This is a genomic window from Vibrio sp. SCSIO 43097, from assembly GCF_023650755.1.
Classification (GTDB): Bacteria; Pseudomonadota; Gammaproteobacteria; order Enterobacterales; family Vibrionaceae; genus Vibrio; species Vibrio alginolyticus.
The window spans coordinates 922,745-980,028 of the sequence record NZ_CP071841.1 but is presented as its reverse complement, the minus strand read 5'-3'; the positions used below and the strand labels follow the sequence as shown (position 1 = coordinate 980,028).

Sequence of the window (57,284 nt, the reverse complement as noted above, 5' to 3'; positions counted from 1 at the left end):
GATGTCAATGCGATTGGTAGCAGCAAAGCGTTATCGACAAACGTGGTTCACTACCGCGCGATTCAGCTCGCGGCTAAGTTGGCAGAGAAGTTCGATTCAACCAACGCGGTCAAATACACCGAGTGGGCTGAGCAGTTAAAAACCGCTATCAACGACCAGTTTTGGAATGCCGAACGCGGTATGTACGTAAGCTATTTGTTTGACAATGGCAAAGACATCGCGGTCGACAAATACGACATGTTGGGTGAAGCGTTGGCGATCATCAGTGGCGTGGCAAGTGATGCGCAGGCGAAACAAATCATGGCCAATTACCCACACAGTGAGTTTGGCGTGCCGGTTTACTTCCCTCAACAACCGGATGTGCCTGTGTACCATAACCGCGCAATTTGGCCATTTGTTACCGCGTACAGCTTGCGCGCCGCGCATCAAACACAAAACGTGGCTGCGGCGAACAATGCCATTCAATCGTTGGTTCGTGGTACAGCGACCAATTTATCCAACATGGAAAACTTAGAGTGGCTTTCTGGTAAGTCATTCATCATCCATAGTGATCATGGTGAAGATCCAAGCATGGATGGCCCAGTGATTAACTCTCAGCGTCAGCTTTGGTCTGTGGGTGGCTACTTGAACATGGTGATAGAGACCCTATTCGGCATCCATACCGAAACGGGCAAGTTGGAAGTGAAGCCGTTTATCACAAGCTGGGTGCGCAATAACTTGTTGGCTCAGTCTGAACAAATCACGTTGGAAAACTTTGCCTTCAAAGGAAAGAACTACTCGGTAACGATTGACTTGCCTGAAGTAAGCAAAGATGAAACAGGTTACTACCCAGTTGAAAATGTCACGATGGACGAAGAGGGGCATTTCCACGTGACACTGGGCGCGTTTGTGAATGTAGATAGCAGCATTACTTTAGTTTCTGGGGTGAAACCGTATGTGAGTGAAGACAGTCGCGTTTATTCTCCGCAAGAGCCAACATTGGTGGTAAAAAGCGTTGAGAATTCGGTTTCGATTGACGTGACGAGCAAGTACAACGTGAACTTGTATCGCAATGGCGAGCTGATTCAAAAGAACGTGATTGCTCAATCTTATTCCGACACGCCAACAGGTTTTGCTTGTTATTTGGCTGAAAGCATTAACGATAAAGGCTTCCGTTCTAACCCAAGCCAACCAGTTTGTGTCGGTGAAGAGAGCCGCATCAAACTTGATGGCGAATATCAGCCACTCAAAGACAATGTCTCAGTGGTTACGGTGAGCAAAGACAGCGGCGTCGTAAAAGGTGCAGAGTCGTTTACAGCTCCTGTAACGGGCACTTACCAGTTCGATGCTTGGTACAACAATAACCTAGGGCAACTTAATACTGGTATCACGAACACCGTGAAATTGTTAGAGGTATTGGATGATGCAGGTAAAGTGGTTGGCCAAGGTTACTTGCAGATGGGCCATATTGGTGAAAACCAAGGTATGCGTTACTCAACGCCAATTGAAGTGACGTTGGAGCAGGGGAAAACCTATCAGATCGCGCTGAAGGACCACTTCAATATGAGTTACCTCACATCGAATGAAACCTATATCTATGCTGGTGGTATTGAGGGTGAAAAGAACGAAGCGCAAATCGCAGATATTCGAATCACACCTTTAATGTAGGCTGTTTTAACAAAGCAGTGTTCTAGAAAACTGTGTTCTAAGAAAGACAAAGCCGCTGAGATTATCAGCGGCTTTGTTGTATTTGCTATCGGGGGCCGTTTACAGGTTAGTTTGCAGCTTGCGGACGAGGCTTACGGCGCTGACCTGACGGTTTGTTTCCTGCAGGCTTAGCATTGTTTGGCTTGCGGTTACCAGACGGTTTACCAGCGTTGCCACTCTTATTACCGTTTGGTTTATTTCCATTCGGTTTATTACCATTTGGCTTGTTGCCGTTAGGTTTGCGGTCATCTGGTTTACTGTTTGCACGACTTTGGCCTTCACGGTTGCCTTTAGGCTTGCCCGCGCCGCCTTGGTTGGTGCTGTTTTTGTTGCCGTTGTTACCACCGTTGAAGCGACGCTTAGGTTTGTTTGCACCATTGCCTGCTTTCTTTTCGGTTGCTGGAGCGTTTTCACTTGCAGCATTTGGCGCTTTTGGTTTTTTCGGCTTCTTAGGTTTTTTCGGTTTGATTGGGCGCGTATCCAGTTTAGATTCTGGCACCACATTGGTTGGCGCAAAACCTTCCAACTCTTTACGTGGTAGTACTTCTTGAATCAAACGTTCAATCGCAAACAACTCAGATGCTTCTAGCGCACACACCAGTGAAATCGCTTTACCTACTTCGCCCGCGCGGCCAGTACGACCAATACGGTGAACGTAGTCTTCTGCCACTTTCGGTAGCTCAAAGTTCACCACTTGCGGTAATTGCGGAATATCGATACCGCGCGCAGCAATGTCCGTCGCGACCAACACACGAATTTCACCCGATTTGAAATCCGCCAGTGCTTTGGTACGTGCGCCTTGGCTCTTGTTGCCGTGGATGGCAGCAGCCGGTAGATTTTGTTCGATCAGGAACTTCGCCAGACGGTTTGCGCCGTGTTTCGTTTTCGTAAACACCAGCACTTGCTTCCAATCGCCGTCTTTGATCAATTTAACCAACATCGGTGCTTTTTTCTTCACGTCTGCAGGGTAGATGCTTTGCTCAACCGTTCTCGCCGTCGAGTTTGCCGGGTTCACTGAAATCTCAACCGGGTTGTTCACCAAGCCTTTCGCAAGGTCACGGATTTCATCCGAGAAAGTCGCCGAGAAAAGTAGGTTCTGACGCTGTTTTGGTAGCAGAGCTAGGATCTTACGAATGTCACGGATAAAGCCCATATCCAACATACGGTCTGCTTCATCGAGCACTAGCACTTCCAGTTGGTCGAACTTCACCGCATTTTGGTTGTACAAATCCATCAGGCGCCCTGGTGTCGCGACCAACACATCCGCACCTTTGCGAAGACGCTGCATTTGCGGGTTGATCTTCACACCACCAAAAACAACCGCACTGCTTAGTGGAAGATGACGGCCGTACATAAATACGTTTTCTTGCACCTGAGCTGCAAGCTCACGTGTTGGCGTTAGGATCAGTGCTCGAACTTGGTTAGCACGAACGCGAGGGCCGTTCGATAAACGCTCAAGAATCGGTAGCGTAAAGCCTGCAGTTTTACCTGTACCAGTCTGCGCTGCTGCCATTACGTCTTTCCCTTCCAAAATAGCAGGAATTGCTTTTGCCTGAATTGGCGAAGGGGTGTCGTAGCCTTTCTCTTGAATAGCTTTAAGGATTGGAGCAGATAGACCTAACGAGGTAAAACCCATATGTATGATTCTCAATTGTAGAGTTAGATAACAACGCGCCGAAAACAAATCGGTGCGAAAAGTGCGACATTCTGAGGCTTTTACGCGCAGGCTTCAACTAATTCCGTCATGGATAAATATTTGAACTGGATCTCATTTCTTTTTGGCAGGCAAAACTGATAACTGGTTTGGTCGATCGATTGAATGGTTTTACGTTGGCGATGCCCATTCTTACATCGCTATCACGGTATGCAGTTTTAGTTTATCAAATGCTGTTCGGAGTGTGGGGGAGGCTTGCTCCTTTCATTACTCCGCTTTTGCATGCGTTAAAAACGCACTCGTCAATTGCTGAAAGAGCGAATCTACCGATGGGCGGTCGGATACATGATGGAAGAGCGGTGTGTGGACATCACCACGAATATTATCGCTGTGACCGCAAAGCTGATTACACATTCGTACTGGTTCGACAATCTTCTCGACGTCGGCATCAATCAGAATGCATGCTTGTGACAATACCACTTGTCCGCCGCCTTTTTTAAGTAAAACACGCTGCGCGGTTCCCACGACTTTTTGCCCGCCAATGTTGAGGTTGTACTCGCCATCGCAGTAGGAATAAGGCGTAGCATGAACATCCACTTTCACGCCGAGCTGTTTAAAGAAAACCGTTAATATTGCACATAAATCGAGATACGCTTTTTTGATGTTGTAAGGCTCGCCTTCTGGCCAGTGGTAAATGTGGGATAGATTGATAATACCTGGCACCTGAGGGACTGGGGCACCACCGGTTTTACGAGAAAAGAGCTTCCAGCCAGACGTATTTAACGCATGTTCTAACTCATTAGACACTGGCCATTTCTTACCCGCGGGAAGCACGAGCGTTGGACTTTTTACTTGCCAAAGCAATAGCACTTGCGAGAGTTGGTTGGACTGAACTTGTTTAATGAGCTCATCTTCTTTGTCAAATGCATCAGCGACTTCCGTAGCTGTGTAGCGAATTAGCTTATTTTTAGCAACCAAACTCTATCCCTCGCGGCTATTTAATCGTTACTGTTGTATCTCAGGTACAGCTTTATTGCTAGGTCTGAGTGATTAGGCTTTTGCTCGCTAGCTGCATGATCACCTTTTGGATCTTTTCCGTTGTCCATTAATTCTGCTTGAACACGCGATAAAAAGTTTTTGCTAGTCATCACATCAGCCATTCATAAAATCTGCCATCTATGAAAAATTTTGGCGATATAAGTATGAAAAAGCGAGTGATGACTCTCGCGTTAGCGGCATCATTAACGGGATGTGTGACTTTCCCAACGCAAGAATCTGAGCAAGTACAGGTGCTTTGGGACAATGTGAATGCGATTGAAAACTGTGAACTAATGGGTACCGTGATCGGCTCAGAAGGACACTTTTACGACTACTGGCTTCATGCAGATAAAGACATGGTTTGGGGGACGCTAAACCAAATGCGCATCAAGGCGGCGGATTTAGGCGCAGATACCTTGTACTTGTATCAACCGTTGAGCTTTTCTACGTCAGTGACGATGTTTGCAAATGCTTACAAGTGCAAACAGTAGCTATTGGCTTGATCATAATTGAAAGACAGGCGCTGCTCGCCTGTCTTTGATGCGTTCTACAAATACTGGCTACTTTGCGTTAATTAACGTTTGCTGTCGCCACCGCTGATGTATCAGAAAACGACAATGTAAAGTCTCGCTCAGTATTAAGCACTTTGGCTGGAAACTCTAAGCTCAACAGCGTATGTGGCGCGACTTCTGAAGCAATGCTAGTAACGAATTTTCGGGTTTCTCCAGGAGAGATCGATATGTCACTTCCACCTTGTGATGAGAGCTCAGCGATACCCATTGTTTCAAGTGTGTTACCGGCAGTATCCGCCAGGTGTAGTAAAGATTCTGACTTGTAGATTAATTCTCCACTTTCTGTGCGATATGCATTAAACGAGTTGAAATTTGGTTGCAATGATCCTTGTGAACCAATGTTAGTAACGGAAAATGTCACATTAGCGCCATCAAAGTTCTCGACTCTTACAAGTACGTTACTGTCTTGGTAACGAGCGGCTGCTGCCGCAGTTGCTTGCTGTTTCTGCCTCTGTTTCTCTTTTTCAATGTCGCTTAACTGTTTCTGCTCATTAGCGATTCGATTCTTTGCCATGTAGTACGACTGATCGACCATTGCTATTAAAGCGGGGATTGAATACAAAGTGAGGCCTTCCAAATGGTCAAAGTCGATTTTGGCATGTTGAGTACGTTTATGATTAGAAAATTGGCAGTAACCATCAATCAAACTGATTAAAGCCACTTCAAAAGTGCCCTGTAATCGGCTTACTTCCTGTGCTGCTTTCTCTAGATTTGAGCGGACTTTCCGAATCTCTTCCAAACTCTTTTGTGAAAGACGACCGTTTGGCGATACGTCGTTAGAAACCGAAACCAGTTCTTCGGTCACAAATGGATTGTTTTCGGCAGGAATCACCGTAGTGATACGGTTAGATTTGGTGATGTCTTCGCCTAATAAAACTATCATTTTTTGCGATGCGGCGGTTGTGTTGCCCACTAATACGTCACTACAGTTTGGCGACGTATTGGCATACCCGGCGAATGCGGTAAAAAGTGAAAGTGTAACGGACCAGCCGATGGTGACGAGTCCTGTCGTGGTTCGAGTATTCATCCTGATAACCCCTCTGTCATTTGGTGCGATTCACTGACGTAATTGCCAATCAAAAGATTGGCTCGCGACATTCAGAATGGTTCTGGTCAACCCTTCGTAGTGGGTATGCCCACAGATGCTTTTTTAGTCGTTTATCAACCGCTAAGCCACGATTGATAAAGTGTCTGAAATTGAGAGCATTAACGCTGCGAAGTTGATGTCTTTGACTGAAAGATAGACGTAACTTTTCCAACCATCAAATACGTGATTGAGTTCTCATTTTTATATGAGTGAGAGGTTCAAGAGAAAACAGGCACTTACTGTAGAGAGTTGATTTGAAGGAAAAATATAAATTTTTTTGGGGAACTTTTTTGATGCTGCCTTTGAGACTTTTTTTTGAATCTCAAAGGCAGGTTCTTACACTCGCGCTCAATTACAACGTGTTGAGGACATCCGCGAGTCGAGAGACAGCTGTCGTCAGTTCTTCTGGTGTAGCATTGGTAAAGTTAAGACGCAGAGCGGCTTTTACCTTTGAACCTTCTGGATAAAAGACCGGGCTCGGCACTACAGCAACCCAGTTTGCGAGAAGGTTTTTCGCCAGTTCGAAGGTGTCGCATTCTGGAATTTCGACCCAAACGAACATACCACCATCGACGGGTTTGAGTACGCAACTTTCTGGCAGCTGTTTTTGCAGTTCAGCAAACATGACATCGTAACGTGATTTGTAAAGCGCACAGATGGTTGAAATGTGCGTTTCGAAGTTGTCATGTTGCAGTAGACCATGCAGCAAAGCTTGCATAGGAATACTAGAGTGCAGATCGGCACCTTGTTTAATTTTGATGAGTGGCTCAAGGTAGCTACTCTTGCCCGTAACTACACCAATACGCAAGCCTGGTGAAGCTATTTTGGAGAAAGAGCGCAATACGATGGAGTGCTGCGGGCAGAAATCCGAAACTAGCGGCAGTGCTTCACCAGAAAAACGCAGCTCGCGGTATGGTGCGTCTTCAATGAATGCAACGTCGTATTGGATACAAAGTTCGGCAACTTTTTGGCGAGTCTCTAGCGCCCAGCATACGCCCGTTGGGTTGTGAAAATCGGGCACAGCATAGAACATTTTCGGTTGCTGTGTAGCAAAGCATTGTTCAAGTTCTTCAAGGTTTGGACCACACTCGGTTTGTGAAACGGTCACGATGTTGGCTTGCACTAGACCGAATACTTGCATAGCACCAAGGTAGCTCGGTGCTTCCATCACCACTTTATCGCCCGGATTCACGTACGCACGCGCAATCAAATCTAGCCCTTGCTGAGAGCCCGTTGTGATCATAGCCAAATGAGATTCCGGCAGCTGGTAATAATCGGTCAAAAAGTTAAGTAGCGGGGCGTAGCCTGCTGTTGCGCCGTATTGAAACACCTCTGGCATATTAGCGAGGTTTTCGAGCGTCGGTTTCATTAAGTCGATCGGGAAGGTTTTTTCGTCCGGCAAGCCACCTGCAAGAGAAATGACGTTCTTATCGCTCGCTGCTGCAAGGATCTCTCGGATGTAGGATGACTTAGTTTGTTGTAATGACTGTGCGATTTCCATGTGCTGTGCTTCTCGTAATTGTCTTTTTTATGTCAGAAATAGTATAGGTAAATTGCCAAGCTTGGTGTGTCCATTTATGCTGTTAAATATGTCCATTTATGCTATTTAAGCGAAAGTTTACTCCGTGAGCCATCAACAAGTTTCCAGAATCAATGACGTGCTGTTTTACATTCACCAGGACATTAGCAGAGATTTATCGGCTAAAGAGCTAGCAGATGTAGCAGCCTATTCTGAACAGCACTTCCATCGTATTTTTAAAGATGTGGTAGGGGAGTCTGTCCATCAATATATCCGTCGCACAAGAATGGAATACGCCGCCAATCAACTGATGTTTGATACCAGCTCATCGGTGTTAGACATTGCTAACAAGTGCGGCTTTAGCTCGGTATCTTCTTTTAGCCGAGCGTTTAAAGCAACGTTCGCTATGTCTCCTGGTGCGTGGCGAAAGCATGATTTACAAGTCGCAGAAAAGCCGTATCTAAAAGATCCGGAAGTGGCTGCGGGTTATCATCGGGTTGCGAAACGCGAGTTGCCAGAACCTAAAATTATGGAGGTTCCACAACGCTTTGCGGCTTATGTGCGGCATGAGGGTTATAGCCGTTCCATTCGCAATGCGTGGCTGATTTTGAAGGCGTGGGCAAGCTCTGAGAATCGGGACTTTTCGGTTCAATACGGTTTGCATCACTCCAACCCCGCTTGGGTCGAGCTCGATAAGTGTCGCTATGTGGCTTGTATGGCGATTGATAAGCCGCTTAAAGTACGCGGTGTCGTGAATCAAATGACGATTCCGGGTGGTTTGCATGCTGTTTTTCGCTTAACAGGGGTATATGGAGAGCTTCTTCCTCAATTGAGTATGGTGTTAGAGAAGTGGTTGCCGAATTCAGGCTTTAAGCAGCGTTCTACTCCCGCTTATGTTCACTATCATAAAAACCATTTCCTCAGCCATGATGAGGCGTTTGAGCTGGACTTCTATCTGCCCATCAGCTTTTTCTAACTGGAGTATTTATTTACTATCCGTAAGGAAGAAAATGCTAAGCTCTATATGGTGATTTTTTACAAATAATTGAAAATTAAATGAACATCGATCATGTAAAGCTATTTGTCCGTTTGGCTTCGACACACAACATCAGCATGGCTGGTCAGGAGCTTGGACTTTCTCCTGCTGTCGCTAGCGCACACATCAATAAACTTGAGGACAGCTTAGGAGTTCGTTTAGTTCATCGCACCACACGCAAAGTTTCCTTAACTGAAGAGGGGCAGGCATTTTTACCTCACGCGGAGGAGGTCCTTGCAACAGTGGAGGCAGCAAGGGGAGCTGTTGGCTCAGGGCAGAGCGCGCCAACGGGAGTATTACGTATAACCGCCTCTGCAACTTTTGGTCGCTTGCATATTGTGCCCGCATTAAAAGGTTTTATGGCGCGTTACCCAGGGTTAACCGTGGACTGCCGATTTTCTGATTCCATTATGGATCTGGTTGAGGGAGGTTTTGATGTCGCCATTCGTGTCGCTGAGTTGAAAGATTCTTCATTGGTCGCAAGAAAGCTTGCGCCAGATCGTCGTATTATCGTTGCATCACCAGATTATATTGAACAATTTGGGAGACCTAACAAGCCCCAAGACTTGACGAATCATGAATGTATTAACTTAGTTGGAATGAATAATTGGTCATTCAATACAAAAGATGGAATGTTCAATGTAAGAACTTCTGGTCGTTTTAAAACCGATAATGGTGATGCGATGAGAGACGCGACGGTAAACGGGTTAGGTATTTCTATCAACTCGGTTTGGAGTGTTTATCAAGAATTACAAAGTGGTCAGCTAGTGGAAGTACTCGAAGATCACCCTTTAGCGATGGATGCTGGGATTTGGGCTGTGTACCCAAGCTCTCGTTTAATTGCGCCTAAGGTGCGTGCCTTTATTGATTACTTTGCTGAATACTATGGCACGCCACCTTATTGGGAGTTTGCGGAAAAGTGATAATAAGTTTCAATTATCGAATACATTGTTTTTAAGGTCCGAATAAAAACGAACCTCAAGATAATTCTTAATTGTTATTAATAGAGTTTGCTTAAGATTAATTCAATAGTATCAATTATCTGCTGTGTTTTGCTTTGATCTAATGCATCAGGGTGTGGGGGCGCGAATGCTTCAATGTCATTATCGAAGTACATACCATGCGCTTGAGCAAACTCTTCTGATAGCGCAGCGCGAGTTAGAATATCTGCTCCTAAGCGGATATCACCACCAGCAACCCCATAAGCATCTTTAACCATCTTACTACCTAGGAATGATTTTGGGTTTACTGATACCAACATAGGGCCAGTGTTCTTAAGCTTTAGTCCGATTGCTCGTGACCACATCGTTAATGCCAATTTGCTTTGGGCATATGCTTCGCCATCTGACAATGGTTTGTTACCGAGTAAAGCGCTAGTGTTTACTGTTGTTTGTGCAGCTGAAGACAAATTAACCACACGACCCGTATCTCCGAGCAACGGCAATAGCTCTCTAGTGAGTAAGTAGGGAGCAATGGTGTTGACTGCGAAGCGTACATCAAGACCCTCTTTAGTTCTTGGATTTGGTGTTGCGTACACACCAGCATTGTTAATGATGACGTCTAAATGATTGAACCGTTCTGTTATCTCCATCACTATCTGTTTTACCGCATTGGGAGAGGATAAATCAGCAACAAGGCTTTCAACTTTACCACTTTTCATCTCCCTCAAACTTTGCTCAACTTGTTGAACTTTCTCTATATTCCGGCCATGGATTATTACGTGTTGTTCACGGTTAATTAACATTTTCGCGGTTTCTAAACCAATACCGTCAGTAGATCCAGTAACTAGAATTGTCTTTCGCATGATCGCTCTCATTGTTGAGGGTTAATATAGAACGATCATAGTGGCATCTTTTGCATTCGACTATTGAGACTAAAAAGAAAACACTTTCTAGGAAAAATTGAAAATAACTTTGTTGTTCTTTTTGTGGACGGTGCGACGAATTAACGTCTCATTAGATGCTACGGTTATACATGTGGTGCTCAAAAATTAGGCACTATTTTGTACTCAAATAATAGCCAAGAGGTCTCTATGTTAGGTGAAAATCACTCATTAACTCATGAATTCCCAGAACATTTGGATACCATTACTCAGCTTACCGAAAACGATGCATCATTTGCTGAAACCGTTAAAAACTACAATGCTTTAGATAAGGAAATCCGCGTACTAGAACTTCAAGGAAGCCCGATTGATGATCACGAAATGAACGTGTTAAAACATAACCGGGCTGAGCTCAAAGACTGGCTCCACTCGCGAATAATGGGTTCTTAGTGACGAAATGATCATCGGCTCGTAAATTGCGGGCCGATTTTAGTTCCAATGGACGATGCCAAGTGTGCAAACACTAGGAGTGCTGAGCAGGAGCTTGGAGCGGCAGGTGACCAGTTTTTACCCAAATGATCGTTTCTTGCTCTACAAAAGGAAAATGCTCACTCATATGTGGGCTTCGAATCCAAGAGAGAGCGGGATAGGTACCTAGCTCGTCTCTAAACTCTCCTGACAATACGAAAATTTCTTCACCACCAAAGTGACGGTGTGGTTGAAACTTCTCACCTTTTGGCCATTTAACCAATGCGACATGTTCGTGCTCAAAATTATGCAGCGGCATGACTTGCAACCCACCGACACCACTCTGCCAGCTCGCTTGGTTTGTATTAATGCGAACTGTTTCAAGATCCTCAGATTCGAACTGATTTAGTTTAACTAAAATCACACAGCCTTCTTTGCTAAATGGTGCGTGTTGACTTCCTGGAGGGTTACGAAGGTAAGTGCCGGCAGGATAGTCACCGTATTCGTCAGAGAATACCCCCTCGAGCACCAATATTTCTTCTCCTTGAGGGTGAGGATGAGTCGAAAACTGCGAATTTGGCTCGTACTTAACGACGCTGGTGGTATGCCCTGATTCTTTGGCTTCTCGTTCCAAAGGTTTGCGCCACACACCTTTGGAAGGGCTGGCGATCCATTCCTGTTGAGCAGTATCTATCACGATTCTTTTTGAAAAATCCATATTCAACATATTGAAATTCCGTTACTTATTTAAATACTAATTCTCATTAGTATACGTATAAAAAACATCAATTGATTCATTTGTTGATAGCCCAATTCATGGATTGAGTACGAACATGAAATCGGAGCCTAATTTAAATTTCTGCTTGTGTAATGAGAATTGTTATATTATAACATCGCAAAATTAAATGTTATAACATAACAGAAAGGAAAAAGTAGTGAATAAGAAATTGGTGTCTCTCGTGATCGGTAGCATTTTTGCATCCCCTGTTTTTGCCGACACACTATCGAACCCACAGATTGGTGTTGTTGTTGATGGCTACTACCAAGATGGCCAGCGTCATAATTCTGAGCGCGAAGAAGGCTTTGGTCTAGGCCATACGGAATTAAACTTCTCATCAAATATCGACGACAAGTTTTACGGCGCATTGACCGCGGTTCTTGAAAGTCATGGTGATGATACAGAATTAGAGCTTGAAGAGGCATTCATCGAAACTTTGGCATTGCCATATGGTGTAAACGTGCGCGCTGGCCGATTCCTATCTGACTTTGGTTACCTGAACAACCAACACATGCACACAGACAGCTTTGTTGAGCGTCCAATTGCTTACCGTACTTTCCTTGGCTCGCATTACTACGATGACGGTGTGCGCGCAAACATCGTTCTTCCAACAGACCTATATGTGAAGTTGGGTGTAGAAGCGTTAAGCGGCAGCAAGATGTCTTCTGTTGAAGATGGTTCTGAAGTTGGCGTTTACACGACAACACTTAAGCTTGGCAGCGATTTCTCAGAGTCTTCAAGCTGGCAGTTTGGCCTGAGCTACCTACGTAACGAAAACGGTAAGGTTAAAGAATTCGAAGATCACGACCACGGTCATGAAGAAGAGCATGAGCACGATCACCATCATGGCGCAGCAGTGACAGGTGCGAACCTTTACGGTGCTGATTTTGTTTGGAAATGGGCACCAGATGGTAATTACAAATACAGCAACTTCACGCTATCGGCTGAATACATGCTGTTAGACGGTGTGGTAGACAGCAAATATAAAAACGATGCAGAGTCACCAGACAACTTAAGCGCTTACTATGTTTCGGGTGTTTATCGCTTTAACCCAAGCTGGTCAGCAGGTTTACGTTACGGTGAAGCAGAAAGCTACGATGGTCATGCACACGGCGACCACATGCATTTCACTGAGCTGAATGATAAAGAAATGGATGCGATGATCGCATGGGATTCTTCTCATTTCGGTACTATCCGTGCGCAATACACTCGCATTGATAACCAAGACAGCGAGACAGACAACGTGTTCACTCTGCAATATGTGATGACATTTGGAGCGCACGGTGCTCATGCGTTCTAAGCTGACATTGAATAAATGCAGCTTGGTGATGATGGCAGCAGGAGCTGCCATCATCTCTTCGCCTGCTTTGGCTCTAAACATTTTCGTTTGTGAGCCAGAATGGAAAGCCTTTCTTGAAAGCCACGCGCCAGATGCCAGTATTTATTCAGCGACAACGGCTAAGCAAGACCCACATTACGTACAAGCTCGTCCTTCTTTGATTGCGAAGATGCGCCAAGCGGACATGGCAATGTGTTCGGGCGCAGAGCTAGAGGTGGGGTGGTTACCTATGCTGCAAGTTCGTAGCAGCAATGCGGCGGTGCAAAATGGTGCGCCGAGCATGATCTACGCGACGGACTTCGTGCGCATGTTAGATACTCATGCTCACGTTGACCGTAGCATGGGAGATATACATGCTCACGGTAACCCACATGTTCAATTTGCGGCAAATGACATGATTCCATTATCTCGTAAAGTCACGGATCGCCTAAAAGCGATTGATCCCGACAACGCACAAAGTTACCAAGTGAATGGTATGAAGTTTCGTGCTCATTGGCGTAAAAAGCTTAAAGAATGGAATGAGAAAGGGGCTGCTTTAAAGGGTAAGCAAGTTGTCGGTTATCACGCGACGTATCGTTATTTGTACGATTGGCTCGGAATGAAGCAGATTGCCGATCTCGAACCTAAACCGGGCATTTCACCGACCACATCTCACCTGCAATCACTTACCAAGTTAGATGCTGACAGTTTTGATGCGATTGTTTACTCCTCTCATCAGGATCAGCGTCCAGCGAACTGGTTGCAAGATCATACTGACAAACCTGTGATTCAACTGCCATTGACCGTTTCTGAGGGTGAAAACTTGGATGAGATGTACGATCAGGTCATTGATGATTTACTGGATGTGTTAGTGCCGCCCGTTCCTGTGAAGATCTGAGCCATGGCTGATTATGCATGGCTTTTACCTGCGGTTTTGTGTGGTTTAATTGCGTTAGTTGGCAACATCGTTCTGGGGCAACAAGTTCTTAATCGTCAGATCATCTTTATAGATTTGGCGGTGGCGCAAGTCGCGGCATTGGGGGCAGCACTTAGCCACTACTGGTTGAGCCAATACGCGCTGTTCTCAGGCTCATTCTTTGGCGAAATGATTGGCCCTTGGGTGATGTCTTTGATGCTTTGCGGTTTGATCGCCCTTATGGAGAAACGATACCAGCAGCATTTAGAGCCCATGATTGGCAGCTTGTTTGTCGTGTCTGCATCGCTGGCAATCCTGCTGGTGAGCAAAGACCCACACGGCGGAGACTTTATTCAAGGCATTCTTAATGGGCAATTGTTATGGGCGACTTGGGCAGACGTTTGGCCTTTGGCACTCATTACCGCTGCGATGTTGCTATTGGTTTGGTTAAAACCTGCGTTTATGCGCGGTAGTGGTTTTTATCTGATCTTTGCAATCCTGATGCCCATTACGGTCAAGTTAACCGGCATTTATTTAGAATTTGCTTTGTTGGTTATTCCAGCTTTATGTGCGGCAGCATTGAAGGGAACTCGATTCTTTGTCGCTAGTATCAGCATTGGTATTGTTGGGATCTTATCGGGTATTGCCGCATCGGCTCGCTATGACTTACCGAGTGGTGCGAGTATTGTGATCACCCTGTTTATTGCTGGCATGTTGTTTAATCTCTTGCTTCAGCCTTTTCTGGTGAAAATAACAAAACCAGCTTTTGTAAGAGATTAAGAGACAAGTAATATTGGTCTGATGAAGTAGTATTTGATTAATCAGACCAATACTTTTCTATCCAAGTCCTCCAATCGTGTAACTTTGCGCCTTCCAACACACTTTCTTACGTTGATCTTGCCATAGTCATCAAGTTGCCTTGATTAGTTCACATTCGACTCCCAGACTGTTTCTATAGTTTTTATAAGATATAAAAGACCCTGCGTATGAGAAGCGCAGCTGTAACGCGACTAGGCATAAAAACAAAAAACGCTAGGGATACAAGCGAATTTGTAATCTCAACATTTAAGGAAGACCAAGATGAAACCGGAAAAAGTAGCAGTAGTCACTGGTGCGGCTCGTGGTATTGGCCAAGCTATTTGTGAGCAATTACTGGAGGATGGATTCCACGTAATCGGGCTAGACATATCGCCCGTGGAATGGAGCCAGTCGGCGCAGCTAAGCAGTTATCAAGTCAACTTGTGTGATGCCGAAGCTGTCAGTGAAGTGGTAGAAAGTGTTGTAGAGCAGCACGGAAGAATCGATGCTCTGGTTAACAACGCGGGCATCACTCGAGATGCACTGTTGCCAGACATGTTAGAGCAAGACTGGGACAGCGTGATCGACGTGAACCTAAAAGCGGTGTTCTTACTCACCCAACGTGTTGCTCCTGTCATGCTAGAGCAGGGCACAGGCAGTATTGTTAGCATTTCTTCTATAGTGGGAACTGATGGTAATATCGGCCAGAGCAACTACGGCGCAAGTAAAGGCGGCGTCATCTCAATGAGCAAAGGCTGGGCGAAAGAACTTTCAAGAAAGGGTGCACAGATACGCGTCAACTGTGTCGCGCCAGGCTTTATCGCCACCGACATGACCAAGAACCTGCCAGAGAAAGTCATTCAAATGATGGAAGGCAAAACCCCATTAGGGCGCATGGGCTCAGTTCAAGATATTGCCAATGGCGTCTCTTTCCTAACCTCAGACAAGAGCGCCTACATCACAGGCCAAGTGCTCAAGATTGACGGTGGGCTGGTGTTATAGCTCGCTAATCAAAACGTCAAATAACAAACGCCCTTTATTTATGTGAAGGGCGTTTTTGTTTGAGGAACATTAATTGACCTGCTGGTATTTTTTTGCTCCTAAATGATTCAGTGGAATCAGTCAATAGTACGTGATGGAAGGTATAATTGCTTACTTTTATTAGCGAAGAAACTGATTGTATTGAGTGTTTTGTAGCCACTTGTTTTCTGGTAGCTTACAGCTCTTATTAAAGCTGTTGTGCCAGTCACATCTAATTGACCAAACATACAAGGAAGGAATTGTGAAGTATACGCCAAAGCCTATTCGACCTAGCAACCCATCTGCATTAGAGTTGGTTATTTATTACTACGAATGTCAAGCGGCCTGAATATCACGACAAAAAGAATAGTGTTGCGCTTAACAATGAATCTAAAGAAGCTTGCAAGCAGCGTACTGATGCTTTGGAAAAGGATTGGGCACACCTTCAGCATGAGCGAAAAAAGATCACTTCTCAGGTGATGCTACAGCAGGATCTTGAAACATGCCGTGCTGAAAACAAGTTGAAAGATGAAGATGAGTTGTTCGAGGAGGCTCATCATCCGACTTGTGTGCTGGCTCGTAATCTCACTGCAGTTGGTGAACCTAAGCCGAGTAGCATCCATGACCCACATCATATCATTCCGGGTAAAGGGCGGTTTCAGCAGGTTAGACTTGTTGTGACACGATTAGCTCTTCATGCTCACGGTATTGGAATCAATGACCCGTTGAATGGCGCTTGGCTACCTCGCTATAAAAATGACAAAGGTCACTGGGCAGGCAGTGAAGCACCAGCTCATCGAGAGATACATCGGTATAACTATGAATCATGGATTGTGAATACGTTTAGTTCTCCAATGCTGCCTGAGCAGGCAATGATTAGTCGCTTACAAAGAGTAAAGCACAAACTTCTGCATGGTGGATATCCGCAGAAAATTATTGAAAAGAAAGACACTAGCTGGAGCGGTCAATCATGAAAATCTACCAGTTAAAGCAACGCCCTGAGGAGTTTAAAACTCTAACTCTGGATATTATGAATCTTGCTAATCAGCTTGGTAATAAAAAGCTAGTAAGGCAACTCCGACTGCAGCCTTCTACTAATGAGCCTTTACTACCAATTTGGAAAGATGGTGTGGTTGGCGATTTTGAGGATGTTTTAGGAAAAAACTCTACGATGCCGGACATATCAACATGGTATAGCACATATCTAGCGCTAACTGCAGGTGCATGCGATAAGCTAGAATCGGTACTAGCGTCTGAGGGGGAGTTCTTGCCTATAAACGTTGGTGACGAAACCATATATGCTTTTAATTGCCTTAGTTTTGGCGCTGAAGATGAGTCTATGTGCCTTAAGAAACATACCGATGGTTTTGAAGATGGTCTGGAAACCATTGAATTTGATGAAGAGGATATCGAACCACGCTATGTATTCAAATCTCGCTTACAAGGCTGTACAGTGCTCTATGCTACAGAATCTTTCAAGCTTTTGTGCGAAGAGCATGGACTAGAAGGACTTAAGTTTGATGAAGATTTGCTGGATCCGTTTTAGTAGTTGACCAATGGGGTTAATGAATCCAACCACTACACTAGAAATTTGCAATACCTAAGCTAATGTTAGTGGGTTAATCGGGTCGTGGTTTTTCACAGTAGAGCCAAATTAGAAGTTGCATTTATTGCTAGTTCTGTCTTTTCTTTAGTAACAGTAGAATATGAAATCATGCAGTCGAGGCGTTAGGTGGCGGGATTGCAAAGCAGTCTTTATCTCTAGTATCAAAGAGGACGGGGAGCCGCTTTTTACAGGCGACTATATCGAATACACTAATTAGCGCAGTTTTAATAAGCGTAATGAAAATGAGAAGCTGAGAAAGCCCGAGAAGAACTATTAAGTCGAGATTCCTTTCTAATATGTAGTGAGTGGGTTGATTTGGCCAACCGACAAAAGGATTTGTAACATCTATAATTGTCCATTAAATGCTAATTTAGCAAAATCTATAACTCAATTTTCCAAAAATGAGTTTCGTTAGCTTGAATTAGAATAGCAAAGCGCTCTTCACGAAAGTTAAGGGCGTTAACAGCCTTTCATGTTGTTTGAACCAAGGTATCGAGATCCGCTTCGCTCTTAGTTACGTTCAACCTTAGCTGCTACTTTTCATCAATAAATAGAGATGAGTTACCATCAAGTAGCATAGGGAAGCGAGGGAGTATTCTCTCAAATGAACATTAAACTCCTTCTTTGTAGCCTGTCACCTTCAAACTACTTCCTCTAGCGCTAACAATTAATTCAAATGTGCGCTGGTTAATGATTTTTCTGTAAGTAACACTATTGAACGTGATAGAAGTAACAAAATGGCCTCTTAACGGTAACGTTCCCGAAAAGTTTATATATTATCGCCCTCATTGATATAAGTAGTAGAGACGCTCTGAGTACGAGCGCTCTGAAATTCAGGCTTTAGATGGACATTTAAAGTCACCATAAGTTTGCGATTTTTCTTGGGAACGTTTGCAATATGCCTAAGTATAAATTTACGTGAGACTATGGAAATGAAACTACACACTTTGACGATGGCAGTAGCGCTTGGACTGGTTACTGCACCTGTATTCGCAGCAACAGATGTTGACGCTCTTGAAAAGCGAATTAATGAATTAGAACAGAGACTTGAGCAGACAGAAAAAGCATCCACAGAAGCAAATGAGAAAGCCTCAAGCTTTGAGTTTCATGGCTACGCTCGTTCCGGGCTGCTCATTAATGATGATCTGAATGGTGCAGTGGGTACTGGTCCTTACATGACGGCAGCTGGTGCTATTGGCGCGCCAATTGGACGATTAGGGGTTGAGGATGATCATTATGTGGAAGCAAACCTTATTCACAAACGCTTTGCAGATGATGGTTCCAGCGCATTGTTCCGAATCATGTTGGCAGATAGTACGGAAACCAATAACGAATGGACAGCGAGTGAGAGTCAATTAAACGTTCGTCAGATATATGCTGAGCTAAACAAGTTGAGCATGTTCTCTGAATCAAGTGCGTTTGCTGACGCAACGTTTTGGGCAGGTAAACGATTTGACCGTGATAACTTTGACATTCACTTCTTTGACTCGGATATTGTTTTCTTATCTGGTACTGGTGCTGGTGTGTATGACGTCCAAATGAGCGATTCGTGGAAAGCAAACTTCTCGATCTATGGTCGTGATTTTGGTGAGATTGATAGCTCGTCAACAGATGTTGAAAACTATATCGCGACAATGAACAACCGCTTCGGTAATTGGCAATTGATGCTGAGCGGCATGACGTCTGCTGATAACAATGATCGCGTAGAAGGCGGAGCGGACAAAGGTTTACATGCGATGTTTGCTTACCATGGCGATAACTTCTTTGGCATGAGTGAAGGCTTCTCTAAAACCGGTATTTTGATGGGTGATGGACTGGGTGCGGAACTTAAAGGCATCGGTTCAAACGGAGATTTGTTAGAAGACGCAAAAGCCGTACGCTTGTTCAGCTATGGTGTAACACGCATCGGCGACAACTGGCGTGTAGCACCTGCGTTGCTAGCAGAACACAGCCAAGATCGCTTTGCTAAAAATGATGAATTTACGTGGGCATCGTTCAACATCCGCTTAGCGCAAGAGTTTACGCAGAACTTTGAGATGGTTTATGAAGGCTCATACCAATACATGGACCTAGACAATGCGATTGATAAAGCAAGTGGCAGTTTTTACAAAGCGACAATTGCACCAACGCTTAAGATGTCTACCGCTGCAGGTTTCTTTGACCGTCCGGAGCTACGTTTTGCAGTTAGCTACGTTGATTGGAGCGAAGACTTGAATGGCTACTCGATTAGCCAGGATGCGGGTGCTGCAACGATGGGTGATGGTGGTGAAGTTCTGTTTGCACTGCAAATGGAAACTTGGTTCTAAAGGGATCTAACCGACAAAGAGTAATAAGAAAAGCGCCAACTGATTTCAGTTGGCGCTTTTTCATTAACAGGACTGACGCTCAATTGTTTTGAATGTTAGTACCATCTTACTCATTTCAAAACTTCTGTTGGCAATTCTATCTAGTAGCAGTTTCGCACCATTTTCACCCGCTTTATCAAATGCATAGTTAAATGTTGATAAGGTTGGGGTGCACACTGATGCGAGCTCATCATCACCAACTCCTAGAACTAAAACGTCTTTACCCGGTGTTAACCCGAGCTCTTGAATCGCTCTCATCGCACCGATAGCAATACGGTCTGTCGCACAGAACAAGCCATCTAGCTTAGGGTTCTTTGTTAAGTGTTGTTTTGCCAATGAATAGCCAGAATCGATGGTAAAGTCACCACGAGCATGGAAGGCGATCTCAAAACCATGATGCTGTAGCGCTTGAACAAATCCTTCAGAGCGTTGCTTATCTACCGCGATATCGTCACCTTGCACACCAATAAAACCCATGGTTTGGCAACCTTTTGCAACCAGTCTATTTCCCGCTTCAAACCCTACTCGTGCGTCATCATGAATGATGCTTGGAATATTAAACATGGAACCATCTTGACCGACGAGCACAACTGGAACGGCTGAGTTTTGAATTGCTTTTACCAGTTTGGAATCGAGGTGGGTGGCGTAAAGAATGATCCCTTCAACCCGTTTTTGGTTAAAGATCTGAATGTACTCCAGTTCTTTTTCGTGGGCTTGGTGAGTGCTAGCAAGTAAGACATGTTTCCCGGCTTTTTCAAGGACATCGGTTAATCCATCGACACCTTGGGATGTGGCATGAGAGGAAACCCGAGGAACAATGACACCAACCAGATTGGTCTTTTGAGATTTTAGATCTTTAGCGACTTGGTTCGGCACATAGCCACACTCCGCTACTGCTTGGCGGACCTTCTGTTTTGTCGCTTCTTTTACGCCATACTCATCGTTTATAACCCGTGACACTGTTGATTTTGATACGCCAGCCAGACGGGCGACATCATGCAGACTCGCCATTGTTCCTATCCATTCTGTTTTTCGTTTTTGGGATTGTTTGCAAAGAGAAGATGAAAAGCTCTTTGATAAGTAGCGATTCTAACCTCCTATACTGCTCTTAGGGAGAGAATTTGACGATCATTCTCACATTCTCTCTGCTTTATCTTTGATCATTTGGTTTTATTGAGCAAAAATCTGTTTTGCAAACGTTCCCGAAAATTTCGCAAGCTCAGATAATAATCCAATGGGGTATGAAATGAATTATCCGGCAGTAGCAAAAGAGTTGTTAACTCTATTAGGTGGTAAAAGCAACATCACCGCACTTGCGCATTGTGCGACACGCTTACGCCTTGCCGTTGCAGATGAGCAAAAAATAGATGAACAAGCGATTGATAACCTTGAAGGGGTCAAAGGGCAGTTCAAAGTTGCGGGTCAGTACCAAATCATTTTTGGATCAGGCATCGTAAACCAAGTTTATGCAGAAATGGCGAAGTTGACGGGTATGAGTGAAATGTCCACCAACGACGTTGCGTCTGCTGGCGCAGAGAAACAAAACATCGTTCAGCGCGCGGTGAAAGGGCTGTCTGATATTTTCGTCCCAATCATTCCCGCAATCGTCGCTGGTGGTTTGTTGATGGGTATCTATAACCTATTGACTGCCCAAGGCTTGTTCATTGATGGCAAATCTTTGATTGATGCCAACCCAGGACTGACAGACTTGGCGAACATGATCAACACGTTTGCAAACGCGCCGTTTGTTTACCTGCCTATCCTGTTGGCATTTTCAGCCAGCAAGAAGTTTGGCGGCAACCCATATTTAGGGGCAGCGCTAGGTATGTTGATGGTTCACCCTGACTTGCTGAATGGTTGGGGATTCGGCGGCGCATCTGTGTCTGGCAACATTCCGGTTTGGAATATTCTTGGTTTTGAAATCCAAAAAGTGGGTTACCAAGGTTCAGTGTTACCGGTTTTGGTATCGGCATTCATTCTTGCGAAGGTTGAGCTAGGCTTACGTAAAGTCATACCTTCTGTTTTAGACAACCTTTTAACGCCATTACTGGCGATTTTCATAGCGGGTTTGCTGACGTTTACTGTCGTCGGTCCGTTCACGCGTGATATCGGTTTCCTATTGGGTGATGGTCTGAACTGGCTATACAACACTGCTGGCTTTGTTGGTGGTGCGGTATTTGGTCTTATTTATGCGCCGTTTGTTATTACTGGTATGCATCACAGCTTCATTGCTATTGAAACTCAACTTCTTGCGGATATTGCGACGACGGGCGGCACCTTTATCTTTCCTATTGCGGCGATGTCTAACGTTTCTCAAGGAGCGGCTGCGTTGGCGGTGGGCGTGATGAGCAAAGATAAGAAGATGAAAGGTATTGCGATTCCATCTGGTGTTACGGGTTTGCTGGGTATTACAGAACCGGCTATGTTTGGTGTTAACTTAAAACTACGTTACCCATTTATTGCGGCAGTTTGCGCTGCGGCGTTATCAAGTGCGTTCATCACAATGTTTAATGTGAAAGCTCAGGCATTGGGCGCAGCTGGTCTTCCAGGCATCATTTCCATTACGCCAGAGAAGATTGGGTACTACATCGCGGGTATGGTGATCGCGTTCTTGACCGCATTTGTTCTCACCATTGTTCTTGGTATGCGTGACCGCGCTAAAGTCGGTAGAAAAGCAGCGGCTTAATCTGAACTCCTTAGGGGTGGAGTCCCCCAAAATCCACTTCTTTTCCTAAATGTTTGGGATGCTAGCCAAGCACTAATGGCTTGGCTAGCCTTTTTCAATTTTTACTTGGTAGTGAAGGTGTTCAACACGTTGGACTATCAGGGCTTTAATTTCAAGGTAAGCAAGATGAATCAAGTATGGGTAACTGGTGATGCAGTTGTCGATCTAATACCGGAATCTGAGACTTCTTTACTCAAATGTCCCGGTGGTGCACCAGCGAATGTCGCCGTAGCAATTGCTCGTCTATCTGGTAAGAGTGCGTTTTTTGGACGTGTAGGTGATGACCCATTTGGTCGCTTCATGCAATCAACGCTCGATCAAGAGGGCGTGAGCACGGAGTTTCTCGTTAAAGACCCTGAGCAAAGAACATCAACAGTGGTGGTAGATTTAGACGATCAAGGGGAACGCAGCTTTACATTTATGGTAAAACCGAGCGCTGATCAGTTTATGTCTGTTGAAGACATCCCAAACTTTAAGCAAGGTGACTGGCTACACGTTTGCTCAATTTCACTGGCAAATGAGCCAAGTAGAAGCAGCACATTTGAGGCGATCAAAAGAGCAAAAGCCGCTGGTGGTTTCATTAGCTTTGACCCTAACTTGCGTGATGAAGTGTGGCAAGATCAATCAGAAATCCAAGCTGTCGTGATGAAGGCTGTAGCGATGGCCGATGTGGTTAAGTTCTCTGAAGAAGAGCTTTTGTTCTTGACTGACTCAACGTCGATGGCGCAAGGTTTACAACAAATAGCCTCTTTGAATATTGCTTTGGTCTTGGTGACACAAGGTGCGAAAGGTGTTTGGCGCGTCTTTGAAAGTCAGAGTGAACTGATCACAGGTCAAGTCGTTAGTCCGATTGACACCACAGGTGCGGGTGATGCTTTTGTCGGAGGGCTACTGGCATGCCTGTCTCGGCATGACGATTGGAAAAATCATCCTGTTGTTAGCTCTGCGATTCAATGGGCAAATGGCAGTGGTGCATTAGCGACGACGCAAAAAGGCGCAATGACCGCGCTTCCGACCCAGACAGAGTTGCTGCAATTTATTGGGCAATGATCTTCAGATCCAATTTCAGTTGAGAAAAATTATGAGCTTAAACAACCGTTGGACTGTAGAGCAAAGATATCGTCGACTTGAGCAAATCCCTCAGTGTGATATCGAAGAAATGACACTTTCACGTCAGCAAGATAAAGGCTTTCCTAGTTTTCATATCGCCCCTAGATTTGGGCTGTTAAATGACCCAAATGGGTTGTGCTATTTCAATGGTGAGCACCACATCTTTTACCAGTGGACGCCTGTGGGACCAGTCCATGGAATGAAGTATTGGTACCACCTTTCTACTAAAGACTTCATCCATTTTAAAGATCATGGCGTGGGTCTTCATCCCGACCAAGACTACGATTCACATGGTGTCTATTCGGGCGGTGCTTTGGTGGAAAACAACAAGGCTTTGCTGTTTTTTACTGGTAATAAGCGTGACCAAAACTGGAATCGAATTCCAACACAATGTTTTGCCACTATGGATTCGGAAGGCAACATTGAAAAAAATGGAGTGGTCATCGAAAATGAACATTACACGGAGCACTTTCGTGATCCAAAAGTTTGGAAGAAAGACGACGACTATTTGATGGTGGTGGGAGCTCAAACCAAAACCGAGCATGGTTCAATGGCGCTCTATCAAAGCAAAGATTTGAAAACGTGGCAGCATAAAGGTCCTATCAAGACCAAGTTTTCTGACCTTGGGTACATGTGGGAGTGTCCTGATTTCTTTGAGATTAATGGTCAATCGGTGATGCTGTTTTCTCCACAGGGCGTGAGCAGTCGTAATCCTTATGATTTCAAAAACATCTATTCTGTCGCATATATCGTGGGTGATCAGTTGAACCTAGAGTCGATGACTTTAGAAAACCACCAAGATATTTTGCAGCCAGATTATGGGTTTGATTTCTACGCCCCACAAACCTATTTAGATGAGAATGGGCGTCGCATTCTTATTGCATGGATAGGGTTGCCAGAAATCGACACACCATCGGTCACACACCAGTGGGCAGGAATGTTGTCTCTTCCTAGAGAACTAACGTTGAAAGATGGTTTTCTTGTTCAAACTCCACTCCCTGAATTGGAGAGTTTAAGAAAAGAAGAGGTGGTCTTTGCACAGTCCCATACACTGGAAAGCACAAGTTGTTTGATCCAATTAGACCTTGAGGGCGATGGCTTTGAACTTGAGCTGAGTAACCTCAAAGGTGACAACATCGTCTTTAGTGCGACAAAGCACGAGTTTATGCTGGACCGTCGTCACATGTCTCATTTGTACGCAGAAGAATTTGGTGGTATTCGAAAAGCACCAAGATTGGACGCTAAGCAGACGATTGAGATGTATATCGACAATTCTGTCATCGAGATTTTCATTAATGGCGGCAAACACACGATGACCAGTCGTTTCTTTATTGATGACCTCAATACGGTAACGTTGAGAGGGTTGGAGCAAGCAAGGCTTTTCCCTTTGAAAGGTATTTCTGGTTTGTTTGAATCAGCTAAGTAACGGTTTCGAATACATTAAAACGCCCTTCATTGATTTAGTGAAGGGCGTTTTTCTTTCTAACTATCTAACTTAACTGCCTATCACGCACGTAAGTTGTTTGAACTAAGGTATCCAGAACAACTTCATTCTTGGTGACTTTGAAGTTTAGCGGTTGTTCTAAATCCCCAAATAGTGGCGCGCCGCCGCCAAGTAGGATAGGGAAGCGCGTGATCACCATTTCATCGATAAGATCTTCTTTCAGGAAGTTCTGAATCGTCACTCCGCCGTCGATGTAAAGATCGTTAAAGCCTTTTGCGTTTAGCTCCGCAAGCACATCTTTTTGCTCGCCTTTTACTAGAAAGACTTTGTCTTCGTAGCCTTGTGGCACTTCTGTCATGGTATTGCTGAGTACAAACACAGGTTTGCTGTATGGCCAATCGCAATCAAAGCTCAGTACGACATCTAGGGTGTTGCGCCCCATTACCAAGCCATCAATACGCTCCATCAGTGAGAAGAAACCAGTATCAATGTTGTCTGGATTTGGTACTGAATGTAGCCAGTCGAGTTTGCGCTGCTTATCTGCGATGTAACCGTCCAGACTGGTTGCAATAAATACGATATTTGCCATGAGTACCTCATCAAAATGGTGATGCTTGAGCCAAGCTAAAGTATGGTTTAAAATTAATTCTACAATGTAGAATAAGTATGAGTTTATCGAGAAGATCAAATGTCTGTCAACGAAAAGAAACGCGGGAGACCAGCCGCTAAGCAGTCGCAGTTAAGCGCAGAAAGCATCCTAGATACAGCTAAGTCATTGATGAAAAAGGATAGCAAGGTACCAAGTATTCGCTCGTTAGCGACGCAATTAAATGTGGATCCTATGGCGATCTATTACTACTTCAAAAACAAGAATGCGTTGCTTGAAGCGTTGACCACATCGCTGGTGGAGGAAATTTATCAACCGAAAGTGAATGAAGATTGGCAAGGCGAACTCAAAAATTTGTGTATTAGCTACATTGAACTGCTGCGTGAGTACAACGGGTTATTGCAAACCATGCTGAGCATGACATCGTATGGCCCTGCTCAAGTGTTTACCGAGCGCTATCAAATCATTGTTCAGCCTTTGGCACTGTCTCCGCAAGTGGAGAAAGACAGTTTGGATCTATTGGCAGATTACCTACACGGGTTCGCTTTCTCGATCAGTTGTTGCCACGATACGAGTTTGATTCAGACGGAGATGATGGATGGGCCGTTGAATCTGATCTGTTCTTCGTTATTGGCATCTCGAACCTAGTTCACATTATCGCGACGTTTTTACTTATAGCGTGAAAGAAAATCCCATAACCAAAGGTTCTAACTAAAAGAGATTGCAGGACTTTTATTTAGCGAATTCGACCTAATATCTTGAGTATGCCTAATCGCAGTTGGCGAAGAGGTGATGTTAATAATGCTTGCTGGCGCGTAAGACCCGTCAGTTTGAAGATGCATTCAAACACAATAAGGGAAAACAATGGCTAACGAATACATTCCACCAAAAGTTTGGACAAACGATAATGAAAACGGCGGTCAGTGGGCGAGCATCAACCGTCCGGATTCTGGCGCACGTCATGAGCAAGAGCTTCCAGTTGGTGAGCACCCATTCCAACTTTACTCAATGGGTACCCCAAACGGTCAGAAAGTGACGATCATGTTTGAAGAGCTTTTAGCGGCAGGCGTAACGGCAGCAGAATACGATGCGTACCTGATTAAGATTGGCGATGGTGACCAGTTTGGCTCTGGCTTTGTGGCTGTTAACCCAAACTCTAAAATTCCGGCATTGGTTGACCGTTCGGGTTCTGAGCCAGTGAACGTGTTTGAATCTGGCAACATCTTGTTTTATCTAGCAGAGAAGTTTGGTCACTTCCTACCAACAGAAGGCGCGAAACGTGCCGAGGTAATGAACTGGTTATTCTGGCTGCAAGGTTCTGCGCCATACCTAGGCGGTGGTTTTGGTCACTTCTACGCGTACGCACCAGAGAAGTTCGAGTACCCAATCAACCGCTTTACAATGGAAGCAAAACGTCAGTTAGATGTATTAGACAAGCGTCTTGCGAACAATGAATTCCTAGGTGGCGATGAGTACAGCATCGCTGATATCGCAACATGGCCATGGTACGGCAACCTTGTGTTGGGTCGTGCTTACGATGCGGCTGAATTCTTAGACGTAGAAAGCTACAAAAACGTTGTGCGTTGGGCAAAAGTAATTGATGAGCGTGAAGCGGTAAAACGTGGTCGAATTGTGAACCGTTCATGGGGTGAAGAATGGGAGCAGTTACCTGAGCGCCACAGCGCAGAAGATATTGATAAAGTATTGAAACTTAAACCATAAGCAATCTTGGCCTAGCTACGTCAAATGAGTTTAGTTTTATCTATGCTTATACAGTGACCTTAATCAAATCTATAGCGCACCATATACGGTGCGCTATTTTTATTCTCATTTAGTCTCGAAATGCTAATTTATATCACCTCTTGAAGAGCATTTAGTTCGTAGATGAATCTTTAATGTATTTATATATTATGATGCAAAACAAAGCTCATATTTCCATGTTAAATATGGACTGGTCATACTGCTTTCTAATAATTAAATTATTTAAAAATTATAAACTGATTTTATATCCATTATAAATAAAATTAATGATAATTAATATTTGACATAACCTCTAAATTTATGTGGAATATGCGAGTTGATTTGTTTTGAAGAAATAAAATTAATTTCTAGTACTTTTATTTAAGACAAGCTTAGCTTTTAGCGATGTTTAATTATTAATGCTTATATCATGAAAGAGGATATGTATGATGTCGTCGTTTGAGTCGTACTGGGTTGGGATACGTCAAAGAATAGCCGAACAAACCGAAGGTAACCGCAGTTTAAAGTCTCTAGTCATTAAAAAGCAGCGTGTGAACTTAAATAACAGTGGGTTATCCTTTCGCGCTAAGTCCGGATGCCTTATTCCTCACTGTTATACCAAGTTCTCTGATGAGATAAACCTAAAAACATCGAAAAAATCGTCTCTTAGTTTTAAAAAAGGAAAGCTGTATTTTTCTCCAGTTTAATAATAAATGAAATTTGCATAAATTATAATATTAGGTTTTTAAATTTATCGATAATTAATTACGATTTTATGATGCGTTTTCAATATGTTTTCTTGGTAAATAATTAGCTGGGCTTATTGTTGATTGTTTTTGTTGTTTCCTATTTAGATATGGATAAAAGCTCAACTACTTTTCCTATACCAACTTACTCCCTGAATTGACTTGCGCGCTTTTTCTCTCCTCTCAAAAAAACATAGCGTTACGGAATTATTTTCGCTCCTGTTTCATTCTTCAAGACGAAAGCTCTACCTACCTCTCATTATTTTCGACAAACATTGAGTAAAAGTAACCAATCGTAACAAGGTGGCTGTAACTGAGCGCCGTTTCAATATACTCGTTTTTTAACTAGGTAATCCCGCGCTTTGAATTCATTCGGGTACCGTTTGTAAGCCTTAAATGCTACTAAGATAAGATGTCATGATGAGAAAAAGTACTATATTACACACAGTGTTAATTACAGGGTTCGCTGCTGTATCCTCGTTGGCTTATGCTGCGCCTTCAGTTGTGCCAAATGCGCCGGAACTCAGTTCTCGTGGTTATGTTTTGATGGACTTCCATACGGGGAAAGTACTGGTTGAACGTGATGCCCACAAACGTTTAAACCCCGCGAGTTTAACGAAGTTGATGACTGCTTATGTAGCTGGTCAAGAAATTAATACAGGCAATATTACGTTGAATGATGAGGTTGTCATCAGCCGAAATGCTTGGGCAAAAAATTTCCCAGATTCTTCAAAAATGTTTATTGAAGTCAATACTTCCGTTTCTTTGTCTGACTTATACCGTGGTCTGATTGTTCAATCTGGTAACGATGCCAGTGTCGCTATTGCTGAGCATGTTGCGGGAAGTGAATCAGGGTTTGTGAGTTTGATGAATAGTTGGGCCGCCAAGCTTGAATTGTCTAACACGGCATTCACCAACCCTCACGGCCTAGACAGTGACGGTTTATATTCGACACCTTATGATATTGCCAAGTTGGGCCAAGCGATTATTCGTGACTTACCTGATATCTATCCGCTGTATAGCGAAACCTCGTTTACTTACAATGGCATCACTCAATACAACCGTAATGGCTTGCTTCGTGATCGTAGTATGAATGTCGATGGCATGAAAACTGGTTATACAAGCGGCGCGGGTTATAGTCTAGCGACTTCTGCAACACAAGGTGATATGCGTTTGATTGCCGTAGTGATGGGAGCGAAGAGTGAGAATGTTCGTGAATCAGAAAGCAAGCAGCTGTTGAGTTATGGCTTCCGCTTTTACGATACGGTAATGCCGACTGAGGCGGGTGCGGAACTTGCGAAAGCTCGAGTTTGGATGGGCGAAAAAGACGAGCTTACTGTCGGCGTAGCTAACGATGTTTATCTCACTTTGCCAAAAGGAGATGTAAAAAATCTGCAAGCGGAAGTTGAATACAACGGTGATTTAGTTGCGCCAATTTCTGAGCAACAAGTGGTTGGTAAAGTGCTTTACAAAGTCGAAGGTAAGGTCGTAAATGAAGCCGAGCTCGTTGCATTGGAGTCCGTGGAGGAAGGCAGTTTATTCAAGCGAATTTTAGACTGGTTTAAGCAATTGGTCGCTAGCTGGTTCTAAACAGTAGCGAACTTCTGTCTATATCACTCTATCTTGTTAATGTTCTATTAAATCAATTTACTAAGGCGACCAACGTGGTCGCCTTACGTTTTTGGAATACTCGTTGCGTTAAAACACAGGCCCTCTTGTAAGGGTGTGTTTTTACCTGACCAAGAGCGTTTTGTGTTTTTGGGTGCGAGAGAAAAGAAACTAGAACAAGAATGGAGTGACACGTGCACAAGATTTTATCTTTGACATTGATTTTATCGCTCATGGGCTGCGCTATGCCTTACCAGCAGGAGGTCGATAGCGGCCAATGTGTTGGAGTCATGACCTCTCAGGATGCATATGGTTATTTAAACCCAAACCATTACACGATGCAGGTACTCGCGCTAAAGCAAGAAAAAGATGTGAAAGATTATATTCGCTATATCGATCCTAAGCATCCGGTTTGGGTTAACTGGAAAAACAGCCGAGGCACGCGTTGGTATACGGTAACTGTTGGTGATTTTAAAACGAAGCAGGATGCCTACAATGCGCTTTCTTCATTACCAAGCCGTGTAAAGCAGTCATCCCCGTTTGTGCTGACTTTTGCGGAAATGCAGCGTAAGCAACAAACGAGTGTTGTGAGAATGCGTTAACCAACAAAAAACGGAAGCGATGGCTTCCGTTTTTGTATTTAGGAGTAAGCTTAAAGCGCCGCTAAAATCGTTTCTGCTTTGCTTGCTTCAAACTCTTTTGGCTCTTCAACGTTAAGCTTAGCCACTGTGCCGTTTTCAATGATCATCGCGTAACGTTGTGAGCGAATACCACCAAAGCCGCCTGTATCCATTTCAAGACCCAATGCTTTAGTAAAGCTAGCGTCGCCATCACCCAACATCAGAATCTCAGAAGCGTTTTGAGCTTCGCCCCACGCTTGCATCACAAATGCATCGTTTACAGAAACGCACGCAATTAAATCAACACCTTTTGCCTTTAGCTCATCAGCTAATACCACATAGCCTGGTAGATGAGCTTCTGAACAGGTAGGGGTGAATGCGCCAGGTACAGCAAAGAGTACGACTTTCTTGTTCGCAAACAGTTCTGTAACGTCGTGGTTAACCATACCATCGGCAGTCAACTCACTTAGAGTTGCAACTGGTAGAGCTTGGCCTTGTTGAATCATGATTCTATTCCTTTTTGTGTGCTAGTTTAGCTTTCTCAGTCTAGCGTTTATAAATGCGGTTAACCACAGAGTCTTTGTAGGGTTTTAATACCTACGCGTTTGACCTAAGGCGTGGCACTATGCCTTTATTGCAACGCTTCGTGCTGGTTTACGTATTGGCTAACAAGGTGACGATATTTCGCCTTTAACTCGTTATCGATAAAGCTGGCATCAATCGCGTTCATTGTAAATTGGGCAAGTTCACTCTTACTCATTGGATGTGCGTTGTTGACGGCCAGAAAGTTATCCGTCATGTAGCCACCAAAGTACACAGGATCGTCTGAGTTAATCGTTACGGCGACACCTTTTCGTAGCAAATCCACAATATTGTGATCTTTCATATCGTCGAATACACATAGCTTAAGATTCGATAACGGACACACTGTCAGTGGCATTTGGCTTTCGATTAAGGATTCAACTAATGCTTCATCATCAACACAGCGAACACCGTGATCCACGCGGCTCACGTAAAGCATTTCAATTGCATCGCTAATATTTTGTGCGGGGCCTTCTTCACCTGCGTGAGCAACGGTAAGTAAGCCTTCTTCTACTGCTTGTTTAAATACGCGCTTGAATTTAGCTGGCGGATGACCTTGTTCTGAAGAATCTAGTCCAACACCAATGATCTTATCACGGTGTTTCAGAATAGCCTGTAGGGTCTCTATGGCGCTCTCTTCTGAAAGGTGACGGAGAAAACACGCAATAATTTGCGAGGTAATGCCAAGTTTTTCGTGACCATCTTTTAGCGCGCGAGCGATTCCATTGATAACAGTGTCAAAGTCTATGCCGCGTTCTGTGTGTGTTTGAGGGTCAAAAAAGATTTCGGTATGAACAACGTTGTCTTCTTTACAGTGCAGTAAGTATTCCCAAGTGAGATCGTAAAAATCTTGCTCAGTACGCAGAACTCCCGCTCCTTGGTAATAGAGGTCGAGAAATGATTGTAAGTCTGTGAACTGATATGCGCTGCGTAGTTCACTCGGAGAAGAGTAAGGGATCTCGATGCCGTTTCGTTTTGCTAATTTGAATAAGAGTTCCGGCTCAAGTGAACCTTCGATATGTAAGTGCAGCTCTACTTTTGGAAGACCTTGAATAAATGCGTTCATATTCCACCTTATGTGTATTGTGGATGCAGTTACTCTAAGAATAGGTATAGATAGAAATAAATCGAACGCTATCACAAAGAGTAAGACCCACGATGATCTCAACTCTTCGTAATCAGCACTTTGCGGGAACTGGTAGAGACCCCCAAACCATATCATTGGGGTTATACGAAGCAAACGAGAGGGATTATACGCAAAAATATCGCTTTGGCTATACGCAAATAACCTAACTGTCATTAGTCACGGGTTTTCCTGTGAGCGAAACGACTATTTGCAAGTCACTTGAGTATAGAGGAGCCAGTTGTTTTTGCGTGTGTGAGAGGCACGTGTAATTAGAAGAGTAGTCTAAAAGAGTGGAGATTCGTTTGAGCAAAGGTAGGTGGCGGTACCTTGCACAACGATAAAGGCAGAGAAAGCACTAGAGAGCATTTATAGATCGAATAACTTATCAAATTCTCTTTGTTCCATGATGTCTTCTATGCGGCGTCGAGTTTTCTGCTTTACCGCCGCCGCGTTTTGTTCAGACTCTTTTTTGTCTTTTTCTGACTGCTTCTTACTTTTTCTAGCCATTGGATACCTTCCAAATTAGTTGCATTATCCATTAATGCATGAAAACTGAATCAGTTAACAGTAAAACTTCCTAACTTTGAACCTGAATCACAGAGAATAGTTCCAGATTGCGTTTTCTCACAATATTCAAAATCGATCATGAAGCTATGAGAAAGAAGTTTCGGTAATACGTGTCTTCGTAAAATATCACCATTTAATTGATGTATTTTAGCGTGCCAAGAGGTTTGAGGTTGTTCTAAATTAAATTCAATTTCTAACATTTATTCTCCTGTTTTTTAGTGATTTTCTCTTTGTTAAGTAATTGATACCAATGCCTTTGACGGCCAGTTCTTTTTGAGGACATGATTTTTCCTATAAATAATAAATTAAGCAGTACTATTCAGTTTATTTTAGATAGCACAAAGCAATGACTAAAATTAGGCTGAGTGATTGATGAAAGAATATTTTTGAAGGAGAGAGGTTTGGTGCAGCATGGGCATGCTACACCAAGAAAAGCAGTCTTATAGAGGAGTTACTTCAGTCGCTTGAGGACCTTTTTTACCTTGCTCTACATTGAAGCTTACTTTCTGACCTTCAGTCAGTGTTTTGAAACCGTCAGAAACGATAGCGTTAAAGTGTACGAATACATCTTGGCCGCCGTTGTCTTGAGATAGAAAGCCGAAGCCTTTAGTTTCGTTAAACCATTTTACTGAACCAGTTACTTTAGACATAAAAATACCTTTGAATTAAACATAAAAATTATGATTTGTTTTGTGGATCTTTTCTAAGCTATTGAATGTTCAATCAAGAGGAAGTTGTACGCAGGTGTCTGAATTGGGGATTCAAGATTTTACTGAGAGGAAACTTAAACTAAATGTTGCATTAACAGCTCTCTTCTAAGAGCCAAGGCACACTATACACCTTGTTTAGAAAATAGCTACATTTATTTTAGATAAATTAAATGTGCTCATTATTAACTCGATAAATTGTATTGTTCGAAAAAGTTGAATAAGTAGAACGAATAGTATGGCTCATAATTTTAGCTCATCAACCTAAAATAGAACCTTATCGATAGCCATAGATTGAACATGCGATTTGCAAGCGGTCACAAAGATAAACTAGGAGAACTAGTATGAGTACATTCAGAGACATTCGTCAGCTTATTCCTGCGCAACCTACTGCTGATGGTGATGGAGTGAAAATTCGCCGAGTAGCGGGTTTCAATCATGCTAGCTTTTCTCCATTTTTGATGATGGATGAACTCAAATCAGAAGACCGTGCTGACTATATCGGCGGTTTCCCTCCGCATCCGCACCGCGGTATCGAGACGCTTACTTATATGTTGAAAGGTCATTTCCAGCATCGTGATCATATGGATAATGTTGGCGAGCTTCGTTCCGGTGGTGCACAGTGGATGGCGGCAGGAAGAGGCGTCATCCATAGCGAAATGCCTATTATGAAGGAAGGCGAACTGCATGGTTTCCAAATTTGGATTAACCAGCCTGCGAAAAATAAGATGCAGCCAGCTCAATATCATGACTTTCAACCTGAAACGATCACTGAGTTTGATACTCCGAATACGGGGGTTGTGCGTTTGATTGCGGGTCATATGACTATGAACAACGAACGAATTCAGGGGCCGCTAACAGAGACAGGTGTTGCTGCCACGGTAGCCGATTGGAGAGCGATGGGTGGTCAAGCTTTGAATTTGAACACGGATCAAGACAACAACATGATGCTCTATGTCTATAAAGGTCGTATTCAATTAAAAGGTCGTGAGATCAATCAAGGCGAAATGGCCATTTTATCGAAAGGTGAATGGGTTGAATTGCAGGCCGAAAAAGAGAGTGGTGCACTGATCTTTATAGGTGAGCCAATTAATGAACCCGTGGTGCATTATGGCCCTTTTGTCATGAATAGCATGGAAGAGATAGAACAAGCCATCCAAGACTACAACTCTGGGTTGTTTGAAACTTACTAGTTTTGACAGCCTACTCGCTTTCTCAGTTAGCGAGCAAATTAAAACAGTTTTGAGCCTGAATATTGGGCTCGACCAGAAGCAAATACGATAATCCACTGCCATCGAATTTGCGTTAGCCACGTTTAATCCACGTGGCTTTTTTCTACTTCTGACTCCAGCGTATGATGGCTTCCTTTCCTGCTTCAATTCCTAACTCATAAGCATGACGCAGTGGTGCTGGCGATCGACTCAGCCGTTTCAACTTGAATGTTTCAGGAGGACACACTTGAATGATTTCGATACCAGGTGGTGGGTTGTTGATCAGCGCTAAGGTCTGATTGTAGCGAACTTCACGTGTCAACATCGGTTCAATTAATCCGGGCGTTTCTTTCAACATCTTCCTAGTTAGGGCGCTGAATCTTCCTCTTGGCTTTTGATAGCTTGCGGGCTGGCTGCGTAAAACCATAATCTTTTTGGCTCCTCGCTTTATTGCTTCTGCAACAGGAAGTGCGTCTGAGACGCCACCATCAACGTATTGAATTCCGTTCAGTGATACGCCATTTCGGTAAAGTACAGGCAGTGCGCTGCTGGCTTTCATTGTTTCTGCCAAGTCGTCGACATCAGGAAGGTGGTACTCCGCTTGCCCATTGTCTTGACGCGTCACGCCTAAAAAGAAAGGTCGTGAATCAGCTTTGAGCGCAGATTTATCGATGCCAAGTTCTTCGAGGGTGACATTCCACATCCAGTCTAAGTTCATCATATCACCACCACGTAGAAGTTGAGATGGAGAGATAAATTCTTTTCTTAAGCTGTAATCGAGGTAGATTTTTAAGTTACGTCCGGGCATTTTAGCTAAGTAGGCAGCCAAGTTGCTAGCACCCGCAGACACTCCCCAAAAGCTATCAAATGGAGAGAACTCGCTAGCAAGAAAATGATCGAGTATGCCGCATGAAAATACGCCTCGCATGGCTCCACCTTCGACAATCAATGCTCGAGAGCCTACTTTTTCCATCACTTCGCTCCACTCTTTATCAATCGGATAATAGCGTGCAGCTTAACGCATAATGGTTTTATACCCAAGTGGGCCAAAGGTCTAGGTTGCGTTCCTTTGAATAAAAGGGCATCAACGGATGCCCTTGTCACTTTTAGCCTATGGAATTGCGGGTAATTGAGTCGCTAATTTAGTGAAGGAGACCGAGCGAATTAGCCCCCTTACATAGAGCCATACCTGTAGTCCCATACTGATCGTTGTTGGAATAGTTTGATGATCACTTGTTAAATAGGCATACAAACACTATCCAGAGCGTTGTAAGCAAAAGTAATGGGGTGAATACTTTCTGGATAGAAGCGCCATCAGTTAAATTGTAAATTTTGATGGATTCATTATAGAACGCTCGTTTGAATTCTTTGAAGCTAATGTCGCTCTTCGCATGCGACTGTTCATAGTGCTGGTGCGCAGCGTCCGATAGCTGGTATTTCAAGTCTTGGAGCTCGTACTCCTTGTTAAAAAACGCATCCCAAGCCGAAAGGCGGGCTATCGTTTTAGGAGATGGATCCCCATTTAGTTTCTCTAGACGTTTAGCATAAGCTGCTTGATATTTATCCACGGTATATTCCTGTCTGAATAGACGTTGAGTTAGAACATATGTAAAAAAGAAAAATAAGTAATAAAAGGTTTTTTACGTTCTATACCTGTGATAAATGCTAAAAATTTCAATGCTCTAGCACTCCGATGTCGCAAATGATATTGATGGAATTGCTCTGCGACAAATAAAATAATTACTCTAGATAACAACGAATTTTTGTTGTTTTTTTAAAAAACTGATCATGAGATTGAGTGGGGATTTTTACCGAGAAGAATTTCGCTACTGTAACTGTCTATATTTACTCAAAAAGAGAAAATCTTAGAAGCTTTCTTTGATTGATGTGAGATATTTTAGGTCGAAAAGCATTAATTTTGGCTATGCTTATAGTTCGTCTTTTTTGTTGTTGAACTCTACTTCGAGGGGGAAAGAACCCATATTTCGAGCATAGGATAGCTCGCTTTTTCGTTACGTCGTTCTTGGAGTTTGAATCAGTGACGACGCTATGAGTCTAGCATCTTGAACTCACTTGGGTGTATTGATTAATTATAAAAGTAAAGCAGTGCTGAGCTAGGATAAACTTCAACGTAAAGGTGACGGTATGAATATACAATCAGCCATTATTGAATATGCGATAGCGATTATAGGCTTACTTTTGACGGGCGTTACCCTCTGAGCATGACTGCCCAGAGGATAGAAAGCGCATTAGCTTTTTGCTAACGATTGATGTTGTATCGAGCCATTGCAGCTTCTTCTGACGATACAACCGTTTTACCAATTGGTGCGAGTGAAATAACCGCTAGCTTGAGGTGTTGGAGCGCAAACGGAATGCCGATTATGGTGACAAAGCATGCTGCGGCAGAAAGTACGTGACCGATAGCTAACCAAAGGCCTGCAAACACAAACCAAAGGACGTTACCAATAACGCCGAGCGGACTCGTGCCAATGTCCATTTCATTGGTCAATTCATCGCGTGAGATGGCCTCTTTACCGAATGGGAAAAAGGAAAAATTACCCATAACGATACACGCACGCCCCCAAGGTATTCCGATGATGCTAATAAAGGCCAAAATACCAAAAAACCACCATAGCAACCCCATAAATACGCCACCAAATACAAACCAAATGATGTTACCAAGTGTTCTCATTCTATTTCCTTTATTCTTGAATGTGATGATTCAGATACCTGAGAGCACCGTAAAACAAATCTAAACCGTCTGTTTTGTCAATGTGTGCTTTTGTGCCCTCATTCACCTGATTGATAGAATAATCGCCGTAGTCTTAACAGAGAATGAATGCCTTCCTTAATGCAAGTCTTTTTAGTATAGAGCGTAATACTCAATCAAGCATATAGCCAAGAATCGCATTATCTAGAGACAACTTTCTCGAGATATTGACAAATTTGCTCTGCCAATCGATGGCTGGCAATGTTGCGTGTTACTACTTCATCAGCAATATTTCCAGACTCAACGACGCCAAACCAATCGAGCAACATCGAATGGAAACCTTTACTCGTCAGCATTGGCGTCCAGTCTTTCAAATTGATTTTTTGCTCTTGGTTAGCTTGCCATAGTTTGCCTTCAACGAAGGAGTCGAACTCAACTGCCTTGTTTGCATAACAAGCTTGAACGCGCTCTGTAGTGATACCGAAGTGGCGATTCATCGAGGCGTGGAGCAAAGTATCTCCATGTTGCCACTGAATATCTAAACGCGCCAACTGACCACCTTCAAGTTGATGAGTTACATAAGCATCTTTTAGATCGGCTTTGGCTGTGACGTTAACGCTGTCTAATGGGTGAATAAAATCATCAAATATAAAGGTACGAACATCCCCCGGTAGTTGGTGACGGTTCTTTTCCCAGCGTAGCGACTTTAAGTCAGATATGTTGCCTTGCTGCACTTGTGGCATATGTTGGTTATAAAGTGGAATGTGACGACGGTTAAAGCCCACATAGAGTGGCTGTCTCTCTTTTTCGGCAATGTCGTACAGCTTTTCTACGTCATCAGCACTATTCGCTAATGGTTTGTCGACAAAGGTTGGAATTCCATGCTGCAGAAAAAATGCCGCTATTTGAGGGTGTACGCTTGTTGCCGCATGAATCATGACGGCATCGACGCCAAAGTGCAGAAGTTGCTGGTAGTCTTGGCAGATCTCTGAGATTCGATACTGCTTAGCCAGGATCTCAAGTGTGTTTGGGTTGCGGGTACAAAATACAAGTTCGATATTTGGAAGCTGAGTGATAACAGGAAGGTATGCTTTCTGAGCGATATCCCCTAGACCAATAATACCAATTTTCATCCTAGTCCTTATCTCGATGTATGGATCGCGGACTGTCAGTATAACGCTTGGCGCGGCGATGAGTTTAAATACCTTGTTAGAAAAAGCCTGATTCACACTTTGAGCCAGGCTTTATTGAATGATTTAGGAAACGGCTCGGCAGGCTTTGAATATATCTAACTTGCTATCGTAGGCTTGAGTTTGTACATCCATAATGCCTAATAAAGAGTGGAACACGTTATCATGTGAGTATTGGCCTGCATTCTGTGCTTGTATATACAAACAGTCGGTATTGATCTGCTTCGCTTGTTTAAAGCCCGAAGACAGCCACATAATCAAAGGAACGCGTTTTTGGAAATCTGGTGCAAGGCCATAAGGCATACCATGTAAGAACAATCCGTTTTCGCCTAGTGACTCACCGTGATCCGATATGTAAATTAGCGCGGTATTATACTCAGACTCTAACGCTTTAAGTTTTTTGATGGTTTCTGCTAATACAAGATCGGTGTAGCGTATTGTATTGTCATATGTGTTCACTATTTGTTCGATGCTACAGTTTTCGATATCTGCACGTGGACAGTCTGGTTTAAAGAAGGCGTTGTCTCTTGGGTAACGCTGAAAGTAGGTCGGACCGTGGCTTCCTATAAGGTGCATGGCGACCACTCGGTTACCGTGCATATCCGCGACTTCCTGATCAAAATGATCTAATAGCGCCATGTCGTAACAAGTTTGGCCATTACACATAGGGCTTACTTGCTTTCGATCAACTTCGATTTTCTTGATCTTGTGGGCTACTTCTTTATCCCCACCGTCATTTTCTTTCCAAATGAGGTCAACCCCGGCGCGCTGCATTATATCGAGAGCATTGTCCTGGTTATCCGCTTTGGTGCGTTCAAACTCGTTTCGCGTGAGCTGTGAAAACATACAAGGCACAGATACAGCAGTCGCGGTGCCACAAGATGCGACGTCTTGAAATGAGATAACATCCAATTTACTAGTATAAGGGTTTGTCTCTCGTGTATAGCCATTGAGTTGGTAGTTCTGCGTTCGAGCGGTTTCTCCTACGACAAAAACCAGTAGTGTTGGTTTGTGCTGTGCTTGCTGTACGGCGCTATCTGACTGCTTTGCATCTGTGCCGATTTCTCGATATGGCTGTGGCGTGGTGAAATATTTCTCCTTCACATACCCGGTCGCGCTGTAAACGAACTGGGTGGGTATGATGATTTTTTTTAGGTGGCTATTGTTGCGCCCTACAGATGCGTAGTCTTGATAGTACACGCTGGCAATGACGGCGATGACAGCTAGCGACGACAGCATCGATACTAATTTGGTAACAGAGAAGTACAGTAATTGGTGACGTTGAGATTGCAGCTTGACCTTAAAGACAATTATCGCTGGGATAACTCCCATAATCAGCGTCCAAATTACAGAGTGAGCACTCAGGTAAGAACTCGCCTCGCTCGAATCGGTTTCAACAATATTGGCAATCATTCCAGAATCGAAAAGTGTGCCATAGTTATAGCTTGCGTAGCTCACCATACTTGAAACAATGATTAAAATTATAAAGAACGGCTTGCCGATCCAAGGCCAACTAAATAAATTAAAAAGGAAATTGAGCGCGGCAAGAAAGAAAATTGGTATTGTGATAATAAATCCAATCTTGACATTATCTAAGTGTGTAAAGATGCCGATCAGTTCTTTATAAATAGGGATATTTACGACGAGAGCGAAATACAGCGCCAACAGGAAAGTAAAGGTAACGTAAGAGATACCTCTCTGTTGTAAATCATGTGTCTTCATAATGAGTGTCTTGAATAAAAATTAGAGCAAGAACGAAGCCCAAATAAAAAGGGCAAGAGTTAACGCAACAAATACTGCTGCTGAACCAATATCTTTGGCTCTACCACTGAGCTCGTGCCAGTCATCGCTAACACGGTCGACAACCGCTTCTACGGCGGAATTAATGAGTTCGACGATCAATACCAAGAACAGGCTACTGATCATCAGCACTCTTTCATATGTGGTGACAGGAAGGAAAAAAGCACAGACGGAAAGCACCAAGGCGAGAATCAATTCTTGTCTAAAAGCGGCTTCGTGTGTCCATGCGGCTTTCAATCCTTGAAATGAATAGCCGGTCGCATCCATGACACGGCGTATACCTGTTTTACCTGGCTTCAAAATATGACCTTACTATTTAAGCATTGGGATGGAACACATATCCCAGAGAGGTAACGAGATTAATCGTTACAGCGTGAAACATTTGTGAATAGAATCCATCGCGCGATAATTTAAGAAAAGTGCTTATTTAATCAAGATCGTAGACGGTATAGCCTTTGTTCTGGAGACATTTACGCAATACGAGAGATTGGGTTTTGGTTGAATCATTTGTTCCACTCAAAGCACCAGCTCCAGCTCCTACAGCACCGCCGGCAGCAGCACCGACAGCCGCTCCACCTAATCCGTCTTCTAGCGCACCAGCAGCTGCGCCGATCAATGCGCCTGTAACTGCCCCATTAGTGGCTTCAGATTTCGCTGCCTCTGATTTGTCGACATTTTCTGCATAGCCTTGGCAGTAAAGAAAGTCTTGTTCATATGTACTAGGGTCAACATTGGTCATGTCGACGACAGGTTTTTGGTTGTAGGCGCAAGCTGTAAGCGTAGAAGTAAGCGCCATAATCAGGATAAAAGATTTATACATGAGTACTATCCATTTAGTGTGTGAATCTTATGGATTAAATGTACACTGTTTTATTGTTGGGCTCTGTCGCTTGAGTGTATTGAAGTGTCGTCTTCTGTAAACGGGGTAGGAAGGTTAAGTTAACTGTCTGATTTTTTGAGGCTAAGTGTGAAGCAAGCTCCTCCAAGTGGGCTATGGCAAATCGAAACTTCTCCACGTTGAAGCTCCATTATCTGTCTGACAATCGCCAAACCGAGCCCAAACCCGCTCGTCTTTTTGTTGCGAGATTCATCCGCGCTGTAAAATGGTTCGAATAGATGAGGCCAATGCTTTTCTTCAATACCTATGCCATCATCATGAACATTGATGAAGCAGCGGTGCTGATCGTGTTTTATCTCCACTAAAATCTGCTTATCTGCGTACCGCATTGCATTGCGCAGCAAGTTATCTAAGGCTCGCTTTAACAATTTTGGGTCAGCAAACGCGAGAACGTTTTCTGAGTTTACTTCTTGAAGCGAGATAGCGAGCGTAGTCTCTTTTTGCCATCTCTGTCGTAATTCTTTGACTAAGTTGAATAGGACGACTTCTTCTTGAGTTTGTAATGCTGTGTCAGGACGCTCCATCTTTGCGTAGTAAAGCAATTCTTCAACCATTTCTTCCATCTCGTCAATGTCTTCGACGATACTGTAAACATACTTTTTCTGTTGTTCAGTTAAGGTTGAATCCGATAACAAATCTGCTTGCCATTGTAAGCGGAAGATTGGGGTACGCAATTCATGTGCAACGGCGTTAGTTAGCATTTTATTGCTAGTGATCAAGCGAGATACTTTATCGGCCATCGTGTTAAAGCTTTTGTTTAACGTCCCAACGGACTTAGCGCTTGAGGTACTAGCTCGAGCCTTGAAGTTACCTGAGGCAAACTCAACGGTCACTCTCTCTAGCTCTCGAATCCGACGGCTTAAGAACCAGATCAACAATATGCAATACAGAGCAAATCCAGCTAAAAAGAACAACCAAACGATATTGTCATCAAAGTTGGCAGCTTTAACCACAGGGCTATTCGGATTATCGCTCATTTTAAAGATAGGCGTGCTCGCATCTAGGCGGAACCAGATATCCCTTTCTTCATCGTAAGCGACGTTAACGGAGGTATCATTTTCAAACGCCTTTTTGATGTCTGTTGGAAGCTCTTCAAGCGTATGAGGCACCAACAAACGATGGCTTGATGTGGCAAATTGTTCCAACTGTTGTTGAGTATATTCTAATCCGTGTTCTTTATAGATAGGGTAGATCAGATCGTGAAAAGCTTGACCCTCATGCTCTTGTAACAGGTAGTCATAATCTGTGTTGATCTCATAAACTAAGAACTCGTATCCCCACAAGCTAGCCATAAACAGAATGATAAGGCCAACAAAGCTTTCCAGATAAATCCGTCTCATTATTCATTCCATGCATCAGGCATAAATAGGTAGCCTTTGCCGCGAACGGTAATGATTTTTTGTGGTGAGCAAGAAGCATCGCCTAGCTTCTTTCTCAGTGTCACTATGCGATTATCAATGGTGCGGTCTGTTCCATCGTATTCAATACCACGCAGTGTTTTGGTCAGCCACTCGCGTGATAGTGTTTTTTCAGCATGCGTTGCAAGAACCCACAACAAATCGAACTCGCCGTCTGTCAGCGCAATTTCTTCTTGGTTCATTACGCACGATTTACGCAATCGGTTTAAACACAGAACACCAATTTGTAGGCCGTTTTCGGACTCGGTAGGCGCCGCCTCTTTTCTTCTTAATAGCATGCGAATACGAGCCAGCAATACGCGAGGTTTGATGGGTTTAGTAACAAAGTCATCTGCGCCTATTTCTAATGCGGCGACATGATCGAAGTCATCATCACTTGCTGTCAGCATCAACACTTTGCCTTTGTAGCATTCTCGGATTTGACGACATACACTCAGACCATCTTGCCCGGGTAGCATCAAATCTAACAGCACCACGTCTGGTTGTGTGTCAATAATCGCATTGGGTGCGTCCGTCCCATTGTCGATACATTTGACCTGAAAACCTTGTTCAACAAAATACTCTCCCAACATAGTTTGTAATTTGGGATCGTCTTCCACAATGATTAGAGATGGTTTGATTTGTTGTGCGTTCATTTAAGTGATGTATACAATATTTAATATCAATGGAACTTAAACAAATTTACGAATTATTTCAAATAAAGCTTTCTCAGAATAAGGTTATCGGATGAGTTAACTGGATAAAATTGCCAATTAATGATTTAAATCTAATCACCAATCACATTTCGAGAGATGTAAAAAGGCGCAACGTTTGCGCCTAGGTATGGAATCTTAAAGCGAAATTACCGCTTATTCGGTGGTACATACGACGCTGTTGTCGCTGCCAAATGCATTTGGAACGTAAGCATCAGCTTGTGGGTCATTTTCCCACTTCGCGTCATCGAGCAAGTAACGGAACTGAACATTCTGCGCTTTAGGTAAGCGGGTTTTAAATTTAAACTGACGACTTTTCTTCACTAATTTCATCGGTTCTGGTTGCCAGTTGTTGAAGTCTCCAGCAATTTGGACCGAGTCCCACTGATCTTTATCTAGCTCGAACGTGACTTCGACTTCATCTTTTGTCTTAAAGAATCTCTTTTTAAGCATTGATCTTTCCTTGTTCGTACAAAAACTGTTCTAACTATTACTCGTGTTTCATAATGATTTCAAGTTTTATCGAATTGTTGCTGGTATCTGATGAGGGGAGTATCCGAACGGTGAATAGTTCGTTGTGCTGGTTTCGTGTACTGAGGGATCGTTAGAGAGAAAATTCACTAGCCTAAAATGGTCAAAGAACAGAGTTTGTTAGCGAGCCGAGAGTCCGTATCTTGAAGTCAAACCGTTATCATGTATTATCTTAAATCACCATTTTCCTTGATGTAGCTATGTTGAAGTTTAACCGTACATTGTTGACTGCGATAGTTTGCTTAGTTGCTATGCTTTTGAGTAGTGTCGCTCCTGTGGCGCAGGCTTCCGCTCCGATGAAAACAATTGAAGTACGCGATCTTATTGTTCAACAGGCTGCTCTGCACAAACAACTTGGCGTCAATGACGACTGCGTAGAATCACATCACGATGAGTCAGCCATCAATAAGGCACAACAATCTCACACGAGTTGTAGCTCTTCCTGCATGGTCAAAATTCCCGCCAACTTATCTCAAAACGACTTACTGCTTCTTCCTTATAGCCTTGCCTTGATTGATAGGCCTCTAGTCGAAAAAGTAGTGACAGTGATCACCAAGCTTTATCGTCCTCCGATTGTTTAATTCCTCATCTCAAATTACTTGGGGTTTACCCTTTTTTACCAAATGAAATGATTTGGCATTTGAATGCCACAAGGAAATAAACAATGAAAAAACTACTTGCCTTATGTAGTGCACTTTTACTGACTTTTACCGCTCATGCAGCGCAATTTGAAGAAGGGAAGCACTACAAAGTTCTGGATGTTAAGAAAGCATCGAAACCTGTTGTGACGGAATTCTTTTCTTTTTATTGCCCACATTGCTACAAGTTTGAGTCGCTTATTGAGCGTTTAAAACCTGCTCTGCCAAAAGAGGCAAAGTTTGAAAAGGTGCATGTGGGGTTCATGGGCGGAGATATGGCGATTCCGATGGCCAAGTCCTACGCGACGATGGTGTCGCTCGGTGTTGAAGATACAATGATTCCTGCCATGTTTGCCCAAATTCATCAAAAGCGACAAGCGCCAAAAGACGAAGCTGAGCTGAAACAACTCTTCGTTGATAATGGCGTAGAAGGTAAGAAGTTTGATGCGGCGTACAACAGTTTCGCCGTAAACTCAATGCAGAAAGGTTTTGATAAGCAATTCTCTGCCAGCACGTTAAGAGGGGTTCCGGGTGTGGTTGTGAACAATAAATACATTGTTTTGGCCAACGAAATTCGTACTTACGACGAGTACAATCAATTAGTTAATTACTTATTGACGCTGTAACTATAAATAGCATCGATACTTAAAAATGGCGACAGTAGAGTCGCCATTTTTTATGCTTATCACACTCGTATTATCTAAGAACGCTTGTACATGCTTGAGTCGGAACACTAGTCATAAATATGGCATGCGGATAAAACAAGCTAGCAGCAGTGATTGCAACATTACATGGCTGAGCAATCGTAGTTTTAATCACATTGGTAAGCACAGCACCTGTATTATTTACTGTTTGAGCGGCGGCTTGCTGTGCCTGGTAAGACACGCAACCTGTCGTTGCATTGATCATCGCAGTGCTAAACAAAAGTTTGCGAAAAAACATATTCATATCCTTTGTGAATGCTTTGAATTACTTATATGTGGATTGATTCATAAATGAAACAAAACAGTGTTCAAAATATGTGTGCATTCACGAAATGAACATTGTTTTATAAAAAGACGTTTTTTTGTGATCTTAGTACTGGACAGACCAGGTTATGAAACTAAAGCCAATCCGTGCATTACGATTACGCCGAAGGTCAGTTTGCTCCTCATTCCTTGATATCCCTTGGGCTCGGCGTCTTGTTCGACTTTCCTCACGAGCTTTTCTGCGTACCAAACAGCAAGGTACCCAATTGCTAAGAGTAGGGTTGCGACTGCGTAATGTTTGTGGCCCTGCAGTAATGCGCCCCAAGCCAGTAAGACAAAAAGGTTGCTGAGAATTAATATATTTCGGCTAAGGCGATGGTAGTAATGCTCAATGCCATTACCCCAAAGGATGCCGGATAAAAAACTTAATATAACGGCGCTATATGCGATGAAAAATTGCTGACCACTTAAATTGAAGAGTGAGATGTCAGTGAAAATCAGCCCTAAACTAAACACAAATGGAACCAGGCCTAAGTAACCGAGTTGTAGCATGGTTGAGCGTGTTGTCATGGTCGTCACCTTATAATTGTTGCTCTATCATATTGGTAAGCGTAGTACTTGTCGGTGATGTGGAGCTTGGAAAAGTAGCAATAACTTTACCTTCAGAGCTAATTAGAAACTTGTAGAAGTTCCATTTTGGTTTTATGCCTGCTTGGTTAGTAATCTGGTTGAAGACTGGGTTCGCATCTACACCTAATACTGAAGAGCGAGCCATCATTGGAAAGGTTACCCCGTAATCGAGATAACAGACTTTCGCAGTGTTCGTTTCGCTTCCTCTATCTTGTCGAAAGTCATTGCTCGGGAAACCGATAACGGTGAAGTTTTGGTCTTTGTAAGTTTGATAGAGGGTTTCTAACTGTTCGAACTGAGGAGTGAAGCCGCACTGGCTTGCTGTATTGACGATTAGTAGTGTCTTTCCCTTAAAGCTTTCGCATAGATCGACTTCTTCCGTTGAGTTTAACAACCTTTGCTTACCTTGAAGAATATCAGGGCACTCAGATGCAAGAGCAAGCGAATTCATGGAGAGAAAGCTAACGAGAGCGGCGAGTTTCAGTAATCCTTTCATGGTGTTGTTCCCCTTGTTTTCAATAAGTATAACTACTCAAGTGCAAAGAGGATCGATCAAAAAAGCCGCACAAATGCGCGGCTTTTTTCAAGAGCTGAGATCTGACTATGCCAGTTTCAACTCGAACTGGTTCAGGTACATTACCATGTCTTCAATCGTCAGTACCGGCATGTTGTGGAGGCGACCGAATGCTACGATCTCTGGTGCCTTTGCCATCGTGCCATCTGGATTGGTCACTTCACACAGTACGCCAGCGGGTTGAAGCCCTGCCATTTGCATCAGATCAATCGTACCTTCTGTGTGACCACGGCGAGTCATTACACCACCTGGACGTGCGCGCAGAGGGAATACGTGACCCGGGCGAGCAAGATCTTCCGGTTTTGCGTGCGGGTTTGCCGCCGTTTTAATGGTCGTTACGCGGTCTGCTGCTGAAACACCCGTTGTTACACCAACTTTCGCTTCAATAGAAACCGTAAATGCGGTTTGGTTTGCGCTGTTGTTGTTTACCACCATAGGAGGCAGTTCCAGTTTGTCTGCTTGAGCATCTGTTAAGCACAAACAAACGATGCCGCTACATTCGCGGATCATCAATGCCATTTGCTCGTTAGTGAGGTGCTCGACTGAATAAATGATATCGCCTTCGTTTTCGCGATCTTCATCATCAAGAAGCAGTACGCCACGGCCTTCTTTTAAAGCGATAAGTGCGTTTTCAACGCGAGTAATTGGGTCGCCGAATTCGGCAAGTAGTGATGACTGATTCATGGTTAACTCCTAAATTTCACCAGAATCAGGGCGGTATGAGAGATCGCCGTAAAATACGATCAAAAAGAAGTGCACCAGCATTCTTAGCGATCTGACTCGCTATGCTGGTGTATTCTTATTCTCTTTCATCCGGACTATAACCGTCGGCTCTGGCATCTCACCAGATCTGCTGACCTCGACGAATCGAGCGCTCGCGGGCTCACTTGAAAAAGTATACCGCCGGTGGGGAATTTCGCCCCGCCCTGAGAACAATTAAAAATGTACCACTTCATCCAAGTTGTGAAGAAGTGGAGCTAGGATAGTACTGCGAACTGAATAGCTTGGAAAGTCGATTCCATCTGTATGATGGAAAAGTGTGCTATCGACGGAAATAATCTGTGCGAATAAAGTGATCAATCTGCTGCGGCACGAAGGTGTTGTAAATCAGGCTCGTATGCGTTTGCTTCACTTCGATATGATCTTGCATACCGTCCAGTCTTGTCTCTTCTACGGTAACGGTACCGTCCGACATGGTGTTGTCATTACGGATCAACAATGGGCGAGCGCCAATCGGCATCGTTCCTGCGATACTGCCGAGTTTTTGAGGGAAATCCCAAGCGTCATCATGTTTGTTTAATCCGTGGTGTGGCGAATTGCCTAAAATTGCACCCAATCCGAGATCTTGAATTCGACCTACAATGGACGCGCCTTTCAGAGGCGAACCGATAGCGACAACATGAGAGATTAAGTTAGTGCTCGGTTTTCTGTTGGCGAGATAGCGCTTAATCATCAAGCCTCCCAAGCTGTGTCCCACGAGCACGTTTGTGGTCAGTGGATTAAGCGAATGATCAATAGAATCAAACAGTGAAGACTCATCGATAGCAACAGTGTTATAGCTGAGTACTTGCGTTTCGTATCCGAGTTTTCTCAGCTTTTGGCTAAGAGGCTGCATGACCAGCCCATGCATATAAAGACCATGTAAGATGATGATTTTCATAATACCTCCTAGATTTATGACGTCGTAGATATCCTACTCTAATTGACAAGAAACTACTTGTGCTTTGTGGTGCATATTTACGTTTTGCTGCAAAGTTTGACTGCTGTAGCAAGCGACTCAGCCCAGTAAATCCTGTACTTGTTGTTGCAATTGATGACGATTTAAAGACGCAGGACTTAACACTTCACCGATAACAACATCCACTTTTGACCAAAAACGAGTCGGTCGTTTTGTGAGAGCATGTCCGCCTTTGTGGCTGAAAAAAGAACCCCAAAGCCCTTTTAACGCCATAGGGATGACAGGAACAGGGTTACGTTCAAGGATTTTTTCTACACCAGGGCGAAACTCACCCAATTGACCGTTAGACGTTAAACGACCCTCAGGGAAGATACAGACAACCTCACCGTCGTTAAGTGCTTGTTCAATCTGTTCAAATGCTCGTCGGTAAGTGTCGGCACACTTACGTGGAGAACAGATCGGGATAACACCGGCATGACGGAATACATATTTAAGAACAGGTAGCTCGCTGATGGACTTGTCCATCACAAAACGAACCGGGCGAGTAGAGGTTCCCATCAAAATCAATGCATCGACATAGCTAACATGGTTAGCCACGATTAACGCAGCACCTTGTTCAAGAATATGTTGGCGCCCCTTTACGGACACACGATACATACAATGGCTGAGTAAATAACTGATAAAGCGTTGTGTAAATTCCGGTACTTGGCGATAGACATAGATCGCCACGAAAAAGTTACCTATTGCCATCATGGCAAACAGTTCCACAATAGAAAGCTCTAGTACGCTGAGTACAACGATCGAAACCAAAGCAGACACCACCATAAACAACGCATTCATGATGTTGTTAGCAGCAATGGCACGTGCACACTCCCCTTTGTTTGAACGCGATTGGATGAACGCATAAAGAGGAACAATAAAGACACCGCCGCTTACACCAACAAGGAACAGGTCAATCATGACGCGTAGATGTTTTGATTCAGCAACGAAGTTTTGCACATCATAAAAGTGCACCGGAAGTGATAGATAACTTGGGACTGCCCATAGCAAGTCGACGCCAAACACTGTCAGTCCAAGGATACCGAATGGCAAAATACCAAGCTCAACGTGGTTGAAAGAAAGTTTTTCACACAACCAAGAGCCTGTAGCGATACCAATGGAAAACAATGCCAACAGCAAAGAAACGACAGTGCTATCTGCGAACAAATGTTCGCGTGCGAAGTTAGGGAATTGAGTTAGGTAAGTCGCACCCATGAACCAGAACCAACTGATGGCAAGAATAGACATCCAGATGCCTCTCTGTTTTTTTGCCACTTTTAACGTGTTCTTTAAACCAGAAATCGGTTCAAATTTCGCTTTGTCATTCGATTGGCTAGGCATCGTTGGAATATTCACGCTGCTCATGAACCCAAGCAAAGACAAGGCAATCACGGTACAAGAAGCAATCAAGGTACCATTAGGAATGGCTAGCAGCAGGCCTGCGCTAAGCGTACCTATAAGAATCGAAAGAAACGTGCCCATTTCAACCCAAGCATTTCCTTTAACAAGCTCATTTGGTTTGAGCGCTTGTGGTAGCAAGGCGTATTTCACGGGACCAAAATAGGCCGATTGAGTGCCTGTCATAAACAGCAGAACCAGCATCAGCATGGCACTTTGGGTGGCAATAGCGGTTGCTGCGCAAGACATGATAGCCAGCTCGATGAGCTTTAGACGTCGGATTAATTTGGCTTTGTCCATGCTGTCAGCGACGGCACCAGCATGCGCTGAGAATAGAAAGAAAGGTAGGATGAATAAGCCTGCCGCCAAATTAACGAATAGATTGACGGATATTGGTAGGTTATCAATTTGGCTGTATGTCACCATCAATAACAGAACGTTTTTGTAGATGTTGTCATTGAGTGCGCCAAGGCATTGCGTCACAAAGTAAGGAAAAAAGCGTTTTGAGAAAAACATACGGGCCCCGATTAAACAAAGTCGAATGAGATGGGAGCACTTTATGCTCAATGAACGATTAAACCAGCTTTCTCTTTCAAGTGACGTTGTATGCCACCAAAAGTAACGAAATTCGTTACTTTTATTTCCATTTGTTTATTGAGTTACTAATTGCGAGACTTATTGGTGAGTTTTCTTTCCCATGGTTCAAATAAAGGGAACGTCCAGCGACGCATCGCAATAATCAGAGAGGTGCCGTGTTTTTCGTCCATATCGAGAGAGCTATCACTTTGGCAAGCCTGATAAAACTCATCGATGACCTTTTGCAGTTTCTGTTGTAGCTTCTTGTTGGTTGGTACACTCATCAATCCTGTTGCCATGGAGAACTTTTCATCTTCACCAGAAAAGTAGGTTTGGAAAAAGGCGTCTTGAACTTGCTGTTGGAAGAACCGTTGAATAGGGCCGCCCATCTGCCACTTAAATGTCGGAGATATACGCAAACGAATTTTGTTATTTGGCTGCAAGTTGATGATGTTCAGACGATCCAAATGAGCAAGCTTTTGCACCAGTTCCAACTCATTGAAGGTGTATTGCTGAACGATTTGTTCAAACTGATAGCCATTTACAACACAGATTGCCACGAGTAGCAGGGCTTTATCGTTAACCAACTGCTTTTCTTGCTCTAACGTTAGCGACTCTAGACCTTTATTGTGCGCAGCCGCAAGCTTAAACAGTTCCGCCATTTCTAAACCAATCAATTGGCAAATGCGTTCTAAGCGTTCAAGACTAATGTGTTGACCTTCAGCGAGTAAACGTTTGACGCTTCCTTCACTTAAATCAAGGTGTTGTGCAACATCGGCATAATGCAGCCCAGCTAACTTTAGTTGGCGTTTAAGCTCTTTAATTAACGTATAGCTTTCTGACATTTACGCTGTTACCTCGTCGTGTAACTGCTCTAGGTACGTTTGCATAAAGGTTTTGCGTTTTTGCGCTTCGCGTCTTGCTGACTCTGTGTTCATGGTTTCAGCGATTTTGAATAACTTGGTTTGAAAGTGATCCAGAGTGAATTGTTTATCGTTAAGTTCACGTTCTTCGGCAAATATATCGCTGTCGTTGTAAAGTTGCGCGTTAAATTGAGTGCTGACTTGAATGCATCGCGTCACGCCAATTGCGCCTAAAGCGTCCAGACGGTCGGCATCTTGGACGATTTTAGCTTCCAACGTATTTGGCCTGATGTTTGCGCTAAAGCTGTGTGCCTCTATCGCATGAGCAATGGCATCATGATATTGCTGCGGATAATCGATACTCTCTAAAAATGCGACCGCTTTTTTGGCTGCGATGATTGAGCTCTCTTTGCGATTTGGGTGATCTTTCGGATAAGTAAAGCAATCATGCAAATAGGCAGCCGGTAATACAATCGCGATGTCTGCACTTTCTTCTTTGCAGAGCTGTTTCGCTGTTTTGACCACGCGTTTTACGTGTTTAAGATCATGAGCTGCATCCACTTGCATCTCTTGCTGCATAAATTCCAAAAATTGCGGTTCTATCTGGCTTAATGACGTCATGGTTCATATCTACAACTAAAATGAAGTCAGAAGTATGCCCAACGCTTAGAATAATTTCCAAGTGCGATGGTGTAATTGAGATTCAGCCACCAGAACCTTGTGCAACGTTTGGTACTGAGCCGTTTTATATGGTCTTTCAATGTGTTCAGCGGTTTATGAGACAAGAATAGACAGAGCGAGCAGTGATGTTTACCAGTAGAAAAAAGGCCTGACGATGTCGTCAGGCCTTTTTAGTTTCGCCGATCTTTTTAGCGTTTGAACGTTACTTGCTCTGCTTGTTCAAGATGAATATGAGTTGTTGCAGGCTGTGTTTCTGCAATCACTTTACCGTGACGAACAGAGTAGCGAACCGGCACTTGGCGACGTACTGCGTCAAAACCATTTTCTGCGGGAAGAATCAGTAAACTACCTGGTTTGCCTTCTTCAATGCCGTGCTTATCTTGAATGTTCAGTGTACGTGCTGAATTGGTGCTGATCAGATCCAGTGAGTTGTTGATTTGGTCGTAACCCATCACCTGACACACGTGCAGACCCATATGCAGTACTTGCAGCATGTTTGCAGTGCCTAGTGGGTACCAAGGGTCAAATACATCATCGTGTCCAAAGCAGACGTTGATGTTGGCATTCAGCATCTCTTTCACTCGTGTTACGCCGCGACGTTTTGGGTAATCATCAAAACGTCCTTGTAAGTGAATGTTCACCAATGGATTTGCCACGAAGTTGATACCGGACATGCGTAATAAACGGAACAGGCGAGATGCGTATGCACCGTTGTAGGAACCCATCGCTGTGGTGTGACTGGCCGTGACTTTATTCCCCATATCAAACTTGTGCGCTAATGCTGCCAGTGTTTCAACGAAGCGAGATTGTTCGTCATCGATTTCATCACAATGCACGTCGATCAGACGGTCGTATTTTTGCGCTAATTCGAACACGTAGTGCAGCGATTCAATGCCATATTCGCGTGTGAATTCAAAGTGTGGAATCGCGCCAATCACGTCCGCACCTAATTTGACGGCTTCTTCTAGCAGCTCTTTGCCATTTGGGTAAGAGAGAATTCCTTCCTGCGGGAAGGCGACGATTTGGATATCTACCCATTCTTTCATCTCTTCACGCACTTCTACCATCGCTTTTAGGGCAATTAGGGTAGGGTCTGAAACATCGACGTGGGTACGAACGTGTTGTACGCCGTTTGCTATCTGCCATTTTAAGGTTTGTTTTGCGCGCGCTTTCACGTCTTCAATCGACAGCATTTCTTTGCGCTCAGCCCAACGTTCAATACCCTCAAACAATGTGCCAGAGATGTTCCAGCTTGGCTCGCCTGCGGTTTGAGTTGTATCTAAGTGAATGTGTGGCTCGCAGAAAGGCGCAACCGCCATACCGCCTTCAGCATCGATGATGTCACCGTTATGACTAAGCTCCACATCGTTGCTTTCAATGCGCTTGAATTGACCATCTTCAATCAAAATTTGCTGCAGACCTTCTTGTCCTTTTAGCGTTACGTTTTTGATCAGTAGTGTTGTCATGATGGTTCCTTACGCTGGCTGTGTAGCCAGTGCTTTTTTGTTAAGAATAGGATTAAGAATCAGGAAGCTAATTGCGCCGCCAAGTACAGCGTTAATCGGCACTACGCCAGGCAGGAAGTGTCCCGCACCAACGCCAATCACGACAGCTATAATGCCAGCCCAGTTAACGTTTTGGAATTGGGCGGCTTCAAAGTTTGCGTAGCGTTTACGGTTCGTGAAGAAGTCAGCGATGATCACGCCGCCAATCGGTGGAATTGCCAACGATAAGAAGGTCAGCCAGCCAACAAAGTTATTGTAGAGCCAGAGAGCGCAAAGTGTGCCAACAAGACCGTTCGCCATTGAGATGTATTTACTTGGTAAGCCTGTGATGTTGGAAAATCCAAGACCCGATGCGTAGAGCGCGTTGTCGTTGGTCGTCCAGATGTTCAAGCCAAGAACGATGATAGCTGGAATAAGAAGACCTTGCGCGATCATCACTTCAGAAATGTCTGATTGACCCGTCACCGACGCACCTGCCGCGCCAAAGATAAACATTAACGAGTTACCGATGAAAAATGCCACTATGGTGATCATCACGGCGCTGCGCGGCTTTTTACCAAAGCGTACGAAATCCGCCGTTAATGTACCAGCACTGACAAAAGAGCCGACAACCATCGCGAGAGCTATTGAAAAATCGAGTGGCTCGGTTGGTTGAACTTGTTGTAGTTCGCCAATACCACCAACGCTATTTACTGCCTCGATGACAGAGTAACCGCCAAGTAGCGCAATGGCAGGAACGGCGATTGCTGACAGCACCATCAGTGCTGAGATTCCAAAGTAAACGGTCGCGGTCATGAGCAAACCGGAGACAAGGATCAAAGTATTGGTATCGATGCCCGTTGCTTTATGCACCGGAATCGCAAACATCGCGACACCAACTCCAAACCACCCAACTTGAGTTCCGCCAAGAAGAGCAGAAGGAAGCCAAGAGCCTTTAGAACCAAAAGAGAAACGAGCAAGAAGGTGGGTAGAGAGACCAGTAGAAGCGCCGATGTAACCGAGGAAAGAAGTGTAAATACCGAGGATTAGGTTACCGATGAGAACAGCGAGGAAAAAATCATTAAAGGAGAGCCCAGTACCGAGAGAACCCCCAGTCCACATACTTGCGGAGAAAAAAGTGAGTCCTAACATCACCATTGTAAGTGATGCCACGCCTTTTCTAGCCGTGTTGGGAACTGGTCCAAGACTGTAATTATTGTCTCCAGCCATTATTGCCTCCGCACATTGAAACATTAAATTATAGCACCTGATTTCAGGCAAACGGCGCGTATTATCGTGATGTAAATTTAATAGTCAATGATGAAATTGCAATTTAAACGTTTGCTTGGTTTTTGTTGTGTATTTTTTCTTTTAATAACAATAGTTTGATTTCTAAATTATAAAAGTTAAAAGTTTGGTTTTACGTGTTTTCTATGATTTATAGACAGATTTTCTATGTGAAGTTAATGTTTTGAATTGCTATTTGTTTTTATGGATTGAATTTATCTATAACTCTGAATTGTTCAGTCGATTTCTATGAAAAGAAAACGTTTTCATGATGAGGTTTTTGATTTGGACGTTATTTGTTCTTTTCTTGGGTATATTTTCTTGGTTTTATTTTATGTAGGTGATTTATTTTTGTTGAAGCTGGCATTTCTAATGGTTTAGTGGGCGAATATTTGAATTTTATAAACAGTAAACAATCTGTTGTGGGTAAGAAAAGTACAACCGAGCTCGGTCAGAGGATAAGAGGGCAATAGCCACATAAAAAAATAGCCAACCGCAAAGAGTGCGATTGGCTTATATACATGTGAACAAAATCAAGTTCACTAACAACGTCAGTTGGCTAGGTGACCCTCGGCTTAAGAAGGGTCGATTTATATAATGCAGTTACTGTGCCAACTTTAATATGCCCTAAAATACGTAGTTTCTGTGACATGCGTTGCTTAAAGTTTGAGTGTGTTTGCAATTTGCAACTGCGTTATGCAATTTGACTCTATTATGCTAATGATTGATTAATAAACAATGAACCTTTTAAAGCATGACTAAACTCGCCGTTCCTAAAAAGGCGAAAAAACCAACTACATCTGTCACTGTTGTTAGAATCACCGAGCCAGCCAAAGCGGGGTCCAATTTAAACTTATCCAGAATGATGGGAATCAGCACACCAAATAAAGCTGCGGTAATAATATTGACGATAATGGCCAGCGCGATGGTCCCACCTAGAACCGGAGATTGAAACCACAATCCGGCGAGCCCGCCGATGATGAACGCCCAAGCAATGCCGTTCAGAGAGCCAATACCCAACTCATTTTTCAATAGCTTGAAACGGTTACCTGGGGTGATCTGATTAAGCGCCATCGCACGAATCATTAGAGTGAGCGTTTGGCTGCCAGCAATGCCCCCCATGGATGCAACAATTGGCATGAGCACCGCCAAAGCCACCACCTGCGCAATTACATCTTCAAATAGTCCGATAGTGACAGACGCCAAAATCGCAGTAAGCAAATTGATGCCTAACCAAACACCGCGCTTTTGCGAGCTTTTTAATACTGGCGCAAACAAGTCATCGCCTTCATCCATACCTGTACCGGCCATCAAACGTGCTTCGTAGATTTCACGCTGTGTACTCAATGCAAACTGCCAATCGACTTCACCGATCAGTGTTTGGTCTGCATCAGTTACAGGGAGAGCGGGCAGTGTGCTGTGTTCTAATGCCTCTACCGCTTCAGGAAGCATCATTTTACTGTCTAGAACCGTCACAGCCTCAATAACGAGTGTTTTTAAGCGAGTATCGGGGTCACCACGTAAGATATCGAAGTAGTTGACCGTTCCACGATACTGTTTATTACGATTAATCAGATACACCTGTTGAGGCGTGTCGTAGCTATAGCGCTCCATTAACTGCTTAGCTGTCCCAATCGTAATGTTGAAGGGCAGGGTGATGATCTTACGTTCAGCCCAGTGGCCGAGTTCTTCATCAGCATACTCGTTTGCTTGATCGTAAAGTTCCAACTCATCTTTTTCTATCAACGAGAGCGCTTCGTTGATGATCGACTCTGGCAACGAATCGGCCCATTCGATGAGCGACAAGTTGTCGAGTTTAGCGAGAGTGAGCTTTAGCTCGACTTCAGATAACGCATTGATGATAGAGAAACGTACGTCCGCACGCATTTCCGTTAACACGTCGATATGTAGCTCTAGTGGTAAAGCTCGCCATAAGCGAACACGATCGTCGATTGGAAATGCTTCTAGAATCAGGGCAACCGCGCCGGGCTCGAGGCCCGCTTCAATAGATTCATTGAGCGTTGCGACTTGATCCGCTTCTTCGGCTTGGCCAATTTGCTGGATTAGAGTGGAGAGATCTTGAAACTTGCTCACCGAGTACCCCGATAGTTAATTCGTTTTATGGAAGTATGGCATGTTATTGAGATGCACAACTATGCATCTTAACCTTGCTCAAGGTACTTGAAAGTAACAGAAAAACAATAGGCTATTTGCTGTTGATGGTGAGATATGGCTGTACCAATTGGCGAATGTTCACTTTTGCGCCAATACGGGCTGCCAGCAAGTACATTCCGCCTATTTTTCTGTGCAAAAATAGGGCATCTGCTGGTGGAGTATGCCAGTATTCTTGTTCCATGCTTAAAATAGTGCCAGCTTCGCGAAGCTTTTGTGCTAAGCCACTGGCTTTAAAGTCATAAGGCTCATCAACTAACATCGGTTCACATGCCATTTTCACTAGATCGAGAATCGCTTGGCGCTGGTCTGGAAGGATGGTTTGGCTGAAGAAGCCTATTTGTTCAAGCGCATCATTTAAGCCTTGTTCGTCATTATTCACGACAGACGCAAAAGCTTGGCGATAGCCGGTACTGAACCGTTCGCTGTATTCGCGGGTCGCCCCGAAATCTAGCAAGCCGATTTGACGAGTGTTTTCGATATATAAGTAGTTGGCGAAGTTTGGGTCGGTTTGTACCATCTTAAATTCGAACAGCTCTCGAAACAGTAATTCGAGTAGGCTGTGCATGACAAAATCCCGTGTACTCTGATCATAATGTTC

The 57,284-nt window shown here is 43.8% G+C and carries 57 protein-coding genes, 1 pseudogene and 2 riboswitches (2 of these 60 running past the window's edge); of the genes and pseudogenes, 23 read left to right on the top strand and 35 right to left on the bottom strand.

The window, feature by feature from the left end:
* Positions 1 to 1,647, top strand: the 3' portion of a protein-coding gene (locus J4N40_RS20710; protein ID WP_250654485.1) for an MGH1-like glycoside hydrolase domain-containing protein. The gene continues 1,233 nt to the left of window position 1, outside the view; the window shows 1,647 of its 2,880 coding nt (coding positions 1,234-2,880); its start codon lies off the left edge, out of view; its stop codon occupies positions 1,645 to 1,647.
* Positions 1,648 to 1,753: 106 nt separating this feature from the next.
* Here J4N40_RS20710 and J4N40_RS20705 read toward each other — a convergent pair whose 3' ends face one another.
* Positions 1,754 to 3,322: a DEAD/DEAH box helicase gene (locus J4N40_RS20705; protein ID WP_136976620.1), complete on the bottom strand. Its 1,569-nt coding sequence runs from the start codon at positions 3,320 to 3,322 to the stop codon at positions 1,754 to 1,756.
* A gap of 148 nt (positions 3,323 to 3,470) precedes the next feature.
* Between J4N40_RS20705 and J4N40_RS24690 the strand changes: the two are divergent.
* Positions 3,471 to 3,548 (top strand): annotated as a pseudogene (locus J4N40_RS24690) (VOC family protein); the annotation flags it as partial.
* Positions 3,549 to 3,607: 59 nt separating this feature from the next.
* Here the strand turns inward: J4N40_RS24690 and J4N40_RS20700 are convergent.
* Positions 3,608 to 4,318: a lipoate--protein ligase family protein gene (locus tag J4N40_RS20700; protein ID WP_136976619.1), complete on the bottom strand. Its 711-nt coding sequence runs from the start codon at positions 4,316 to 4,318 to the stop codon at positions 3,608 to 3,610.
* Positions 4,319 to 4,542: 224 nt separating this feature from the next.
* On the opposite strand from J4N40_RS20700, the gene J4N40_RS20695 reads away from it, so the two are divergent.
* A complete protein-coding gene (locus J4N40_RS20695) occupies positions 4,543 to 4,869 on the top strand; it encodes a DUF4156 domain-containing protein (RefSeq protein ID WP_025767966.1) in 327 nt (108 codons plus the stop codon).
* Between the two features lie 79 nt (positions 4,870 to 4,948).
* Here J4N40_RS20695 and J4N40_RS20690 read toward each other — a convergent pair whose 3' ends face one another.
* Both J4N40_RS20690 and J4N40_RS20685 read right to left on the bottom strand, forming a co-directional pair.
* Positions 4,949 to 5,977 carry a hypothetical protein gene (locus J4N40_RS20690; RefSeq protein WP_136976618.1) on the bottom strand — a complete coding sequence of 343 codons (1,029 nt, stop codon included), beginning with the start codon at positions 5,975 to 5,977 and terminating at the stop codon, positions 4,949 to 4,951.
* Between the two features lie 412 nt (positions 5,978 to 6,389).
* Entirely contained in the window at positions 6,390 to 7,538 is a 1,149-nt protein-coding gene (locus J4N40_RS20685; protein WP_017819834.1) for an aminotransferase-like domain-containing protein, read from the bottom strand.
* Between the two features lie 124 nt (positions 7,539 to 7,662).
* On the opposite strand from J4N40_RS20685, the gene J4N40_RS20680 reads away from it, so the two are divergent.
* Positions 7,663 to 8,532 carry an AraC family transcriptional regulator gene (locus J4N40_RS20680; RefSeq protein ID WP_005387011.1) on the top strand — a complete coding sequence of 290 codons (870 nt, stop codon included), beginning with the start codon at positions 7,663 to 7,665 and terminating at the stop codon, positions 8,530 to 8,532.
* 80 nt (positions 8,533 to 8,612) lie between these two features.
* On the top strand, positions 8,613 to 9,515 hold the full coding sequence (locus J4N40_RS20675) for a LysR family transcriptional regulator (protein WP_005373741.1): 903 nt from the start codon (positions 8,613 to 8,615) through the stop codon (positions 9,513 to 9,515).
* A 77-nt stretch (positions 9,516 to 9,592) separates the two neighbouring features.
* Here J4N40_RS20675 and J4N40_RS20670 read toward each other — a convergent pair whose 3' ends face one another.
* The gene (locus J4N40_RS20670) at positions 9,593 to 10,396 is read right to left on the bottom strand and encodes an SDR family NAD(P)-dependent oxidoreductase (RefSeq protein WP_025767963.1); all 804 of its coding nucleotides are present in this window, start codon (positions 10,394 to 10,396) and stop codon (positions 9,593 to 9,595) included.
* Between the two features lie 228 nt (positions 10,397 to 10,624).
* Here J4N40_RS20670 and J4N40_RS20665 point away from each other — a divergent pair, with 228 nt between their 5' ends.
* Positions 10,625 to 10,864: an HP1242/YdcH family protein gene (locus J4N40_RS20665; protein ID WP_005373737.1), complete on the top strand. Its 240-nt coding sequence runs from the start codon at positions 10,625 to 10,627 to the stop codon at positions 10,862 to 10,864.
* A 73-nt stretch (positions 10,865 to 10,937) separates the two neighbouring features.
* Here the strand turns inward: J4N40_RS20665 and J4N40_RS20660 are convergent, their stop codons facing one another.
* A complete protein-coding gene (locus J4N40_RS20660) occupies positions 10,938 to 11,609 on the bottom strand; it encodes a cupin domain-containing protein (protein ID WP_054574565.1) in 672 nt (223 codons plus the stop codon).
* A 208-nt stretch (positions 11,610 to 11,817) separates the two neighbouring features.
* Between J4N40_RS20660 and J4N40_RS20655 the strand changes: the two genes are divergently transcribed.
* The 7 genes from J4N40_RS20655 to J4N40_RS20625 all read left to right on the top strand — a co-directional run bounded on the left by J4N40_RS20655 (position 11,818) and on the right by J4N40_RS20625 (position 19,624).
* A complete protein-coding gene (locus J4N40_RS20655; RefSeq protein ID WP_171345897.1) occupies positions 11,818 to 12,960 on the top strand; it encodes a hypothetical protein in 1,143 nt (380 codons plus the stop codon).
* Positions 12,950 to 13,876: a metal ABC transporter solute-binding protein, Zn/Mn family gene (locus J4N40_RS20650; protein WP_171342629.1), complete on the top strand. Its 927-nt coding sequence runs from the start codon at positions 12,950 to 12,952 to the stop codon at positions 13,874 to 13,876. Before J4N40_RS20655 ends, J4N40_RS20650 begins: the two co-directional genes overlap by 11 nt.
* A gap of 3 nt (positions 13,877 to 13,879) precedes the next feature.
* Positions 13,880 to 14,674 carry a metal ABC transporter permease gene (locus J4N40_RS20645; RefSeq protein WP_005373725.1) on the top strand — a complete coding sequence of 265 codons (795 nt, stop codon included), beginning with the start codon at positions 13,880 to 13,882 and terminating at the stop codon, positions 14,672 to 14,674.
* Between the two features lie 300 nt (positions 14,675 to 14,974).
* The gene (gene fabG / locus J4N40_RS20640) at positions 14,975 to 15,694 is read left to right on the top strand and encodes a 3-oxoacyl-ACP reductase FabG (RefSeq protein WP_017633598.1); all 720 of its coding nucleotides are present in this window, start codon (positions 14,975 to 14,977) and stop codon (positions 15,692 to 15,694) included.
* 440 nt (positions 15,695 to 16,134) lie between these two features.
* Entirely contained in the window at positions 16,135 to 16,686 is a 552-nt protein-coding gene (locus tag J4N40_RS20635) for an AHH domain-containing protein (RefSeq protein WP_050550087.1), read from the top strand.
* Positions 16,683 to 17,258, top strand: coding sequence for a hypothetical protein (locus J4N40_RS20630; protein WP_033906347.1), 576 nt, complete (start codon positions 16,683 to 16,685; stop codon positions 17,256 to 17,258). The genes J4N40_RS20635 and J4N40_RS20630 overlap by 4 nt, the downstream gene beginning before the upstream one ends.
* A gap of 992 nt (positions 17,259 to 18,250) precedes the next feature.
* Positions 18,251 to 19,624 (top strand): carbohydrate porin, encoded by a 1,374-nt coding sequence (locus J4N40_RS20625; protein WP_104976248.1) that lies wholly within the window; start codon positions 18,251 to 18,253, stop codon positions 19,622 to 19,624.
* A gap of 63 nt (positions 19,625 to 19,687) precedes the next feature.
* Here the strand turns inward: J4N40_RS20625 and J4N40_RS20620 are convergent, their stop codons facing one another.
* Positions 19,688 to 20,674, bottom strand: a complete 987-nt coding sequence (locus J4N40_RS20620; protein WP_017819847.1) for a LacI family DNA-binding transcriptional regulator — start codon at positions 20,672 to 20,674, stop codon at positions 19,688 to 19,690.
* 235 nt (positions 20,675 to 20,909) lie between these two features.
* On the opposite strand from J4N40_RS20620, the gene J4N40_RS20615 reads away from it, so the two are divergent.
* The 3 genes from J4N40_RS20615 to J4N40_RS20605 all read left to right on the top strand — a co-directional run bounded on the left by J4N40_RS20615 (position 20,910) and on the right by J4N40_RS20605 (position 24,924).
* Positions 20,910 to 22,349 carry a sucrose-specific PTS transporter subunit IIBC gene (locus J4N40_RS20615; RefSeq protein ID WP_017819848.1) on the top strand — a complete coding sequence of 480 codons (1,440 nt, stop codon included), beginning with the start codon at positions 20,910 to 20,912 and terminating at the stop codon, positions 22,347 to 22,349.
* A gap of 165 nt (positions 22,350 to 22,514) precedes the next feature.
* Positions 22,515 to 23,438, top strand: a complete 924-nt coding sequence (gene cscK, locus J4N40_RS20610; protein WP_115386520.1) for a fructokinase — start codon at positions 22,515 to 22,517, stop codon at positions 23,436 to 23,438.
* Between the two features lie 31 nt (positions 23,439 to 23,469).
* Positions 23,470 to 24,924 (top strand): sucrose-6-phosphate hydrolase, encoded by a 1,455-nt coding sequence (locus J4N40_RS20605; protein ID WP_115386521.1) that lies wholly within the window; start codon positions 23,470 to 23,472, stop codon positions 24,922 to 24,924.
* A gap of 64 nt (positions 24,925 to 24,988) precedes the next feature.
* On the opposite strand, the gene J4N40_RS20600 is transcribed toward J4N40_RS20605, so the two are convergent.
* Positions 24,989 to 25,531 (bottom strand): dihydrofolate reductase family protein, encoded by a 543-nt coding sequence (locus tag J4N40_RS20600; protein WP_250654484.1) that lies wholly within the window; start codon positions 25,529 to 25,531, stop codon positions 24,989 to 24,991.
* 99 nt (positions 25,532 to 25,630) lie between these two features.
* Here J4N40_RS20600 and J4N40_RS20595 point away from each other — a divergent pair, with 99 nt between their 5' ends.
* The 4 genes from J4N40_RS20595 to J4N40_RS20580 all read left to right on the top strand — a co-directional run bounded on the left by J4N40_RS20595 (position 25,631) and on the right by J4N40_RS20580 (position 30,245).
* Positions 25,631 to 26,197 (top strand): TetR/AcrR family transcriptional regulator, encoded by a 567-nt coding sequence (locus J4N40_RS20595; protein WP_054576133.1) that lies wholly within the window; start codon positions 25,631 to 25,633, stop codon positions 26,195 to 26,197.
* A 216-nt stretch (positions 26,198 to 26,413) separates the two neighbouring features.
* Complete coding sequence (yghU, locus tag J4N40_RS20590; RefSeq protein ID WP_053304568.1) at positions 26,414 to 27,271, top strand: glutathione-dependent disulfide-bond oxidoreductase; 858 nt, start codon at positions 26,414 to 26,416, stop codon at positions 27,269 to 27,271.
* Between the two features lie 1,184 nt (positions 27,272 to 28,455).
* Entirely contained in the window at positions 28,456 to 29,625 is a 1,170-nt protein-coding gene (locus tag J4N40_RS20585) for a D-alanyl-D-alanine carboxypeptidase family protein (RefSeq protein ID WP_053304564.1), read from the top strand.
* A 212-nt stretch (positions 29,626 to 29,837) separates the two neighbouring features.
* Positions 29,838 to 30,245 (top strand): SPOR domain-containing protein, encoded by a 408-nt coding sequence (locus J4N40_RS20580; protein ID WP_005373701.1) that lies wholly within the window; start codon positions 29,838 to 29,840, stop codon positions 30,243 to 30,245.
* Positions 30,246 to 30,295: 50 nt separating this feature from the next.
* Here the strand turns inward: J4N40_RS20580 and J4N40_RS20575 are convergent, their stop codons facing one another.
* From J4N40_RS20575 to cspE, 5 genes are all read right to left on the bottom strand, one after another.
* On the bottom strand, positions 30,296 to 30,769 hold the full coding sequence (locus J4N40_RS20575; RefSeq protein WP_053304562.1) for a peroxiredoxin: 474 nt from the start codon (positions 30,767 to 30,769) through the stop codon (positions 30,296 to 30,298).
* A gap of 125 nt (positions 30,770 to 30,894) precedes the next feature.
* Positions 30,895 to 31,911, bottom strand: a complete 1,017-nt coding sequence (locus J4N40_RS20570; RefSeq protein WP_005373696.1) for an adenosine deaminase — start codon at positions 31,909 to 31,911, stop codon at positions 30,895 to 30,897.
* 89 nt (positions 31,912 to 32,000) lie between these two features.
* Positions 32,001 to 32,100: riboswitch (purine riboswitch) on the bottom strand.
* A 237-nt stretch (positions 32,101 to 32,337) separates the two neighbouring features.
* Positions 32,338 to 32,478 carry a PA3496 family putative envelope integrity protein gene (locus J4N40_RS20565; RefSeq protein WP_017633782.1) on the bottom strand — a complete coding sequence of 47 codons (141 nt, stop codon included), beginning with the start codon at positions 32,476 to 32,478 and terminating at the stop codon, positions 32,338 to 32,340.
* A 50-nt stretch (positions 32,479 to 32,528) separates the two neighbouring features.
* A complete protein-coding gene (locus tag J4N40_RS20560; protein WP_053304560.1) occupies positions 32,529 to 32,738 on the bottom strand; it encodes a hypothetical protein in 210 nt (69 codons plus the stop codon).
* 240 nt (positions 32,739 to 32,978) lie between these two features.
* Complete coding sequence (cspE, locus tag J4N40_RS20555; protein ID WP_005373691.1) at positions 32,979 to 33,188, bottom strand: transcription antiterminator/RNA stability regulator CspE; 210 nt, start codon at positions 33,186 to 33,188, stop codon at positions 32,979 to 32,981.
* Positions 33,189 to 33,589: 401 nt separating this feature from the next.
* Between cspE and J4N40_RS20550 the strand changes: the two genes are divergently transcribed.
* On the top strand, positions 33,590 to 34,438 hold the full coding sequence (locus J4N40_RS20550; protein ID WP_115386523.1) for a pirin family protein: 849 nt from the start codon (positions 33,590 to 33,592) through the stop codon (positions 34,436 to 34,438).
* 142 nt (positions 34,439 to 34,580) lie between these two features.
* On the opposite strand, the gene J4N40_RS20545 is transcribed toward J4N40_RS20550, so the two are convergent.
* From J4N40_RS20545 to J4N40_RS20500, 10 genes are all read right to left on the bottom strand, one after another.
* A complete protein-coding gene (locus J4N40_RS20545) occupies positions 34,581 to 35,429 on the bottom strand; it encodes a patatin-like phospholipase family protein (protein ID WP_054576131.1) in 849 nt (282 codons plus the stop codon).
* 256 nt (positions 35,430 to 35,685) lie between these two features.
* A complete protein-coding gene (locus J4N40_RS20540) occupies positions 35,686 to 36,024 on the bottom strand; it encodes a hypothetical protein (RefSeq protein WP_250654483.1) in 339 nt (112 codons plus the stop codon).
* 692 nt (positions 36,025 to 36,716) lie between these two features.
* On the bottom strand, positions 36,717 to 37,148 hold the full coding sequence (locus tag J4N40_RS20535) for a YccF domain-containing protein (protein WP_005373685.1): 432 nt from the start codon (positions 37,146 to 37,148) through the stop codon (positions 36,717 to 36,719).
* Positions 37,149 to 37,366: 218 nt separating this feature from the next.
* The gene (locus J4N40_RS20530) at positions 37,367 to 38,299 is read right to left on the bottom strand and encodes a Gfo/Idh/MocA family protein (protein WP_250654482.1); all 933 of its coding nucleotides are present in this window, start codon (positions 38,297 to 38,299) and stop codon (positions 37,367 to 37,369) included.
* Between the two features lie 123 nt (positions 38,300 to 38,422).
* Entirely contained in the window at positions 38,423 to 40,078 is a 1,656-nt protein-coding gene (locus J4N40_RS20525) for a phosphoethanolamine transferase (RefSeq protein ID WP_250654481.1), read from the bottom strand.
* Positions 40,079 to 40,099: 21 nt separating this feature from the next.
* Positions 40,100 to 40,456, bottom strand: a complete 357-nt coding sequence (locus J4N40_RS20520; protein WP_017635149.1) for a diacylglycerol kinase — start codon at positions 40,454 to 40,456, stop codon at positions 40,100 to 40,102.
* Positions 40,457 to 40,583: 127 nt separating this feature from the next.
* Entirely contained in the window at positions 40,584 to 40,976 is a 393-nt protein-coding gene (locus J4N40_RS20515) for a YMGG-like glycine zipper-containing protein (RefSeq protein ID WP_005373677.1), read from the bottom strand.
* Positions 40,977 to 41,095: 119 nt separating this feature from the next.
* A complete protein-coding gene (locus J4N40_RS20510) occupies positions 41,096 to 42,394 on the bottom strand; it encodes an ATP-binding protein (RefSeq protein ID WP_042522686.1) in 1,299 nt (432 codons plus the stop codon).
* A complete protein-coding gene (locus tag J4N40_RS20505; protein WP_005373673.1) occupies positions 42,394 to 43,107 on the bottom strand; it encodes a response regulator in 714 nt (237 codons plus the stop codon). The genes J4N40_RS20510 and J4N40_RS20505 overlap by 1 nt, the downstream gene beginning before the upstream one ends.
* A 213-nt stretch (positions 43,108 to 43,320) precedes the next feature.
* The gene (locus J4N40_RS20500; RefSeq protein ID WP_005373671.1) at positions 43,321 to 43,617 is read right to left on the bottom strand and encodes an isoamylase early set domain-containing protein; all 297 of its coding nucleotides are present in this window, start codon (positions 43,615 to 43,617) and stop codon (positions 43,321 to 43,323) included.
* A 278-nt stretch (positions 43,618 to 43,895) separates the two neighbouring features.
* Here J4N40_RS20500 and J4N40_RS20495 point away from each other — a divergent pair, with 278 nt between their 5' ends.
* Together J4N40_RS20495 and J4N40_RS20490 are read left to right on the top strand one after the other, a co-directional pair.
* Positions 43,896 to 44,276: a hypothetical protein gene (locus J4N40_RS20495; RefSeq protein WP_005373669.1), complete on the top strand. Its 381-nt coding sequence runs from the start codon at positions 43,896 to 43,898 to the stop codon at positions 44,274 to 44,276.
* An 83-nt stretch (positions 44,277 to 44,359) separates the two neighbouring features.
* On the top strand, positions 44,360 to 44,959 hold the full coding sequence (locus J4N40_RS20490; protein WP_005373667.1) for a thiol:disulfide interchange protein DsbA/DsbL: 600 nt from the start codon (positions 44,360 to 44,362) through the stop codon (positions 44,957 to 44,959).
* A 70-nt stretch (positions 44,960 to 45,029) separates the two neighbouring features.
* Here J4N40_RS20490 and J4N40_RS20485 read toward each other — a convergent pair whose 3' ends face one another.
* The 12 genes from J4N40_RS20485 to J4N40_RS20430 form a co-directional block, all read right to left on the bottom strand.
* Positions 45,030 to 45,275, bottom strand: coding sequence for a hypothetical protein (locus J4N40_RS20485; RefSeq protein ID WP_005373664.1), 246 nt, complete (start codon positions 45,273 to 45,275; stop codon positions 45,030 to 45,032).
* 152 nt (positions 45,276 to 45,427) lie between these two features.
* Positions 45,428 to 45,871 (bottom strand): DUF3429 domain-containing protein, encoded by a 444-nt coding sequence (locus J4N40_RS20480; protein WP_005396352.1) that lies wholly within the window; start codon positions 45,869 to 45,871, stop codon positions 45,428 to 45,430.
* A 10-nt stretch (positions 45,872 to 45,881) separates the two neighbouring features.
* Complete coding sequence (locus J4N40_RS20475) at positions 45,882 to 46,427, bottom strand: glutathione peroxidase (RefSeq protein ID WP_054577749.1); 546 nt, start codon at positions 46,425 to 46,427, stop codon at positions 45,882 to 45,884.
* Positions 46,428 to 46,532: 105 nt separating this feature from the next.
* The gene (gene ribB / locus J4N40_RS20470) at positions 46,533 to 47,189 is read right to left on the bottom strand and encodes a 3,4-dihydroxy-2-butanone-4-phosphate synthase (RefSeq protein WP_005373655.1); all 657 of its coding nucleotides are present in this window, start codon (positions 47,187 to 47,189) and stop codon (positions 46,533 to 46,535) included.
* 113 nt (positions 47,190 to 47,302) lie between these two features.
* Positions 47,303 to 47,443: riboswitch (FMN riboswitch) on the bottom strand.
* Between the two features lie 104 nt (positions 47,444 to 47,547).
* Positions 47,548 to 48,165: a lipase family protein gene (locus J4N40_RS20465; protein ID WP_005373653.1), complete on the bottom strand. Its 618-nt coding sequence runs from the start codon at positions 48,163 to 48,165 to the stop codon at positions 47,548 to 47,550.
* Between the two features lie 117 nt (positions 48,166 to 48,282).
* A complete protein-coding gene (locus tag J4N40_RS20460) occupies positions 48,283 to 50,136 on the bottom strand; it encodes an MFS transporter (RefSeq protein ID WP_115386526.1) in 1,854 nt (617 codons plus the stop codon).
* A gap of 146 nt (positions 50,137 to 50,282) precedes the next feature.
* Positions 50,283 to 51,041: a helix-turn-helix domain-containing protein gene (locus J4N40_RS20455; RefSeq protein ID WP_115386527.1), complete on the bottom strand. Its 759-nt coding sequence runs from the start codon at positions 51,039 to 51,041 to the stop codon at positions 50,283 to 50,285.
* Entirely contained in the window at positions 51,042 to 51,680 is a 639-nt protein-coding gene (locus tag J4N40_RS20450; protein WP_115386528.1) for an HD domain-containing protein, read from the bottom strand. It abuts the gene before it with no gap.
* Positions 51,681 to 51,928: 248 nt separating this feature from the next.
* Positions 51,929 to 53,206, bottom strand: a complete 1,278-nt coding sequence (locus J4N40_RS20445) for a cytosine deaminase (RefSeq protein ID WP_025767946.1) — start codon at positions 53,204 to 53,206, stop codon at positions 51,929 to 51,931.
* Between the two features lie 9 nt (positions 53,207 to 53,215).
* Positions 53,216 to 54,454, bottom strand: coding sequence for a cytosine permease (gene codB, locus J4N40_RS20440; protein WP_115386530.1), 1,239 nt, complete (start codon positions 54,452 to 54,454; stop codon positions 53,216 to 53,218).
* An 804-nt stretch (positions 54,455 to 55,258) separates the two neighbouring features.
* Entirely contained in the window at positions 55,259 to 56,605 is a 1,347-nt protein-coding gene (locus tag J4N40_RS20435; protein ID WP_250654480.1) for a magnesium transporter, read from the bottom strand.
* A gap of 112 nt (positions 56,606 to 56,717) precedes the next feature.
* Positions 56,718 to 57,284: the 3' portion of an ABC1 kinase family protein gene (locus J4N40_RS20430; protein ID WP_005373639.1), read on the bottom strand. Its footprint extends 756 nt past the window's final position; 567 of the gene's 1,323 nt are visible here — the last part of the coding sequence; its start codon lies off the right edge, out of view — the gene reads right to left on this strand; it ends in the stop codon at positions 56,718 to 56,720.

What these genes read in the sequence shown, in the direction of transcription:
- J4N40_RS20585 (WP_053304564.1), top strand. Translation starts at nt 28,456, where the DNA reads ATGAGAAAAAGTACTATATTACACACAGTGTTAATTACAGGGTTCGCT.
- codB (WP_115386530.1), bottom strand. Translation starts at nt 54,454, where the DNA reads ATGGCTGGAGACAATAATTACAGTCTTGGACCAGTTCCCAACACGGCT.
- J4N40_RS20620 (WP_017819847.1), bottom strand. Translation starts at nt 20,674, where the DNA reads ATGGCGAGTCTGCATGATGTCGCCCGTCTGGCTGGCGTATCAAAATCA.
- J4N40_RS20615 (WP_017819848.1), top strand. Translation starts at nt 20,910, where the DNA reads ATGAATTATCCGGCAGTAGCAAAAGAGTTGTTAACTCTATTAGGTGGT.
- J4N40_RS20560 (WP_053304560.1), bottom strand. Translation starts at nt 32,738, where the DNA reads ATGTTAGAAATTGAATTTAATTTAGAACAACCTCAAACCTCTTGGCAC.
- J4N40_RS20495 (WP_005373669.1), top strand. Translation starts at nt 43,896, where the DNA reads ATGTTGAAGTTTAACCGTACATTGTTGACTGCGATAGTTTGCTTAGTT.
- J4N40_RS20505 (WP_005373673.1), bottom strand. Translation starts at nt 43,107, where the DNA reads ATGAACGCACAACAAATCAAACCATCTCTAATCATTGTGGAAGACGAT.
- J4N40_RS20565 (WP_017633782.1), bottom strand. Translation starts at nt 32,478, where the DNA reads ATGGCTAGAAAAAGTAAGAAGCAGTCAGAAAAAGACAAAAAAGAGTCT.
- J4N40_RS20690 (WP_136976618.1), bottom strand. Translation starts at nt 5,977, where the DNA reads ATGAATACTCGAACCACGACAGGACTCGTCACCATCGGCTGGTCCGTT.
- J4N40_RS20600 (WP_250654484.1), bottom strand. Translation starts at nt 25,531, where the DNA reads ATGGCAAATATCGTATTTATTGCAACCAGTCTGGACGGTTACATCGCA.
- J4N40_RS20475 (WP_054577749.1), bottom strand. Translation starts at nt 46,427, where the DNA reads ATGAAAGGATTACTGAAACTCGCCGCTCTCGTTAGCTTTCTCTCCATG.
- J4N40_RS20515 (WP_005373677.1), bottom strand. Translation starts at nt 40,976, where the DNA reads ATGTATAAATCTTTTATCCTGATTATGGCGCTTACTTCTACGCTTACA.
- J4N40_RS20510 (WP_042522686.1), bottom strand. Translation starts at nt 42,394, where the DNA reads ATGAGACGGATTTATCTGGAAAGCTTTGTTGGCCTTATCATTCTGTTT.
- J4N40_RS20450 (WP_115386528.1), bottom strand. Translation starts at nt 51,680, where the DNA reads ATGACGTCATTAAGCCAGATAGAACCGCAATTTTTGGAATTTATGCAG.
- J4N40_RS20465 (WP_005373653.1), bottom strand. Translation starts at nt 48,165, where the DNA reads ATGAAAATCATCATCTTACATGGTCTTTATATGCATGGGCTGGTCATG.
- J4N40_RS20575 (WP_053304562.1), bottom strand. Translation starts at nt 30,769, where the DNA reads ATGATTCAACAAGGCCAAGCTCTACCAGTTGCAACTCTAAGTGAGTTG.
- J4N40_RS20595 (WP_054576133.1), top strand. Translation starts at nt 25,631, where the DNA reads ATGTCTGTCAACGAAAAGAAACGCGGGAGACCAGCCGCTAAGCAGTCG.
- ribB (WP_005373655.1), bottom strand. Translation starts at nt 47,189, where the DNA reads ATGAATCAGTCATCACTACTTGCCGAATTCGGCGACCCAATTACTCGC.
- cspE (WP_005373691.1), bottom strand. Translation starts at nt 33,188, where the DNA reads ATGTCTAAAGTAACTGGTTCAGTAAAATGGTTTAACGAAACTAAAGGC.
- J4N40_RS20705 (WP_136976620.1), bottom strand. Translation starts at nt 3,322, where the DNA reads ATGGGTTTTACCTCGTTAGGTCTATCTGCTCCAATCCTTAAAGCTATT.
- J4N40_RS20660 (WP_054574565.1), bottom strand. Translation starts at nt 11,609, where the DNA reads ATGTTGAATATGGATTTTTCAAAAAGAATCGTGATAGATACTGCTCAA.
- J4N40_RS20485 (WP_005373664.1), bottom strand. Translation starts at nt 45,275, where the DNA reads ATGTTTTTTCGCAAACTTTTGTTTAGCACTGCGATGATCAATGCAACG.
- J4N40_RS20460 (WP_115386526.1), bottom strand. Translation starts at nt 50,136, where the DNA reads ATGTTTTTCTCAAAACGCTTTTTTCCTTACTTTGTGACGCAATGCCTT.
- J4N40_RS20525 (WP_250654481.1), bottom strand. Translation starts at nt 40,078, where the DNA reads ATGAAGACACATGATTTACAACAGAGAGGTATCTCTTACGTTACCTTT.
- fabG (WP_017633598.1), top strand. Translation starts at nt 14,975, where the DNA reads ATGAAACCGGAAAAAGTAGCAGTAGTCACTGGTGCGGCTCGTGGTATT.
- J4N40_RS20480 (WP_005396352.1), bottom strand. Translation starts at nt 45,871, where the DNA reads ATGACAACACGCTCAACCATGCTACAACTCGGTTACTTAGGCCTGGTT.
- J4N40_RS20675 (WP_005373741.1), top strand. Translation starts at nt 8,613, where the DNA reads ATGAACATCGATCATGTAAAGCTATTTGTCCGTTTGGCTTCGACACAC.
- J4N40_RS20645 (WP_005373725.1), top strand. Translation starts at nt 13,880, where the DNA reads ATGGCTGATTATGCATGGCTTTTACCTGCGGTTTTGTGTGGTTTAATT.
- J4N40_RS20605 (WP_115386521.1), top strand. Translation starts at nt 23,470, where the DNA reads ATGAGCTTAAACAACCGTTGGACTGTAGAGCAAAGATATCGTCGACTT.
- yghU (WP_053304568.1), top strand. Translation starts at nt 26,414, where the DNA reads ATGGCTAACGAATACATTCCACCAAAAGTTTGGACAAACGATAATGAA.
- J4N40_RS20670 (WP_025767963.1), bottom strand. Translation starts at nt 10,396, where the DNA reads ATGCGAAAGACAATTCTAGTTACTGGATCTACTGACGGTATTGGTTTA.
- J4N40_RS20535 (WP_005373685.1), bottom strand. Translation starts at nt 37,148, where the DNA reads ATGAGAACACTTGGTAACATCATTTGGTTTGTATTTGGTGGCGTATTT.
- J4N40_RS20445 (WP_025767946.1), bottom strand. Translation starts at nt 53,206, where the DNA reads ATGACAACACTACTGATCAAAAACGTAACGCTAAAAGGACAAGAAGGT.
- J4N40_RS20685 (WP_017819834.1), bottom strand. Translation starts at nt 7,538, where the DNA reads ATGGAAATCGCACAGTCATTACAACAAACTAAGTCATCCTACATCCGA.
- J4N40_RS20630 (WP_033906347.1), top strand. Translation starts at nt 16,683, where the DNA reads ATGAAAATCTACCAGTTAAAGCAACGCCCTGAGGAGTTTAAAACTCTA.
- J4N40_RS20545 (WP_054576131.1), bottom strand. Translation starts at nt 35,429, where the DNA reads ATGGAAAAAGTAGGCTCTCGAGCATTGATTGTCGAAGGTGGAGCCATG.
- cscK (WP_115386520.1), top strand. Translation starts at nt 22,515, where the DNA reads ATGAATCAAGTATGGGTAACTGGTGATGCAGTTGTCGATCTAATACCG.
- J4N40_RS20625 (WP_104976248.1), top strand. Translation starts at nt 18,251, where the DNA reads ATGAAACTACACACTTTGACGATGGCAGTAGCGCTTGGACTGGTTACT.
- J4N40_RS20455 (WP_115386527.1), bottom strand. Translation starts at nt 51,041, where the DNA reads ATGTCAGAAAGCTATACGTTAATTAAAGAGCTTAAACGCCAACTAAAG.
- J4N40_RS20650 (WP_171342629.1), top strand. Translation starts at nt 12,950, where the DNA reads ATGCGTTCTAAGCTGACATTGAATAAATGCAGCTTGGTGATGATGGCA.
- J4N40_RS20550 (WP_115386523.1), top strand. Translation starts at nt 33,590, where the DNA reads ATGAGTACATTCAGAGACATTCGTCAGCTTATTCCTGCGCAACCTACT.
- J4N40_RS20500 (WP_005373671.1), bottom strand. Translation starts at nt 43,617, where the DNA reads ATGCTTAAAAAGAGATTCTTTAAGACAAAAGATGAAGTCGAAGTCACG.
- J4N40_RS20530 (WP_250654482.1), bottom strand. Translation starts at nt 38,299, where the DNA reads ATGAAAATTGGTATTATTGGTCTAGGGGATATCGCTCAGAAAGCATAC.
- J4N40_RS20695 (WP_025767966.1), top strand. Translation starts at nt 4,543, where the DNA reads ATGAAAAAGCGAGTGATGACTCTCGCGTTAGCGGCATCATTAACGGGA.
- J4N40_RS20490 (WP_005373667.1), top strand. Translation starts at nt 44,360, where the DNA reads ATGAAAAAACTACTTGCCTTATGTAGTGCACTTTTACTGACTTTTACC.
- J4N40_RS20570 (WP_005373696.1), bottom strand. Translation starts at nt 31,911, where the DNA reads ATGAACGCATTTATTCAAGGTCTTCCAAAAGTAGAGCTGCACTTACAT.
- J4N40_RS20665 (WP_005373737.1), top strand. Translation starts at nt 10,625, where the DNA reads ATGTTAGGTGAAAATCACTCATTAACTCATGAATTCCCAGAACATTTG.